The organism is Mycoplasma nasistruthionis (assembly GCF_006228185.1).
Taxonomy (GTDB): domain Bacteria; phylum Bacillota_I; class Bacilli_A; order Mycoplasmatales; family Metamycoplasmataceae; genus Mycoplasmopsis; species Mycoplasmopsis nasistruthionis.
The window spans coordinates 346,028-403,698 of record NZ_CP040825.1 but is presented as its reverse complement, the minus strand read 5'-3'; the positions used below and the strand labels follow the sequence as shown (position 1 = coordinate 403,698).

39 protein-coding genes, 1 tRNA gene, 1 rRNA gene and 1 riboswitch (2 of these 42 running past the window's edge) are annotated in these 57,671 nt (G+C 30.1%); of the genes, 34 read left to right on the top strand and 7 right to left on the bottom strand.

The window, feature by feature from the left end; all coding sequences use genetic code 4:
* The 6 genes from FG904_RS01595 to FG904_RS03310 form a co-directional block, all read left to right on the top strand.
* A protein-coding gene (locus FG904_RS01595; protein ID WP_139592186.1) for an MAG1360 family OppF-related protein crosses the window boundary here: on the top strand, positions 1–1,632 show its 3' portion. Its footprint begins 831 nt before the window's first position; only the last 1,632 of its 2,463 coding nucleotides appear in the window; its start codon lies off the left edge, out of view; its stop codon occupies positions 1,630–1,632.
* A 22-nt stretch (positions 1,633–1,654) separates the two neighbouring features.
* Positions 1,655–1,753: riboswitch (TPP riboswitch) on the top strand.
* Between the two features lie 25 nt (positions 1,754–1,778).
* Entirely contained in the window at positions 1,779–2,978 is a 1,200-nt protein-coding gene (cypl, locus tag FG904_RS01590) for an ABC transporter thiamine pyrophosphate-binding lipoprotein p37/Cypl (protein WP_139592185.1), read from the top strand.
* Position 2,979: 1 nt separating this feature from the next.
* On the top strand, positions 2,980–3,159 hold the full coding sequence (locus tag FG904_RS01585) for an ATP-binding cassette domain-containing protein (RefSeq protein ID WP_139592184.1): 180 nt from the start codon (positions 2,980–2,982) through the stop codon (positions 3,157–3,159).
* 20 nt (positions 3,160–3,179) lie between these two features.
* Positions 3,180–3,707, top strand: a complete 528-nt coding sequence (locus tag FG904_RS01580) for an ATP-binding cassette domain-containing protein (protein ID WP_139592183.1) — start codon at positions 3,180–3,182, stop codon at positions 3,705–3,707.
* Between the two features lie 94 nt (positions 3,708–3,801).
* On the top strand, positions 3,802–5,373 hold the full coding sequence (locus FG904_RS01575) for an ABC transporter permease subunit (protein ID WP_139592182.1): 1,572 nt from the start codon (positions 3,802–3,804) through the stop codon (positions 5,371–5,373).
* A 1,154-nt stretch (positions 5,374–6,527) separates the two neighbouring features.
* Positions 6,528–8,072 carry a DDE-type integrase/transposase/recombinase gene (locus FG904_RS03310; protein WP_179950149.1) on the top strand — a complete coding sequence of 515 codons (1,545 nt, stop codon included), beginning with the start codon at positions 6,528–6,530 and terminating at the stop codon, positions 8,070–8,072.
* Between the two features lie 262 nt (positions 8,073–8,334).
* On the opposite strand, the gene FG904_RS01565 is transcribed toward FG904_RS03310, so the two are convergent.
* Together FG904_RS01565 and FG904_RS01560 are read right to left on the bottom strand one after the other, a co-directional pair.
* Complete coding sequence (locus FG904_RS01565; RefSeq protein WP_139592181.1) at positions 8,335–9,276, bottom strand: transposase family protein; 942 nt, start codon at positions 9,274–9,276, stop codon at positions 8,335–8,337.
* A complete protein-coding gene (locus FG904_RS01560) occupies positions 9,251–10,090 on the bottom strand; it encodes a hypothetical protein (protein ID WP_139592180.1) in 840 nt (279 codons plus the stop codon). The genes FG904_RS01565 and FG904_RS01560 overlap by 26 nt, the downstream gene beginning before the upstream one ends.
* A 558-nt stretch (positions 10,091–10,648) precedes the next feature.
* Here FG904_RS01560 and rpoB point away from each other — a divergent pair.
* The 7 genes from rpoB to FG904_RS01525 all read left to right on the top strand — a co-directional run bounded on the left by rpoB (position 10,649) and on the right by FG904_RS01525 (position 21,583).
* Entirely contained in the window at positions 10,649–14,284 is a 3,636-nt protein-coding gene (rpoB, locus tag FG904_RS01555) for a DNA-directed RNA polymerase subunit beta (protein WP_139592179.1), read from the top strand.
* The gene (locus FG904_RS01550) at positions 14,277–18,764 is read left to right on the top strand and encodes a DNA-directed RNA polymerase subunit beta' (protein ID WP_139592178.1); all 4,488 of its coding nucleotides are present in this window, start codon (positions 14,277–14,279) and stop codon (positions 18,762–18,764) included. Before rpoB ends, FG904_RS01550 begins: the two co-directional genes overlap by 8 nt.
* Before the next feature lie 94 nt (positions 18,765–18,858).
* A complete protein-coding gene (locus tag FG904_RS01545; RefSeq protein WP_139592177.1) occupies positions 18,859–19,356 on the top strand; it encodes a dUTP diphosphatase in 498 nt (165 codons plus the stop codon).
* 24 nt (positions 19,357–19,380) lie between these two features.
* A tRNA-Leu gene (locus FG904_RS01540) sits at positions 19,381–19,464 on the top strand.
* A gap of 37 nt (positions 19,465–19,501) precedes the next feature.
* Entirely contained in the window at positions 19,502–19,999 is a 498-nt protein-coding gene (locus tag FG904_RS01535; protein ID WP_139592176.1) for a redoxin domain-containing protein, read from the top strand.
* Position 20,000: 1 nt separating this feature from the next.
* Complete coding sequence (locus tag FG904_RS01530; protein WP_139592175.1) at positions 20,001–21,086, top strand: M42 family metallopeptidase; 1,086 nt, start codon at positions 20,001–20,003, stop codon at positions 21,084–21,086.
* A 62-nt stretch (positions 21,087–21,148) separates the two neighbouring features.
* Positions 21,149–21,583 (top strand): hypothetical protein, encoded by a 435-nt coding sequence (locus FG904_RS01525; RefSeq protein WP_139592174.1) that lies wholly within the window; start codon positions 21,149–21,151, stop codon positions 21,581–21,583.
* A 38-nt stretch (positions 21,584–21,621) separates the two neighbouring features.
* Here the strand turns inward: FG904_RS01525 and FG904_RS01520 are convergent, their stop codons facing one another.
* On the bottom strand, positions 21,622–22,071 hold the full coding sequence (locus FG904_RS01520) for an 8-oxo-dGTP diphosphatase (protein ID WP_139592173.1): 450 nt from the start codon (positions 22,069–22,071) through the stop codon (positions 21,622–21,624).
* Positions 22,072–22,341: 270 nt separating this feature from the next.
* Here FG904_RS01520 and rpsB point away from each other — a divergent pair, with 270 nt between their 5' ends.
* The 3 genes from rpsB (at position 22,342) to FG904_RS01505 (ending at position 27,777) form a co-directional block, all read left to right on the top strand.
* Positions 22,342–23,190, top strand: a complete 849-nt coding sequence (rpsB, locus tag FG904_RS01515) for a 30S ribosomal protein S2 (protein WP_246051817.1) — start codon at positions 22,342–22,344, stop codon at positions 23,188–23,190.
* Between the two features lie 41 nt (positions 23,191–23,231).
* Positions 23,232–24,110 (top strand): translation elongation factor Ts, encoded by an 879-nt coding sequence (tsf, locus tag FG904_RS01510; RefSeq protein ID WP_139592171.1) that lies wholly within the window; start codon positions 23,232–23,234, stop codon positions 24,108–24,110.
* A gap of 124 nt (positions 24,111–24,234) precedes the next feature.
* Positions 24,235–27,777 (top strand): hypothetical protein, encoded by a 3,543-nt coding sequence (locus FG904_RS01505; RefSeq protein ID WP_139592170.1) that lies wholly within the window; start codon positions 24,235–24,237, stop codon positions 27,775–27,777.
* A gap of 39 nt (positions 27,778–27,816) precedes the next feature.
* On the opposite strand, the gene FG904_RS01500 is transcribed toward FG904_RS01505, so the two are convergent.
* Positions 27,817–30,444, bottom strand: a complete 2,628-nt coding sequence (locus tag FG904_RS01500; RefSeq protein WP_139592169.1) for a hypothetical protein — start codon at positions 30,442–30,444, stop codon at positions 27,817–27,819.
* Positions 30,445–30,587: 143 nt separating this feature from the next.
* On the opposite strand from FG904_RS01500, the gene FG904_RS01495 reads away from it, so the two are divergent.
* The 8 genes from FG904_RS01495 to FG904_RS01460 all read left to right on the top strand — a co-directional run bounded on the left by FG904_RS01495 (position 30,588) and on the right by FG904_RS01460 (position 44,822).
* Positions 30,588–32,573 (top strand): PDxFFG protein, encoded by a 1,986-nt coding sequence (locus FG904_RS01495; RefSeq protein WP_139592168.1) that lies wholly within the window; start codon positions 30,588–30,590, stop codon positions 32,571–32,573.
* Between the two features lie 191 nt (positions 32,574–32,764).
* On the top strand, positions 32,765–35,920 hold the full coding sequence (locus FG904_RS01490; protein WP_139592167.1) for a hypothetical protein: 3,156 nt from the start codon (positions 32,765–32,767) through the stop codon (positions 35,918–35,920).
* A gap of 14 nt (positions 35,921–35,934) precedes the next feature.
* Complete coding sequence (locus tag FG904_RS01485; RefSeq protein ID WP_139592166.1) at positions 35,935–39,027, top strand: ABC transporter substrate-binding protein; 3,093 nt, start codon at positions 35,935–35,937, stop codon at positions 39,025–39,027.
* A 3-nt stretch (positions 39,028–39,030) separates the two neighbouring features.
* Complete coding sequence (locus FG904_RS01480; protein ID WP_139592165.1) at positions 39,031–40,086, top strand: ABC transporter permease; 1,056 nt, start codon at positions 39,031–39,033, stop codon at positions 40,084–40,086.
* Between the two features lie 3 nt (positions 40,087–40,089).
* Positions 40,090–41,172, top strand: a complete 1,083-nt coding sequence (locus FG904_RS01475; RefSeq protein WP_139592164.1) for an ABC transporter permease — start codon at positions 40,090–40,092, stop codon at positions 41,170–41,172.
* A gap of 5 nt (positions 41,173–41,177) precedes the next feature.
* On the top strand, positions 41,178–42,386 hold the full coding sequence (locus tag FG904_RS01470) for an ABC transporter ATP-binding protein (protein ID WP_139592163.1): 1,209 nt from the start codon (positions 41,178–41,180) through the stop codon (positions 42,384–42,386).
* Between the two features lie 94 nt (positions 42,387–42,480).
* On the top strand, positions 42,481–43,719 hold the full coding sequence (locus FG904_RS01465) for an ABC transporter ATP-binding protein (RefSeq protein ID WP_420846420.1): 1,239 nt from the start codon (positions 42,481–42,483) through the stop codon (positions 43,717–43,719).
* Positions 43,720–43,733: 14 nt separating this feature from the next.
* On the top strand, positions 43,734–44,822 hold the full coding sequence (locus FG904_RS01460; RefSeq protein WP_139592161.1) for a hypothetical protein: 1,089 nt from the start codon (positions 43,734–43,736) through the stop codon (positions 44,820–44,822).
* A gap of 24 nt (positions 44,823–44,846) precedes the next feature.
* Here the strand turns inward: FG904_RS01460 and FG904_RS01455 are convergent, their stop codons facing one another.
* From FG904_RS01455 to FG904_RS01445, 3 genes are all read right to left on the bottom strand, one after another.
* Positions 44,847–45,695 (bottom strand): MAGa7180 family putative nuclease, encoded by an 849-nt coding sequence (locus FG904_RS01455; protein ID WP_139592160.1) that lies wholly within the window; start codon positions 45,693–45,695, stop codon positions 44,847–44,849.
* Between the two features lie 128 nt (positions 45,696–45,823).
* Positions 45,824–46,477, bottom strand: a complete 654-nt coding sequence (locus FG904_RS01450; RefSeq protein ID WP_139592159.1) for a hypothetical protein — start codon at positions 46,475–46,477, stop codon at positions 45,824–45,826.
* 160 nt (positions 46,478–46,637) lie between these two features.
* Complete coding sequence (locus tag FG904_RS01445) at positions 46,638–49,199, bottom strand: UU173 family protein (RefSeq protein WP_139592158.1); 2,562 nt, start codon at positions 49,197–49,199, stop codon at positions 46,638–46,640.
* A gap of 131 nt (positions 49,200–49,330) precedes the next feature.
* On the opposite strand from FG904_RS01445, the gene FG904_RS01440 reads away from it, so the two are divergent.
* The 10 genes from FG904_RS01440 to FG904_RS01395 all read left to right on the top strand — a co-directional run.
* Positions 49,331–49,777, top strand: coding sequence for a hypothetical protein (locus FG904_RS01440; protein ID WP_139592157.1), 447 nt, complete (start codon positions 49,331–49,333; stop codon positions 49,775–49,777).
* A gap of 1 nt (position 49,778) precedes the next feature.
* Entirely contained in the window at positions 49,779–50,585 is an 807-nt protein-coding gene (locus FG904_RS01435; protein WP_139592156.1) for a F0F1 ATP synthase subunit A, read from the top strand.
* Positions 50,586–50,602: 17 nt separating this feature from the next.
* The gene (atpE, locus tag FG904_RS01430) at positions 50,603–50,920 is read left to right on the top strand and encodes an ATP synthase F0 subunit C (protein WP_139592155.1); all 318 of its coding nucleotides are present in this window, start codon (positions 50,603–50,605) and stop codon (positions 50,918–50,920) included.
* Between the two features lie 9 nt (positions 50,921–50,929).
* Positions 50,930–51,487: a F0F1 ATP synthase subunit B gene (gene atpF, locus FG904_RS01425; protein WP_246051815.1), complete on the top strand. Its 558-nt coding sequence runs from the start codon at positions 50,930–50,932 to the stop codon at positions 51,485–51,487.
* Between the two features lie 15 nt (positions 51,488–51,502).
* Complete coding sequence (gene atpH / locus FG904_RS01420) at positions 51,503–52,051, top strand: ATP synthase F1 subunit delta (RefSeq protein WP_139592154.1); 549 nt, start codon at positions 51,503–51,505, stop codon at positions 52,049–52,051.
* On the top strand, positions 52,052–53,632 hold the full coding sequence (gene atpA, locus FG904_RS01415; protein ID WP_139592153.1) for a F0F1 ATP synthase subunit alpha: 1,581 nt from the start codon (positions 52,052–52,054) through the stop codon (positions 53,630–53,632). It begins immediately after the preceding gene.
* Positions 53,633–53,702: 70 nt separating this feature from the next.
* Positions 53,703–54,485 carry an ATP synthase F1 subunit gamma gene (gene atpG / locus FG904_RS01410; protein WP_246051814.1) on the top strand — a complete coding sequence of 261 codons (783 nt, stop codon included), beginning with the start codon at positions 53,703–53,705 and terminating at the stop codon, positions 54,483–54,485.
* Positions 54,486–54,499: 14 nt separating this feature from the next.
* On the top strand, positions 54,500–55,903 hold the full coding sequence (atpD, locus tag FG904_RS01405; RefSeq protein ID WP_139592152.1) for a F0F1 ATP synthase subunit beta: 1,404 nt from the start codon (positions 54,500–54,502) through the stop codon (positions 55,901–55,903).
* Positions 55,904–55,905: 2 nt separating this feature from the next.
* Positions 55,906–56,325 (top strand): ATP synthase F1 subunit epsilon, encoded by a 420-nt coding sequence (gene atpC, locus FG904_RS01400; RefSeq protein WP_139592151.1) that lies wholly within the window; start codon positions 55,906–55,908, stop codon positions 56,323–56,325.
* Positions 56,326–56,542: 217 nt separating this feature from the next.
* Positions 56,543–57,671 (top strand): 16S ribosomal RNA (locus tag FG904_RS01395) (it continues 378 nt past the right edge of the window).

Genomic DNA, 57,671 nt, shown 5'->3' with positions numbered 1-57,671 from the left:
CGAGATTTAAATTGAGAAATTGAATATTACAAAAAACACATTAAACACTTAAATAAACAAGCCAAAAAATTAATTAATGCAATTGTTTTAAATCTGAAAAAAGAAATTAAAACTTTAAATTTAAAAAAACAACAGTTAGAAAATAACAACGAAGAATATTTTGATGCAATAAAAGATATTCAACTTAAAAAGTTTGAATTAAAAATATGAAATAAAAATTACAAAAAGCTTTTATATCTAACTAATTCAGAAATTTGAAATTTAAACTTATCTATTAAAAGTGAAATAAATTTATTTGTTAATAATAACTTTTTAAATCTGCATGGTTATTCAGATTTTAGTATCAGAGAAATAAAAAACTTTATTAAACAAGAGTTTGATTTTGATATCGCTTCATATTTAAATCATTCAAAGAAAAAATGTGATTTTGTAAATCAACAAATAACTAATGCATCAAATGGAATTTCAGAAATTAAAAGATTAAAATTTAATCACTTATCAAGTTATACAAATTCTGTTTCAACGCATGAATTCCAAGAGAAAATTCACCAAACAAATGCTGAATTAAATTGAACTCATTTTGCTGAAGAAAGACTTTTTAAATCTCGTTTATTAAGTAAAGAGTTCAAGTTAAAAAGAGTATCAACAAATATCAAAGATAATCAGAATGAAATTTTAACTTTCTCAAAAAGCCTGCTTAATAAAATCGCTAAATCCAAAGTTGATTCAATTTTTATAAATCAAGTATCTGAAGTAATTTTTGATCTAAGAGACTTTATTAAAAACAATTGAGGTTCAAATCTTTTGGCTGAATTAATTTCCTATACCTCAACAAATGAAAAACTAACTACAAAATTACTTAAAAAGTTTTGAGCAATTATAAACTTTGCAAACACTTATCAAGATTTGTCTATTCCACAATATGCTTATTTAGAAACTTTTAACGAGCTGGATTCAGCTGACAAAGCTAAGTTAAAACTTGCGAAATATAGATTAGCCGGAATTGAGATTTTATTTATTCAAGATATTTTAGATAAAAAAGATGAGTTTGAAAATAAAAACGAGTTCTTGAGAGTTCTTTTAAAACTTACATCTAGTCAGAATATTAATTGTGTTTTTATAACAAGTAATTTAGAAACAATTAGACAAAATTTTGATCGCGTTTACTTTTTTGATGATTCACAACTCTTAGAAGCAGGTTTGGTTTCTGAAGTTTTTGAAAATGCGGTTCATCCACTTGTGAAAACATTAATCAAAAACCCAGACATTTCATTAAACTACCAAAGAAACCCTGATTTTTCGGAATCCTTTGTTAAAGAAACATTGCACAAAGTTGACTCAAATGAAAACCATGTAGTTTATTCAACTTTAAAACAACTACAAGGATGATTACATCTAAGTAAAACGTCAGATAAAGTAAATAGTTTAAGTGATACTGAAGATGGAAAAAGCTTTGAAGAGAAACAAAAGTTTATTAATGAAAATTATGTTTCTATTCTTAATGAGCAACAAATTAATCTAACTGAACCTGAACAATTTACAGATTTAAACAATATCATTCTAACAAAAGTTGAGCAATTCACTGTTGAGACCAAAAATAGTGATACAAATCTTATTGAAAAGTTGTATTAAATAAACTTTCAGTTATAATTAATACTAAGGACAGAGGTACTTAAGAATAATCTTAGGTTGAGAAATACTCTTAATAACTGATCTAGGTAATGCTAGCGTAGTGAGTCTTTTCTTTTTTCCTTTCTCTTTGTCCGGAAAGGTATTATATGAATCATTTATTTAAGAAAATTGCATTAACAAGCGCTCCTATAATATCTGGTGCGTTTGTTTTTGTGTCTTGTGAACAAACTGTTGTTGTACAAGAAGAACAAGAAAAAACATATAAATTGTTTTTAACAACACCAGAATGAGGTGATGTTGAAAACATTAAAACAACATTACAACAACAACTAAACAACAAATTGGTTGAATTAAAATCAAAGGCAAAGGTTGAAATCAAATTTACAAATGATACTGATTATGCAACCTTAAAAGAAAATTTAAATAAACAAGAAGCTGACTTTGCTTTTATTTCATCAGGTTCAATCTATGATGGCAGAAATCAAAAACAAGATTTAGACAAATTAAATCTTAAACTTCAATCACTAACCAGAAAACTTAAAGGTTCAGATCCAGAAGCTAAATATCAAGAAAACAATAATCCTTTATTTGCTTCAGCAAGCAACCAAGAAACATATTTCAAAGCAATTCCATGATCTGAGCAATGAAATGATAAAGCAAATGGTAATGGTTGAAATGGTGCAATTTATACTAACTTTTATGAAATGAACAACTATGTTCCATATCAAAGAGGTTTAATTGCTATTGTTGCGAACGAGCAAATGACACAAGATATTATTCAAGCATGAAATAATAAAGATTTAGCTTCGTTTATTAAGTTTGGAATTGGGATTGGTAAATCAGATTCAGGAAGTAAATACTTACTGCCACAAGCTTTATTTAAAAAACACTTTAATAAAGCTGGTCAAGAATTTTTATCATTCGATGAAATCAGAACTAATACTAAAAAATATCCACAAGCAACTTTAAAACAAGCTAAATTTACCGAATCACAATTAGAAAAAAATAATGACTTACATATTTTCTTTGCTAATGAAGGCGAATACACTTGAACAAAATTTAAAGATAGCAAACAATATGCTTTTGCTGTAAATAATTCAAATCCAGGTAGAACCGGTCAAAAAATTACATTTTTAACAGTAACAGATGTTTTACCTTATAACATAGGAGTGTTTAGCAAAAACGTTTCTGATAAACATGCTAATGATATTTCAGAAGCATTAATCAAACTAGCTTCAGAAAATAAAGACCCATGAGGACCAAGTGTTGGGTTTAATAGTTATAAAATTATTAACGATTCTAAAACAGAGTTTTGAGACGTCGTTAAAAACACTTTAGGAGAATAAAATGTATAAATTTGATGATGTAACAATCGCTTATGATAAAAACAATGTTATTTTTGAATCGTTAAACCTTGAATTCAAGAGTGGTGAAATCACAGGTTTAATTGGCAAAAGCGGTTGTGGTAAAAGTACAATTTTAAAATCCTTTTTTGACTTAAATTTAATCAAAAAGGAGACTTATTAAATGACAATAAGGCGATTTCTATGCTATCTAAATCACAACTAAAAAGTTATAAAAACTTAATAAGTTATATTGATCCTAACGGTTTAGCATTACAAGAAGTCGATTCTTTTACTAACATCATTCAAAGTTTTAATAACTACAAAAATTATTTTTACAAGTTGTTTAAATGATTAACACCAAAGCAATTAATATCTTTATGAAGTTTATTTGATAAATTCGAACTTAAAGATCATGCTTTAAGTTCGATTAAAGACTTATCAAGCGGTCAAAAACAAAGATTTGCAATCATACAGGCAATTTTTAGAAAGTTTGATTTACTATTAGCAGATGAACCTACAAGTAACTTAGATATCAATAGCACTAAAAAAGTTTTCGATACTTTTTTAGATCTAAAAGAAAACAATAAAACAGTAGTTGTGGCTATACACGATCTAGAAGCAGCATTTAATTACTGTGATAAAATTTACGCCATTAAAGATGGTCAAGTTCAGCAAGTTTTTTATAAAGATAACTATCAAAAACAAGAGTTAGAAAAATATTTTGACTAGATTAAATTTCAAAAGTTTTATTACAAGATATTACAGAAATAAAATCCTGAAACTTTCAGGCTTGATTATTTTTGCAATCTTGTTAATATATTTCATGTTTAATTTAGGTTATTTCACTTTCCCTAATTCGATTAGATGAAAATCTACTACCGAATTTATTGGAAAAATATTTGAATTCAAACCTACACATCCACAATTAACACAAAACTTATGAGCTTTAAATTTACATTATTTTTGAATTACTGTTAAATCGGTAACAGCAGGAACTTTTATAGGTTTTCTTCTAGCATTAATTACAAGTTATATTGGAGCAAGTCAATTACATAGATTTAAACTACCGAGTTATTTGACAAGAATTATTATTAGTGCTTTAAGGGCTGTGCCAATTATTGTTTTTGTTCTATTCTTTAAAGATTCGTTTGAAAATTATTTAGCTTCATTTGTTTTATACTTTTGATTCACTTGATTATGAATGAATCGTTATCTAGTTGATATTATTGAATCTAGTGACTTTAGATTTTATTACACAGATATCAAATTAGGCCGTTCAAAATTTTTATCATTTTATAAAAACATCTTTAAATCTAAGAAAAACAAGTTCTTAATGAACTTTCTACAAGCGTACGAATCTAATATTCGCTGGGTGACAATTTTGGGGCTTGTTGGAATTACAGGGCTAGGTTTCTTTTTTGAAAACTATAAAAATTACGTGCAAAGTCTGGGAATAACCTTGTTTTTTATTGCTTTATTTGTTTTTCTAATTGAACTACTTTTATTTTTATTTAATAAAGTTCTATTAGTTTGGCCTAAAATAAATAATCAAAACGTAAATTCAATATATTCATTCAAATACAATTGACGTAAATATTTGACTAGGTTAATACTAATCATTTATCTAGTAATATTAGTTTTAAGTTTTTTAGACCTGTTTGGTCAAAAAGTTTATGTTGTTACCTTGAGTTCTTACTTTAAAAGCTTTTTAAACTTTGATTTTAGTGTTTTAAATTCTAAATCTGTATGATTAGACTACTGAACCATCATTCAACAATCATATGTTGCATTCAGTTTCTCAATATTGATTGCAATATTATATTCTTCTATTTTGGCAGAAAAAGTCACAAGAGGTTATATATCACTTATTAGTAAACTATTATTAAGTGTAATAAAAATCATCCCAGTTTTCTTTTGATATTTAATTTTCAACCCACTATCACTTAGTTTAGTGGCAATTAATATAGCCCTGTGAATTTCTGGGTTTAGAGCATTAACTAAGCAAATAGCAGAAAGCATTAATGCATTAAGTTTAAGTCAAATTCAATTACTAAAAGCAAGAGGCTACAATAAATTTCAACTTTACATTTATTTTATTTTACCAAGCATTAAACATCAACTAGTAGCTAGCTTTTTCTTTGAATATGAGCATTTATTTAGAAATGTTATAACTTATGGAACTTTTTCAGGGATTGGTATTTACCGTTTATTACAAAAATATCAACAAGAAGGCGACTATAATAAAATTTTTCCGTTAGTTTTTCCTGCTTTTATTTTTATCATTCTGCTTGAAATAAGTTTAATTATTTATCGAAATAAAGACAAGGTTATTAGACTCAAACAACAACTTTTAACACAAATTTATTCTCTAAAACAACAAAAAAGTACACTCTAATTCGGTGTACTTTTTTACTAAACGATTCAAAATTTTATGGTTATTTTTGAAACTTAATCGACATTGTATTAAGAAACAGTTAGTTCCGCTAGGGAATATGCTAGTGTCGGTCTAATAAAAACATCTATATATTCAATTCATTTGGTATAGTATTCGTATTTACTCCTAAATAATGCAAACAGTTTCTAAAGGTAAGAAAGTGTTTATGTTAATTCCATAAACACTTATATTCTTGTTTTCAAATGAGTTACGAATGGTGAATTTAATTAATGCCTTTTCATTATTTTGTTTTTTGATATTCGCTTGGAAGAAATGGTGAACAGTTTAATGCAATTGTTTGTTTAATTTTATATGTTTGAATTTTCATGCTGTGAATTATTTTTATGACATATAAAAACATATTTTTTATTAATTAATGAATGTATGCATAGCTTTTCTACTAGTTTATTGATGAAAAATCACCAGCCACCCAATTTACTATTCAAACTTTTTAAACTTATCTTCATTTGAATTTTTTCCTGTTTTCTTATTTGTGTAATGTGAGCTTAAGATTTATAACTTGTTTTTAGATAATTTATTCAAAAAACATAATAAGACACTTTTTATGTTTAATACTTAAATACTTATGGTAAAACTTATCTCTGCAAAATGGATTCACCTGACTTTTGCGCTTCATTTTGTATTCAATTCATCATTTTTTATCTAAATATTTGTCAATTAAATCTTGCTTAGTTTTTTTGATAGTTGTTATAAAATAAGCTTTTTGAAAATCCAAAAATATCTGAGGTTTGTTTAATGTTTATTGTTTGAAATCTTTTTCTTGATATTCTTTTAGTCGTTTTAATATTTCAGATTTTTGAATTCCGTGATCTTCAAATATTTTTTCAACTATTCATTCATAAGCATCTCTTCATTTTCACCTAAGTCGTTAAGTGTTATTTTTTTGATTTAGGAGAATTATCCTTTTTAGATTTACCTGTTTTTGATTTTAATAACATAATGTCTATATTATAAAGTTTTGCCCAGTTTCTAATAAGTATTCAGGTTTAATGATAAGTTTGTGAATTATGGTTTAATTTGTCACTCCTTGTATTATGGTTTATTTTGTCACTTTTGCTTAATTTAAGATTCAAAAGTTTTAAAATTGTTAAATTATGATTAAACTAAATTTAAAGAACGCAAATTTATCAACAGAATATGAAAAAAATAGAATTTTAAACTTAAAAACAATAGCAATTCACAAGAACTGAACAAACGAACAATTAAGTTTAAAAACAGGGCTTTCAGTAAGAACGATAATTAGATACAAAAAGGAAATCTTTAATACAGAAAAGGGAGATAAAAGTTTTGTTAGAACAAAACATAAAAATATAAATAAAGTTAAAGATCGAAAAATATCAGATGATTTACTTCAAGAAATTTATAAACAATATCTTGAAACAAATAACGCAATTATCGACATAGAAAGAACAGACAACGAATTAAGCTATAAAGAATTTTATGAGACATTTTTAGATCAAAATATTAAGGAAAAGTTGTCTTATTCTTGAATGATTTATAGATTTAATGAATTAGGTTTTCACAATCGTCACACAACAAAAAGAGGAAGAAAAATTACCAGAGATTTAAAGAAAATCAAAAAACTAAATGAAGAAACTCATATGATGATTGCAGAAATCCAAAACAAACAAAAACACTACAAAAAACAAAGAAAGATTTTGAATTTAAATAAGAATTTAAAGTTTGGTGAAATACTTGAAATTGATGCTCAAGTAGAACCATATTTATTTAAAGAAAACAAAATTTATCTTTACCATGCAATTGATGCATCAACAGGAATGCTTTTAGGTATGTGAGTTGAATATCAAGAAACCAATCTTGGATATCAAAGACTCCTAGAAATAGTGTTTAAAAGATTCGGATTCCCTAAAATAATCCATACAGATAAACGTAAAACATTTTGAGGTAGTGAAAGTACTGAGACAATGTTTGAAAAGAATTTAAACGAAAAGGGTATTAGAATAATAAGTTCATCAAACCCTAAACACAAACCGCATGTTGAAAGATCTTTTAGAAGTGCTCAAGATAAACTACCAGTTTTCATTAGTCAAAATCAAATTAAAACAATTGAAGATTTAAGAAGAAACGGTGATAAATATGTAAATTACTACAACACAAAATTTAAAAAAGTTATTGCTAAAAAATCATTATTCAACAAAGAAGGAATGCTAAGAAATAATTGAAGAGTTGACATTGAAATCAACAGAAAAGTTATTAATGGTGCGGTTAGATTTGGTAAGAAAATTTACGGAGCTTATATGAGCGATGGCAGAAGATTAATGATGCATGATTGATCATGAACTAGATTAATAATGGCGTCTGATGGTAATTTTTATTTCAAATATTTAGACAAGATTTATTATGCAAAAGAACCTGAAGGAAAAGATTTGACAAAAGCAGAAATTTGAGCTTTGGAAAACAATTTAGACCTTTCAGTACCACATGTTCAACAAATGTATTTTTTGTTGCGCAAAAATAAAAGCTTTCATCAATATTTACAAAAATACATGGATCGATTAATAAATTTACTGTCTCAAATTGAACCTGACGAACAAGAAATAAAAAAAGCAATGCGCGAAATGTTCAAAGAAATACGCGCATTGCATAACAAAATTTCTGATGAAATTCTAATAGAATAACATCATTTATATTGTATAAAAATATCATTAAATTAAATCGCGAAAAAGTGACAAATTAAACAATATTTTACACAGTTTCTAATAAGTATTCAGGTTTAATGATAAGTTTTTAATTAGGCTTTTTCTTTTGATTTATATCTTTGCTGTCAATATTGATCTGCAAAAGCTTTTGATGCAAATGCTAGCTAAAATTTTTAGTTTTATGTATTTTAGTTTTTCCTCTAATGTAATTTTTTTGCGACATATAAAAACACATTCTTTTTTAATAAATGAATGTGTACATAATTTTTTCTACTAATTTAGTACTTTTTAAAAGATTTATAGTTGATTGAGCAGTTCTATCGTTAGATAATGTTCAACTAAGGATTGAATTAGAATAAGTTTCAGTAATTACATGTAAATATTTTCAACCGTCATTTACCTTAACAAATTTAATATCAGCATGCAGTTTTTCACCAAAATAATTTGATGAAAAATCTCCTCCAACTAAATCTTCAGTTCAAACCTTTTTAAACTTATCTTCTTTCGGATTCTTCTTAGGCTTTTTGTTTGTGTAAGCTTTAGATTTATAACCTGTTTTTATATAGTTAATTCAAAATACATATGACGATACTCTTTTACGTTTAGTGCTTAAATACTTATGGTAAAGTTTATCTCTACCTATAACTTCACCTGATTTTTGAGCTTCGCATAAAATTCAATTCATTAACTTTTTGTCCAAGTATTTTTCCGTTGGATCACTTTTAGTTTTCTTTTGGTAGTTGTTGTAAAATACACTTCTTGAACATTCAAAAAAGTCAGATATCCCTTTTATATTAATTCTTGATAGTTTAGTTTTGTCATATTCTTTAATTTCTTTAAAAATTTCAGACTTCTTAATTCCATGTCTTTCTAAAACTCTTGTTATAGCTCGCTCAATCGCTTCGCGTTCATTTGGACCTAAATCATCAAAAGTGGGTTTTTTCTTCTTAGGTCTACCTGATTTTGATTTCAATAATAACATATCTATATTATAAAGTTTTAATCAATTTGTAATTAGTATTCACCCATAATGATATGCATCAGTTTTTGTTTTGCCCTTTCATTTATATCTATCAATTCAATATTCATTAGCAAACACTTCAGAAGCATAAGCTAAACCATAATTCTGATTTAAATTTATGTATTTTAGTTTTTCTTTAACTGTAAATTGTTTTAAATTCATTAAAAAACACATCCCTTCTTTTAAAAGTGAATGTGTACATAATTTTTTCTACTAACTTACTTTTAATATTTAAATAAAAGTAATAATAAATATTTTCAGAGTCAGTAGAATATCCCTTGTAGTTAGCGATTAAACTTTGATTAGTATTAATTATCTGTTTAACTTTGTTATTATCTTTAAGTTCAGCAATTACGTATGGTAATTCTTCACTATAGTTTTGGTGATTTGAAAAATTGAAAGTATCTCAAATATTTGTCGGAACTATAACCACACCAGATTCTGCAAAAGGGTCATAATCTATTTTTTTTGGATTTTGTATTTCATATTTTTTCCATTTATTGAATTTATATCAAATGGATTTATTTTTATTTTCTTCCTTATTGTGTACAAGGAGTTTTACATAAGATTTTCCAATGTTGTCAACTTCTTGCTTGTTAACTACTGTAATGTTTTCGCTTTGGTTAGAAAACAAAGGTTCTGGTTTGAACAAATCGAAATCTTTAATATATAAACTATATGCTTTAATATATTTTTTATACTTCTCAACAACATAGTATGACTTAAATTTTTCTAAAAAATTCATTAATTTATTAGGGTCAATCTCTGAGAAATATTTATTAATTTCGGAAGGCTTATCATGAATAGTGGCGCTATAGAAAATTTGTAAGTATTTTACAAATTCCTCATCTTGTTTTAGGTGTTGGAAAACACTTTGAGCTATTTTGAGTTGCTCTAATATTTCATCTGAATAATTATTTTTAATGACAATCTCAGGAAATCAATTTTCAAGAGTTATATTGTTTTTTTTCGACAAGTGGTTCTGGTTCTTCGTTGTTGTTCTTTTTTACAACTTTTTCAGTTAATGATTTACTCTGATTATTATGGCATGATGCTGAAACAAAAGACAATGCAAAAATACAAAAAGTTGTAAATTTTAAAAAGCGATTAATATTCATATTTACCTTCTCTATATAAATTATTTAACTTTTATTAAAACGAATATAAAAATGACAATTTTAAAATAAAAACAACGTTTTTTTTATATAAAAATGAAAAACTTTTTCATTTATTTCATAACATGAAAATATAGAAGAACAAAATCATTAAAATTTTCTGTTGTTTCAGATTTTAATATTTGATAATTTAACTTAAATTTTTATTTTTTCAACTGAAAAAATCATTTCTAATAGTTAATTTTTTCAGTTTAAAAAGCTTTAAAATAGCAAAAAAATGAAACTTAAAAAATCCTACTTTTTTATATTGGAAATTTTTATCATTTTGCTAAAATATATATACCTTTATAAGAAACAGCATTTTTATATGCATTTTTTTGTTTTGATTTTATAGGTTGACTCAGAAAGGACTTAATTGCATGAATTCTAAACCAACAAATTACAAATTACGTAAATTTGGTCCAATTACAGAGAGAAGAGATTACTCTGTTACTAAAAAATCGTTAGAATTATTTGACATTCTGAAAACAAGCAAATCAAGTTTTGAAAAATTTGTTCGCGAAAGAATAGAAGCTTGTTTATTAGATGTTTATCCAATTGAAGCTGCAAATCAAGAAGTTAAACTTGATTATGTAAAAGGTTCAATTAGATTTGAATACCCATTCAAAAAAATCACAAGTGAAAGTGAAGAAATTAGAAAATGTAAAGCTAAAGGAATCAACTTTAGTTTAAAAGTTTATGCCGAACTTAGATGAGAACTAGGAGAAACAGGTGAAACTCAAACAGATGAAGTTTTACTAGGAGAAATTCCTTACATGACTTCAGGTGGAAGTTTCATCATTAACGGATCTGAAAAAGTTATTGTTAGTCAGTTGATCCGTTCACCTGGTGCTTATTTTGGACTAAGTGTTAGAAATAAACAATCTGATGACCTTTTCAACAAATTAGAAATTTTACCTAGAATCGGTTCTTGATTAGAAATTTCACACCGTGTTACTTCATCAGCAACTGATACAGTTAAAGTAAAAATTGATAAAAACAAAAACGTTAATTTAGGAACATTCCTTGGTGCATTCGGGTTTGAGGAAAAAACAATTCGTGAATTATTCGGAAACAGTGATGTTTTAGATACAACTTTAAGAAAAGACAAGTTTATTTTAGAAGACTACGCTGACAAGTTGGAATTACTTAAAAATTGTCAAGATGAACTTTTCAACACTATGAGAAAAGGTGATAGACCTACAGATAGTGCAAAAGCTTCATTGTTACCAAACACTTTATTTGATAAAAAACGTTACAACCTTTCAAGCACAGGTCGTTACATGTTGAATAAAAAACTATCATTAGTTGACCGTATTACAAATACATACTTAGCTGAAAACTTAACAATCAGAAACGAAGATAAACCTTTATTTGTTAAAGGTGAATTTATCGATCTAGCAAAAGCTAAGAAAATTCAAGAATTGACTGAAAACAAAAACCAATTAAGATTAATGTCAAACATTCCTGGAATTGATCCAAAAATTGTTTACTACAATCTGATTGATGAAAAAGATGAAAAGGATGAATTAGAAAAACGTATTCGTATTTCTAAACTTTTAGTTTACCCAACTAAAAAACACATGGATGAACATCCAGAAAATCCTGTTTTAGTTATTGGGAATGACCCTAAATCAAAAGAAACTCATCTATTGATTTCTGATATTGTTGCTGCTATTAATTATTACTTCAACTTACTTGAAGGAATTGGTCAAGACGATGATCCAGATTCATTAACAAATAAACGTATTGTTTCTGTTGGTGAATTATTAGAAGGTCAATTAGCAACTGCTTTAATTAAATTTGAAAAACAAACTCGTGAACGTATGGGTTCTAAAGAAGCAAGTAAAGTTACAGCAAAAAATGTAACCAATAACAAAATTATTACAACTCAGTTTAAACAATTCTTTAACTCATCAAAACTTTCACAATTTATGGACCAAATTAACCCATTAGCCGAAGTTTCAAACAAACGTCGTGTTACATCTCTAGGGCCTGGTGGTCTTAACAGAGATACAGCTCAATTCGAAGTTCGTGACGTTCATGCAACTCACTATGGAAGAATTTGTCCTATCGAAACACCTGAAGGACCAAACATTGGTCTTATCTTAAACTATGCTACTTATGCAGAAGTTGATGAATTAGGTTTCTTAAAAACTCCTTACTTCAAAGTGGAAAATGGAGTTGTTCAATATGATGAAATCAGATACTTAACTGCAGCTGAGGAAATTGGTTACTCATTTGCTCAATCATCAGTTAAAGTTGATGAAAACAACAGAATTGTTGATCAAAGTTTAACAATTAGACGTGATTACACTTACTTAACAGGTACACCAGAAGAAATCGATTTTATCGAGGTTTCTTCAAAACAAATAGTTTCAGTTGCTGCTGCTGCTATTCCTTTCTTAGAAAACGATGATGCCAACCGTGCGCTTATGGGATCTAACATGCAACGTCAAGCAGTTCCTTTATTAGAAGCTGAAGCCCCATTTGTTGCAACTGGTATTGAAGCCGATATTGCTAAGTATTCATCATATAACTTAGTAGCTAAAAATGCCGGTGTAGTAACTTATGTTGACGGTTCAAAAATTCATATTAAAAACCAAAAAGATAGTACAGATAAATATACCCTAAGAAACTTTGAAAGATCAAATCAAGATACTTTAATCCAGCAAAAACCAATTGTTAAAGTAGGTCAATATGTCGAAAAAGGTGACTTACTAGTTGATGGTTCATCATTTAAAGATGGAGAAATGGCATTAGGTAAAAACGTTTTAGTTGGATTCACAACCTGAAATGGATATAACTTCGAGGATGCTGTTATTATTAATGAAAGATTAGTTAAGGATGATGTTTATACATCAATTCATATTGAAGAACAAATCATTCAATTCAGAACTTCTCGTGCAGGTGATGATGTTTTAACTGCTAATATTCCAAATGTTTCAAAACACTCAATCAGAAATCTAGATGAAAATGGTATTGTAAGAGTTGGATCAGAAGTATTACCAGGTGATGTTTTAGTTGGTAGATTGTCACCAAAAGGTGAAGATAATCCTTCTCAAGAAGAAAAATTATTAATGGCAATTTTAAGTCAACGTCCTTCAACAACAAAAGATACTTCATTAAAAGTTAAAAACGGTCACCACGGTACTGTAACTCACGTTGAAATTCTTTCACGTGATAATGGAGATACTTTAGAAGAAGGTGTAGATAAAATTGTTAAAGTCTCAATTGCGCAAAAACGTAAAATCAAAGTTGGGGATAAAATGGCTGGTCGTCACGGAAACAAAGGGGTTATCTCAATTGTTTTACCAGAAGAAGATATGCCATATTTAGAAGATGGAACACCATTAGACATTATGCTTAACCCACAAGGTGTGCCTTCACGTATGAACATTGGTCAAGTTTTAGAGTTACACTTAGGTATGGCCGCTAGAAAACTTGGTGTTAAATTCGTTACACCTTCATTCGATGGGGTTAAAAAACAAGATATCGAAGCTGCTTTAGAAGAAGCTGGTTTAGATAAAAACGGTAAACAAACATTAATCGATCCAATTACAGGACGTAAGTTTGACAAACCAATTTCAATCGGTGTTATGTACATGTTAAAACTTAACCACATGGTTGATGATAAAATGCATGCACGTAGCGTCGGGCCATACTCACTGATTACCCAACAACCACTTGGAGGGAAATCTCAAAACGGGGGACAAAGATTCGGGGAAATGGAAACATGAGCCATCGAATCTTATGGAGCTGCTAATGTGCTACAAGAAATTCTTACTTATAAATCAGATGATATAGCAGGAAGAAATTCACTATATAGTGCTTTGGTTTCAGGTAAAGAATTACCAGATCCAGGAATTCCTGAATCATTTAACGTTTTAAGTTATGAACTTAAAGGTCTAGGAATGAAACTAGAATTATCTGAAAAAACAATTACAGATGACATGTCAGTAAACACAGAACAATACTTTGATTTCAATGAAATGGGAGGTGACTTAAATGAGTAATTTTGATACAACAATTAAAAATGCAACAAAAACAATTAATAAAATTACCCTTTCATTGGCTACTAACGAAGATGTTTTAGCATGATCAAATGGTGAAGTAACTAAAGCTGAAACAATCAACTATAAAACATACAAACCAGAAAAAGATGGTTTATTTGATGAATTAATTTTTGGTCCCACAACTGACTACAAATGTCCGGTTTGTGGAACAAAATATAAAAAGAGCGATGAAGGACAACACTGTTCAAAAACTCCAGCTTGTGAAAAATATAAACCAGAAATTTTACCTAAAATCACACGTAGAACAAGAATGGGACATATCAAATTACACAACCCAGTTGTTCACTTCTGATTCTTCAAAATTGATCACTCAATTATTGCTAAATTATTAGGTCTAAAAGTTGATCAATCATCTAAGCCAGTTACAAAAGCTGATTTAGAAAAAATTATTTACTATAAATCTCACATTGTTTTAGAAGATGGTGGATTAAAGAGTTTACACAAAAATAGAATCATTGATATTAATGACGCTGTTGAAATTTATCACAATGCACTTACTGAAATGCTAGAAATGCATGATGAAAATAGTGATGAATATGAAGATATTAAAACTTCATTAGAAGAATTGGATGAATACGCAAACTCAAAAATTGGTAAAGATTTTGGTATTGATTTTTATCAATACAACGAAATTATTCATGAATACTCTGATGCTAAAATCGACACAGGTTCAAAAGCTATTGAATATTTATTAGAAAAAGTTGATTTACAAAAAGAACTTGAAGAAGTTAAAAAAGAAATTGATTATATCAACTCAATTGACACAGGTTCATTAATAGCTAAAGGTTCATCAAGAGAACAAGAACGTAATAAACTATATAAACGTTTAAATGTAATTAACTCATTCATCAATTCAGGTCAACATCCAAAACAAATGTTGATTTACAATCTACCAGTTATGCCGGCTGACTTACGTCCTTTAATCCAGCTTGATGGTGGAAGACACTCAACAAGTGATGTCAACGAATTATATAGACGTATTATTATTAGAAATAATCGTTTAGGTAAATGAATCGAAAGCGATGCTCCGATGTTAATTAAACAAAATGAGTATCGTATGATTCAAGAAGCAGTTGATGCATTAATTGACAACGGAAGAAAAAAACCTTCTCCAGTTACATCAAAAGACAACAACCCATTAAAATCTATTTCAGATGCACTAACAGGTAAAAAAGGTCGTTTTAGACAAAACTTACTAGGAAAACGTGTTGACTACTCAGGGCGTAGTGTAATTGTTGTTGGACCAAATCTAAAAATGCATGAAGTTGGTATTCCACGTGATATGGCGGCTAAGTTATTTGAACCATGAATTATTAATGAGTTAATGAATGGTGAACCAAATGTAACTAGTGTTAAATCAGCTAAGAAAATGATTGAAAACTTAAACCCAATTATTTGACCTTATGTTGAAAAAGCAATCGAAGGAAGACCGGTATTATTAAACCGTGCACCCACACTGCACCGTTTATCGATTCAAGCATTCCAACCAGTTTTAATTCGTGGTAAAGCTATTAAACTTCACCCATTAGTAACAACAGCCTTCAATGCTGACTTCGATGGAGATCAGATGGCTGTTCACGTTCCTGTTTCTCCACAAGCAGTTAGAGAAGCACAAGAACTAATGCTTGCTTCAAAAAACATCTTAGGTCCAAAGGATGGAGAGCCTATCATTAATCCTTCACAGGATATGATTTTAGGTCTTTACTATCTAACAATGGAAAAAGATGGCTCAGCTAAAGCTGAACAAAACGAAGGAAAATACTTTGCTGATTACAACGATATGCTTAAAGCATATGAAAATAATTTAGTTTCACTACACACAAGAGTTATTCTTCCAATTGAAACACTAGAAAAAGAATCAGTATCAAATAACACTAAAAATGCTTACATTTTCTCAACTGTTGGTAAATTCATTTTAAATAAAGCCTTACCATCAGACTTTGAATTTATTTTTGGTAAATATGTAGGACAAAACGGCGAAGGAAAAGAAAAAATTCACACTTCATCAGATGTTAACGTGTTGGATCTTTACACATTTGGTTATGGGGAAAACGGTAAGAAAATAGTTTCTGAAGCACCAGTCAACTTAGCATTAAGTAAAAAAGATATTGCTAAAATTGTTCGTAAAATTTATGAAACATATGTTGCAGTTGTGACAATCGAAGATGTTGCTTCAGTAATTAACACAACTACCGAATTAAACTATGAAACTCGTTTTGAAGCTTGTGCAGATTTAAAAGATTATGCAGGTAATCCAATTAATACTTCACATGCTAAATTACTTTCAAACTTAATTAAAAAAGAATTTGAATACTTAGTTTATCTACACCGTAAGAAAAATCCAGATTTAAACCTTGCTGAAGCTCCAAGATGAACAATCAGCACATATACAACAGTTCTACAAAAAGTTTGATTTGAATATTCAAACTATGTAGCTTCAATTCTTGACAATATTAAGAACTTAGGATTTAAGTTCTCAACTATTTCAGGAACAACAATCTCAATGAACGACATTACTACAATTGATTCAACTAGAGCTAAAATTCAAGAAGGTGATAATTACATCAAACAATTAGCATCATACTTCAAAAAAGGTTGAATTACTGATGATGAGCGTTATACATTAACAATTAACAAGTGAACTTCTGTCAAAGAAGAAATTGAAAAAGATCTAAAAGCTGAAACCAAAAAAGACATCGATAACCCACTGTTTATGATGTTTACATCAGGAGCACGTGGAAACTCATCAAACTTTACTCAGCTAGCTGGTATGCGTGGACTTATGAACAACAACACCAAAGTTCTTAAAGCCGATGCTGAAAACGATCGTGTTGTTCGTTCAACAGTTGAAATCCCTGTTAAGTCTTCATTCCTATCAGGACTAACAGCTTATGAATTTTACTCATCTACCCACGGGGCCAGAAAAGGGTTAACAGATACTGCGCTTAACACAGCTAAATCAGGATACTTAACACGTAGATTAGTTGATGTTGCACAAGGAATCGTTGTTAGAGAAGCTGATTGTGGTTCTGACTTTGGATTTGTTGTTAAAGACATTAAAGACACAAAAACAGATACAGTTATCGAACCATTAGCAGAAAGAATTGAAGGTCGTTTCACAAACAAAGCAATTTTAGATGATAATGGTAATGTCTTAGTTGCAGGAAACACTTTAATAACTCCTGAATTAGCAGAAAAAATTGTTAATGAATATGGAAAATCTGAAGTGGAAATTCGTTCAGTACTTTCATGTCATACACGTAATGGTGTATGTAAAATGTGTTATGGTAAAGACCTTGCCACAAACCGTTTAGTAAACATTGGTGAAGCTGTAGGGGTAGTTGCTGCTCAATCAATTGGTGAGCCTGGTACTCAGCTAACCATGCGTACATTCCATACAGGAGGGGTTGCTGGTGGAGAAGATATTACAGGTGGATTTGGTCGTTTAACAGAGTTAATCGATGCTTATGATTTCCCTTGAGGAAAACCAGCTGTAATTTCAAGTGTTAATGGAACAGTTGTTTCAATTGACACTCCAGAGCTAAAAACAGAAGGTAAAGTTGCTGATTCAAAAGTTGTTAGAGTCGAATACAGAGACAAAGAAGGGAATACACTATACGCTGAATTCCCAGGAAAATCTTCACAAAAATTACGTGTTAAACCTGGTGATAAAGTAGTTTCAGGTCAAAAATTATTTGAAGGACCAATTATCCTTAACGACTTGTTAAAAGTTGCTGACACTCGTTCAGTTCAAAACTACTTATTGAAAGAAATTCAAAGACTATACCGTCTACAAGGTATTACAATTTCTGACAAATACATTGAAATTATTATTAGACAAATGTTATCTAAGATTATCATCACAGACCCAGGAGATTCAAAATTCTTCACAGGTAGCTTAGTTGATACATTAGTTTACCAAAGAGTTAATGGTGAATTACTAGCACAAGGTAAAAAACCAGCTTATGGTGAAGTTAAAATTCGTGGAGCAAAACAAACACCTTTATTAAGTGATTCATTCTTATCAGCTGCTTCATACCAAGAAACAGCTAAAATTCTTGTTAATGCTTCTATTGGTCAAAAAGTTGACTTGCTTGAAGGTCTAAAAGAAAATATTATCTTAGGACACAAAATTCCTGCCGGAACAAATGGGAATTATGAACTAAAAGGTAAATATGATATTAGAGATCCACGTTCATACTTTACAGATAAAGCTGATGATACATATAACTTCGATGAACAAATTCACGATGAACTAGACATGGATGAATTTGAAATCGCTGCTGAATACGATACAGAATATGAAATTAACTCAAGTGATGATTTCTTTGAATTAATTGAAGATCAAAATTCCGAATTCACAGACGAAGATGAAATGTTTGAAGCAATCGATGATATCGATGAAGGCTACATGTACTAATTTCATTAAAATAATGCTAAATAAGTTGCTTAATGCAACTTATTTTTTTATAACTTTTTGCCCTAAAATTAAGCCAAAGTATTATAATTAATGCATGAATTTATCAAGTATTTTTCAAATGCAAAAAGAATTAGATAACAAAATAGAATTAAAGGCTAAAAAACTAAATCCAAATTTAAACAGTAATGATTTACAAGTTCAAAAAAGTTTAGCTTTAATCATTGAAGCTGGTGAATTTATTAACGAAGTGCAATCTTTTAAATACTGAAAATTAAACAAAAATATTCAAAAAAATAAAGTCACTGAGGAATTTGCTGATTTATTACACTTTTTTGTTAATTTAGCTATTAATTATGATTTAAAACCTATTATTGAACCTAAGATTGTAAATGATGATATTAACATTCAATTTCAACAATTATTTATCGCAATAACTGATTTTATGCAAAATTCTAATCAAGATACCTTGCTTTATGCTTTTGAAATTGCACTAGGTTCATTTGTTTCATTAGGTTATACACAAAATGATTTAAACGAAGCATATTTATTGAAAAATAACACTAATCACCAACGAATTGTTAATAACTATTAACTTTTTAGTATAATAGTTAAAAGCGCACTAATGGTGGAATGGTAGACACCGTAGACTCAAAATCTACTGGAGAAATCCGTGCAGGTTCAAGTCCTGTTTAGTGCACCATATGCCTGTATCAGGCTTTTTTATTTAAGGAGATGATATGAGAGTTACATATATCGATGACAAACAACTTACACTTAATGGTAATGAAGTTGAAATGAATCAAGCAGTAAAATTAAGCGGTGCTTTAAGAGGTGGTTTTGCGCAATCAGAAGTTAATAGAGAACATGACTACATAGTAGTAGCCACATTCCCTTCAATTGACACTTCAGTTTGTGATATGCAAGTTTTAAAACTAGCAGAATTATCTGAAAAATATCCACAATTTGACTATGCATCATTTTCAGTTGATTTACCAACAGCACTACAAAACTATGCTGATGGACACAAAGTTGGAGACATTCAACTTTATTCAGATTACTTCGACCATTCAACACTAAATGGTTTTGGAGTGTTAATTAATGAATTAAAAATTTCAGCTAGAGCAATGTTTGTTTTAGACAAAGATAACAAAGTTGTTTACAAACAAATTAACGATCAAGTTAAAGCACAAGTTGACTTTGATTCTTTAGAAAACAAAATGAAAGAGTTAATTTAATATGGATCAAAAATATCAAGAACTATATAACCGTTTAAACACTTACATGAGCATTGAAGCTATTTCGCGTTTTGAAGAACCGGTTGTTGAAGAATTAAAAAGAAACATCAGTGGTTTTGAAGTATCTCGTGATGCTTTAGGTTCAGTAATTTTCTTCAAAAAATCAGCTAAATCTAATGCACCAAAAGTAATGTTAGCAGCTCACATGGATGAAGTTGGATACATGGTTAGATCTATAGCTGACAATGGTAATATTTTAGTTACAACAATAGGTGGTGTATGACCTTCTGTTGTAATTGGAACAAAAGCTACAGTAGTTTCATCAGCTACAGGACAAAGATTTTCAGGTGTATTTGGACACACCAGCATTCACATCATGGATAGAGACAAATTAGGTGTAGCAATTAAAGAAGCTGACTTATTTGTTGATTTAGGTTTCACATCTAAAAAAGAAGTTGAAGAAGCAAACATTGAAATCGGTGACAAAATTTTCTTATCAGGTGAAACACTACAATTTGCTAATAATATTGTAGGTGGTAAAGCTATGGATAACCGTGCGGGTGTAACAGCGCTTGAAGCAATTGCTAAAAACATTGCCAATTTAGATTTAGGTTGTGATGTGTACTTAGTTGGAACAGTTCAAGAAGAAGTTGGAACTCGTGGAGCTAAAACTTCTGCTGGAATTTTAAACCCTGATGTAGCTTTCGCTGTTGATACCGGAGCCGCACATGATACAACAGGTGCTAAACCAGGAACACCTTCATTAGGTAAGGGTGTAAGTATTTTAGTCAAAGATGGTGGAACATTACCGGATCCAAAATTAATTAAAGTACTAATGCAAATTGCTAAAGATAAAAACATTCCTGCATACAAATATGTAGCAGGAGGTGGTGGAACTGATGCTGCTGAATTACAGTTTGCACCAGGTGGTTCATCAGTAGCTACAATTTCAATTCCGCAAAGATATCTACACAGTCCAATTGGACTAGCATCATTAATCGATATTCAAGCAACAATTGATTTAATGACAGAATTCATCAAAGCATTTGATGTTGATTTATATCAAGAACAAATTGCTTACAAATAATTTATTTACACCATATTTTCAATATGGTGTTTTTATATCTAATAGTTTGCTATTATTAAATTATGGATAAATCGAACAAATGGATCAAAATTTACTTTCAAGTTGTTGAAAAGCTTTTGAAGTACCACAACATGCCACAACCACTACCATTTGATAAGTTAAAAATTGCCAATTATTATAAAAACTATAAGTTAACCGAAACTTACGGTTGAAAATACCAACGACACCACATTGAAGAAATTTATATTAGTGGAGCTATTTTACAAACTTACAAAGAAGCTTATGCTAAAGGCTTAAGCATAATAGTGACTCAAGAGCAACATTGTCTGTTACATTATTTAATTGTTTTAGCTCAAACTACAATACCAAACAATGGAATGCTTGTGCAAGTTGATATAGCAGCTTGAGATAAATTTGTTAAACAACAGTGCGAGATTTTTGAAGTTGAATATGTACCAAATTGACATGATTATTTAAAATCAGGACTTGAATTTTAACAACTAAAAAACAGCAAAGAATAACCTTTGCTGTTTTGTTATTTCAATTCATCAACTATATTTAAGTATTTATTATTATAATGTTCTGAATATTCGTCTTTTAAAAACACTTCAAGCATAATTCCAAAATTATCAGCAAGTTCTAATTTCGCCAATTGATCAAAAGTTGTTCAAAAATTATTACCTTCAGGTGTGTTAATTAATTGACCTTCAAACTTGTTAGTTTTGTATAAAAAGCAAACATTACGTCCTGTTTCTTCATTAAATCATTGTTTAATACCACATAATTGTAAATCAGAAACTTTTAAACCCGTTTCTTCATAAACTTCTCTAATTGTTGAATCAACAATCGATTCGTTTAATTCAACATGTCCACCTGGGAAAGCAATTCCTTTTCATCTTTTTAACCTATCATGAGCTAAAACGTTGCCTTTATCGTCATAAATCATGCACATATTGGTTAAAGTAATATTTTCAAATTGACGCATTGTTACCTCTTGTTTTAAATAATTTTCAAATTATAACAGTTATATTTTAATATTTGCTATTTTTACAAAAAATATTAAAATGGAGTTTTTTGCTTGGAAAATTCAATTTTTTGATTAAAATTAAAACAAGAGTTTTACAAACTTGACAAATTTTTTTATAACCATAAGTGCGGATTCGCTTGGGTGTGCTAATTATAGTGCTAGGCGAGTTGAAACATTTATGTAGCAAAAACAAACTAAAGGAGACATCTTTATGTCAGAAAACGTAGAATTAAAAAAGAAGCAAAAGAAGTTAAGCCTGCTGCTGTTGCTAAAGAAGCAAAACCAGTTATTGTTTCAAAAGCAAAATTATTAGAAGCTGGAGCATACTTCGGACACAAAACACACGCATGAAACCCTAAAATGAAAGAATTCATCGTACCTGGAAGAAAAAACAAAGGGTCACATGTTATTGACATTATTAAAACTCAAAAAGCTTTAGAATTAGCTTACAACATGCTAAACACATTAGCAGCAAAAGGTGCGCAATTCATTTTTGTTGGAACTAAAAAACAAGCTCGTGAAGCTGTTAGAGAAGCTGCTGAAAGAACAAACTCATTATTTGTAACAGAGAGATGATTAGGTGGAACATTAACAAACAACTCAACAATTATGTCTCGTGTTAAGAAAATGAAAGAACTTGAAGATAAAGCTGCAACAGGATTTGCTGGATACACAAAGAAAGAAGCTTTATTATTACAAAAAGACTTAGATAAATTACACAAAAACTTAAACGGTATTCGTACAATGGGATCAAAAATGCCACAAATTATGATTGTTGCAGATCCAAACGAAGACGCAATTGCTGTTAAAGAAGCAAGAAGAAAGAAAATCAAAGTTGTCGGAATTATGGATACAAACACAGATCCAGATTTATTAGACTTTGGTATTCCTGCTAATGACGATTCAGCAAAATCAATTACATTAATCATGACAATTCTAGCTGACGCTATTGTTAAAGCTAGAGGTGGTCAACACAAATTTGCTTTCCAAGAAGACGAAAAAGTTGTTTTACCTTCATTCCAAAAAGAACAACCACAAGTTCAAGTTGAATCAACAACTACATCAGAAGCAAACTAATTTAACTTAATTATTAAACTTTAAAACCTTAGGAGATAATCATGGCAGACATGAAAATGGAAAAGATCAAAGAATTAAGATCAAGAACCAATTCAGCTTTAGTGGACTGTAAAAAAGCTTTAGAAGCTACTAATTACGAAATTGAAGCTGCTATTCAATGACTAAAAGAAAATGGAATTGTTAAAGCTGCTAAGAAAGCTGGACGGATTACGGCTGAAGGTGCTGTAGCTGCGTTCGGTAATGAAAAACAAGCTGTTTTAGTAGAAATTAACTCTGAAACAGACTTCGTTGCTAAGAACGACAAATTTATTTCATTATTAAGCGAAGTAACTCAATCAGTATTTAACGCTAACGCTAAATCATTAGAAGAAGCTTTAGCAGTTAAATTAGCAAACGGCGACACAGTTGAACAAGCATTAGTTAATGCAACAGCTGTTATTGGTGAAAAAATTTCATTACGTCGTATTGAAAGAGTTGAAGCTAAAGAAGACCAAGTATTAGGTATTTACGAACATGCAAACAAACAAGTTGCTGCTGTTGTTACAGTTAAAGGAAACAACACTGAAGCTGCAAGAAATGTTGCAATGCATGTATCAGCAATGAATCCTGAATTTGTGTTAACAGAACAAATTCCTGCTGAAAGATTAGAATCAATCAAGGAAGGTTTTGTAGCACCAAATGGTTTCGAAAATAAACCAGAAAAAATTCAACAATCAATTACAGAAGGATGACTAAACAAACAATTATCAGAATTTGTTTTAGAAAAACAAGCTTTTGTAATGGAAGATTCATTATCAGTAGCAAAATACTTAGAAAATCACAACTGTGAATTAGTTTCTGCTATTAGATACGAAGTTGGAGAAGGAATTGAAAAAGTTCAATCTAACTTTGCTGATGAAGTTGCTGGAATGGTTAAATAGTTTCCATTCAATCAAGTAATTTAAGCGTACAGTACTTTCTACAAAAAGTCTGTGCGCTTTTTTTCTATAGAAAAATAAGTAAAATTAAAATAACAAACACTTTTATACAACAAAGGGGTATATTATGAAACTCAACAGAAAATTATGATTATCACTATTCAGCTTAGCTCCTGTTACAGTTTTAGCAGCAGCTTGCCAGAGCACAAGTGATAATTCATCAGATTCACAATCACAAGATTCTTTAGTTAAGCAAAAAGAATCAAAATTACAAGAAGCTAAAACATTTTTGAATAAACTAGCTAATCAATCACAATTGCAAGCTTTTGTTTCAAACAAAAAAGCATCATTACAAGAAAGAGAAATGGCTCTAGCTAATAAAACAGAATTATTAGCTTCAGACCTTCAAGATTTAGTAAATTTCGTTAATGTATTACAATCAGAAGCTCAAGATGCAATTTTAGAACAATTAAACAGAAACTCAATGGTGGTTAATGATTTAAACAATCAAATTGCTGAAAAGCAAGCACAATTAGATGCTAAAGCTAATTTATCAAATGATGAACTATCATCACTTCAATCAGAATTACAAGCTTTAAAACAAAAATTAGCTGATGCACAAACTGAAAATAAATTCTTAGAACAATCAATTGTTAAAAGACAACCATCAGCAAAATTAGCTGTTCAAAAACTAGCATTATTATCTGATTATTATGTAAACGAATTAAAAACTAAATACCCAACACAATATAACAACAACAGCACTTTAATTGAAGGTTTCCAAGAATCAAGTAAAAAAACACAACAAGAAGTTGAAGCAATTGAGGAAGATTATTCAACAATTAGACAACTACAAAGACTTGTTTTATTCTACATTGAAAGACTTTCAGTTCTAACAAGCTACTTTGGTGATGCACAAGTTTCAATTCCGCTAGACCGTGAAGAATTCATGAATGAATTGTTTGCTTGAAGAATTAACGATTTAAGCCTATTAGTTGCAAAATTAGAAGAAAAACCATCTAAAACAGAAGCTGATCAAGCTAATTTAACCTTAGCTAAAGGAATTAAATCTAACTATGAAGCCTTAGTAACAGAAGGTTCTGAATTCTTTGCATCAAACTTTTTTGAACAAGTTAAAGAGTTTCACCGTGCTGAAGTACAATTATGATTAGCTCAAATCCAAAACCCGCTTAAATTTAATGAATATCAAGTGAAATTTGGAGTAAATGATTTAACAGTTTCAGAATTCCCTCTTTCAGTAAAAATTAAAGACCAACAAGCATTAGCCAAACTAAAAGAAGTGGCTGACTCAGTGGCAGAGGAATATAGACAATTTTTCCAATCATCAGGACAAAATTTCTTAAAATCTATCCGTTACAGAGAGTTATATAAAGAGTTTTTTGATGATTTATTAAAAGTTACACGTTATCAATATATACCTAATGAATCATCATTAAATGGATTACTATATGTTGTTGAAAAAGCAAGAGGTGCTTTAGAAAAATACAAAAAAGATACAGCACAAGAATTACAAACAATAACAAATGAAATAAACAACTTATATGATGGTTCATTCAATGGAAGTTTATATACAAAATATCGTACAGAAATAAGAAGTAAATTCCAGTCAATGGAAGATGATGATATCAATTATAAGCATTACAGAGATATGAATTCATGAGCTAATAAAGAATTCAATACTATTAAAGCAATGCCACAATCAAATGTTTTACAAGCGTTTGATAAATTAGTAGCTCTTGAAAAACTACAATCACAAATCGACTCAATGGTTGAGTTTACAAATTACTGAAAATCTTTAGGTTTAAATCCAAAATCAGATGAATCTTTACAAGCGGTGTTGAGATTAACATCAGCTGAAACAAAATACTCAAAACAAGCTCAACTAGCTAAAGATAGACAGGCAGAATATAAAAAAGCTCAAACTGAATTAGCTAATTTAACAAACCAATTAAAGGTTGTGAAGTTAGCAGGCGATGATTTAAATGTTTCTGATGAACTTGCTAAGCTGGTTGCTGCAAGTTCAAAACTAAAAAATGACTTATCATCAATGTTTGCTGAAGGATACTCAGAAACATTTGTCTCATCTTTAACTAATTTACAAACACGTTTACAATCATTTATAGATGAATTATCAGCATTAAATTCACAAGATGACAAAACACAAGCTAAAGCAAAACTAGCTCAATTTTCAGAGTATTTAACTTCATTTGAAAGTACAGTAGGAAACCCTGGGGATGGTAATTCAGATTTCTTGTTTGAAAAATTTAAAGAATTAACATTTAGCGAATCTCGTTCAGGAGATAAAGAAAAAGCAATAGCTTTAATGAATAAATATAAAGAATTCCTACAAACATTAAACCATGAACCATTTACAACTGAACAAGATGCAAGAACTTATTTAACAGAGAAAAAAGCTAAAGCAACTGAAATCAATAGTGAATTAGATACTGCTATGGAAGAAAATGGCTTCTTATATGGTTATGATTTACACGATTACAATGATTTTAGGGACACATTCCGTGATCAAATAAGCAATATTGCAAACTATGTATTTAGACGTTCAAGTTCATGAGAAACAGCTAATTTAGAAACATTGAATGGATATGTAAAATCAGCGAAAGATCAGGCACAAGAATACTTAGACACATTTGGTTCATTAAATTCATCAACAAATTCGTTAAATGCTGAAATAACAGGTTATATAACAGATGAACAAACAACAATCGAAACTCTTGAAAGAAGAGATGCAAAAGTTAAAAAAGAATCTTACATCGTTCCAGGTCAAGAACTATTTGCATTCATCAGACAAATTAATATTGCTGAATCTAAATTGTTAGACCAAATTGCTATTTCTGATACAGATGAAGATAGATTTGTTTATGAAACTACAACAAAAGCTTTAAAAGAGCTAAAAGAAAGAAATATTTATTTCAGAAACTTAACAACTATCTCAAGTAGGACTTTTGAATCTAGATCTGATTTAGATGTTAAAAGAAATGAAAACACCTTAAACTCTGATGATTTAAGAGATTCAAGTGTTGAATTAACAGCTCAAGAAGATTTACAACGTAGAGATTTACTAGCAAAAGTAGTTGCATTTAAAAACCAAGCTAATGCTACAATTCAAAAACTAAAATCACTAGATTTACCAAATGCTGCAGATAATTTAGCATTTTTAGTGGATGAAGAAGAATTAGCAAAACTAAAAACCGAAAAACTACAAGAAAAAGTTACAGACTTAGAAACAAACTTTGCCACAAAATTAGAAGAAGCTAAAACATTAGTAACAACAGCAGAAAACGCAGCTGTAGATCCAGGAGCTTTAACTGCTCAATTGCTAGAAATTGAAAAAAGATATTATGATGCTAATAATGCTGTTCTTGCAGCATTAGCAAATGAAAATGAAGCAACAGAATTAAAAGCAAAATTAGCTGAAGTTAGAAAAGAATACTACGATTTCTTAAACTCAGACAAATATATTATTGCAAACAATACTTATGTAAAATTCTCAGCTTCATACTATGTAAATGATGATGAAACCAAATTTACTTCATTTGAATTAGCAAAAATATATGCAGATTACAAAGCAATTGCCACAATTTTAAAATCATTAAATGAAAAATATATTAAAGTAAAAGTTTCAGAATAGGAAACAAAAAGTTAGCTAAGGCTAACTTTTTATTTAAATCTATGTAGATCATTTAGAGTAAAATGCTGAAAATTTAGTTAATAAATCAGATAAATTTTTACTTTGATAATCTAGCGATTTTCTAAATAATGGAGCTGTCTCTCTTTGAAAAATTACACCAAAAGAACTAGGTTGTAAGGAAATATCATAATCATATAAATATCCTAAGTTTTCTTTCAATTGATCATTTAATTGTTTGTATCTATCAGATTCTGTGTCGATAACATCAGATAAATCAGCAACTAATTTATCAACTTGCTTTTGTACTGAGGCTCTGTTGTTTAAAGTAGCCGTATATCAGTTTTCATATTCTGTTCCTGAATTTTCGATTCTTGCATTGTCAACATTGAACCTATCATTAACTCTTTTTACCAATTCCCTTATAGGTAAGATGTAAACGTTTAAAACATTCGTTGCTCTTTTATAAAATCCAGCAAAAGCAGAGTTTGCTGCATTTTGGTATTGTGTAATTACTTTTACACCTTGTGCATAGGCATTAACATCAAATTCGCCAGAAGATTTTAGTCTTAATAAAATAGTTTGATTATCATTTCATAGATTATTGCTTAAGTTATCATCAAATAAACTTAGAAGTTCAACAAATGATTTATAACTTTCAAGGCCTTTGATTAGTGCTCCTTGTTTTTCGCCAGTATTAAACGAATTAAACTTAGTTTGAAGTAAATTATATTCTTCTGTGTTTAATTGAACTGATTTTGATTCTTTTTTGATGGTTTCATCAATTCTTAACATATATGACCTGTTTCTAGTTAAAAGTTGTTTCATTCTTTCTACATTTCCTAACTTTTCAACCAGTGTCACTGTATTATTCAATAATTTTTCAGACAATTTATGATCGGCTATTGTGAAACTATTTTTGTAAGTGTTTAATTCCTTAATATGCTTTTTAGATAGATTTATTTCATAAAATAAATTCAACCTTTGCTCAGTAGTTTCTTCAAGCAATTGATTTTTGGTAATAATTGCTTGATTAAACTCATTGTAAATATCAATAGTAGCATTTGTTTTATTACTAAACAATTCATTTAATTTGTTAGTAAAAGCATCAGTAGCATTAATTGCATTTGATAAAAATTCATAACTGTTTTCTAAATTTGGTCTTAAAGTCACAAGATTTAACTGACTTAAAAACGTACTTCAAAGTTCATCTACTTCAGTATTGTTAGACTCAATATTCTTTTTGTAGTTGTTATAAAACTCTTTAATATTTTCTTGCAAGTTTTGATATTTTGAAGTTAAATATTTAATAACTAAACGTTGCGTATCTTGGTCAATTCCTTGATTTTCAGATAAAGAGTTAAACATTGCACTATCAGAATTAATTTGTTGTTTCAATCTATTTTCAATTGATTTTAAATTTAAAAAACCTAAAACTTTTGTTTGAGTTAATTCAACCTTAGAAGTATTGTTTGTAATGTTGTTTTTGTATAAATCTAACTGATTACCAATTCATTCCACTAATTGTTGTAGTTTTGTATCAGCTTCTTGAAAAATATTTCTAATTTCAAAACATAATTGATGAATTTTAATGGCATATTCTTCTGCATTATTTGGAGTAATTACTCATCCACCTAAACTAGCATACTTAACCATTAAATCACCACCAAATTTCATTGCATAGTCTCTGGCTTTTTGCATAATTTCTTCACTAAGTTGATTACCAGTGACTACATTTTGAAGAATGTAATTTTCTATATCATAGAATTTATTAAAACTGTCCTTAAGTAATGAATGAAGTTTTTCAACTCTTTGTTGAACATGATCTTGCAACCTTGAACTAATTTGAGCATAATTGTCTTCTGCAATATTAGTTAGCATTTTCTTGTATCAAATTTCTTCTTTTGCAAATAAATCATCAGTATAAGGATTTAGCCTATAAAGATTAGATCTAGCAAAAGCTATAGCTTGAGCAGATTTTCATAAAACTCTTGCATTTTGGTCAATCTTAAGCATTTTCTGATTGTACTCTTGTGAGGTTGACATGTCAGAATTAATATTACTTTCTATAAATTCTGCACTAATACCATTTAATTCAAAGCGATCAATATTGTTGCTAATATTATTTAAAACGTGTGTATTTGGATCAGGTTGAACTATTTCATCTTCTTCTAAAATAGGACCTGGATGAATTTCAGTTATATCAACATCATCGCCGCGCGGCTTGGCAACCGGCATAGCATTTTCACCAGTTTCTGGACTATCATTAATTACTCTTTTATTTACAGGATTAGAATTAAAAGTTAATCTTTTTAAGCGGTTAGTGTCATCTTGAACTTTTGGGTTTGAAACGGGCTTTGTTTCATCTGCTAAGTTTAAAACTTTCTTTTCAGGAACTTCTTTCTTTAGAAATTTATTGACAGGATCATCAGGATTAATTTCATTGTTACTAATGGGAGAAATCTCAGGTTGTTTCTCATTAGCATTTAACAAAATCTTTCTAGTTTCTTTATTTGGATCAGTTGAATTATTTAAGTTATTTTGGTTATTTAGGTCAGCTGATTTAGCACTATTTTTGGCTTGATAAATGAAGTATCCACCGAGCCCTGCACTTGTGGCTATTAAACCAAAAGTTGCAAAAACCAGCATAATTTTGACTGTTTTTTTCATTTTTTCCCTCCATTTAATAAATAAGAGCTTTAATGAAATGAACTAAAAAAGAACTAACCAATCAGTAATATTGTGGTAAAATTTAAATTATATTAATAAATTAATATAAAAACATTTTACAAACACAACGAAAGGATGTACTTATGATAAAAAATTGATCATTAAAATGGAAAGTACTGATGTCTTTAGGAATCTTAGCTGCTGTTTCAGGTGTGGTTGCTGGAAGTGCAATTGCATACGCTGAAAACTCAGATGAAAAATTAGGGCCAACAGCTCCAGTTGATAAAAATCTTTTTTCAAATAACTATGCTCGTATTTATGAAGGGGATAAATTAACTCCTGAAATTGCGATTTTAGACCCACGTAGAAAAGTTAAGGTTGCTAATTTAAATCATGATACTCAAGAATATTCTTTTGTTTCAGATCCTGAAACAAAATATTCATTTGATGACTTTTTTAATGAATATTACAACAGATACAATGAATCTTTTGTTTTATCAGTAAGATACGGATCATTCAGTTTCTATGATGAATACGTTCTTGCTGTACATCCAAAGCAATTCGTTGATTTTACAAATTGATTTATTAAAAATGTTGCATGAGGTCCTGATTTACTAACCTTAGATAGTTTCAGAATTGTGCCGGGGGTAGAACAAAACGGTAATGCCATCACTTTAGGTTCTCACTCTACACTACACAAAGAAGTTAGTGAAATCAAATTCTTCCCTGATGCATTTTTTGGTTCATTACCAATGTATTCTGGACTAAGCGGACGTGGAAACGCTGCTGATGCTTTAACATATTCAACATTTTCAGGCGAAGTACCAAAAGACATAGTTGACGAGTTTTTAAAATCTGTAGCAACTGCTTCAGCTGTTAAAAACTCTTCAATTCTGCCAAATAATGAACCTTACTTAAATATCACTATTCCTGCTAAGTTAAATAACAAAAAATTCTTAGTAGCTCAACCTCAAAATGCTGATGCTCGTACAATTGAAAATCAAACTGTATTTTTACCACTAAATACAACAGCTGAACAGTTTGAAGCAATTAAAAGCAAATATGCACAAGAGTTTGAAGAATCAGGAATTGTTTCATTAGATAACTTTAAACCTGCAACAATTGTTTCAGCAGTAAGTTCAAAAGATGAAAGAACAAATGAAAATAGATTTACAGTTAGATTTAACTTTGATGATTCAAAATTAAATGAACCATTAGTAATCAACTTAAGAGCGCCATTATTCCAAGGTCGTTCATACACAACTTATCAAACTTTTGTTCAAGAAATTACTGATAATACAAAACATTTCTTAGACTTTTACGACTACACATCATACATTGGTGAAAAAATATTTATCTTTGATGATGCTAGCGGAAACAGACACTATTATGCTTCATTTGTGCAGGCATTAAATTCAAATTCTGAATTAGATGATTTAACAGTTGAACAACAACGTGCTAGAGTTAAACAAGTAACCGTATCTAATTTCTCAGTTGAAAAAAGAGAATTTGCAAATGGATTTAGCTTAACAGTTAATTATGATGCGCCAAATGGTGAAAAATTACTTGATGTCTTTTTAGCAAACGAGCAAAATAACTACCGTCCAGCAAACTTTGAAGCATTCAAAGATGCAATCGGATATGTTGGTTCAATTTCTCCAATTATTGCTGACTATACACCAGAAGATATTTCACTAGTTGATAAACAAGGAAATCCAATTAAAGGTTTAGCTGCGCGTAAATATCAAATTTACAATGAAGTTTACAATGGTTTAATTGATAAAGTAATTGAAAAATATCCACACTTAGTTAAAGACTTAAATGGTCCACACATTGCCAAAAAAGTTAATGACCAAGGATTTTATGAATACACTTTAGAAAATGGTCCATACAAAGGATTTTTAAAATCAGACAGAATTGGATTACCTTTAGTTTTAGGTGCTCTTGTTCCTGGCTTTAAAGGAATTCCGACAGACTTCTTAAAATATGTAGCAACTCATGAATATGGACACCACTTAACACTAGATCAAGGTCAATCATGAAATGATACTGCTAATGCTGTTTTAGTTGGGGGCTATCAACTAGAGGTGGAGCTTCTGATTCATCATTCTATTCATTTGAAGCACTAAAAAACTACTTAGATGCTAGAACTAACATCGAAATTCAACGTGCTAATGCAATTGGTCAAGATAAAGAAGATGGTAAATTCCTAAAATTCAAATTTGGTAAATTAGACCAAAACGGAAAAGTAACAGGTTATGAACTAGAAAATCCTGCTGATATTTGAGGTTCAACAAATCCTAAAGCAGATATTTTTGAAGTGTTAAACAATCCAAAACGTAGATTCTTACAAAGTTTTGAAGGAATGGTTAATGCTGCAAAAGAAAGAAATGTTGCATTAGGCGATTTATTCCTAGCTAACTCATTTGATACTGACTCAGGAACTTTAAACCCACAAATTACTGGAACTTCAAAAACTTTCAAAAAATCAACTGATGCAAATGGTAATGTTTCTTATTCATTTTCCGATCTAACTGCTAAAGCAATCATTGAACAACTTACAGACGGTGCTGGTAATCCTTTAACTAATGCAATTAAGTTTTCAGATGACAATACTTTTACATTAAATATCATTGAAACTTCAACAACCGAAGCCGGAACAATGGTTACAAAAGTAAACTTATTTGATGCAAACAACAAACCAATCATTAAAGTCCCATTAAATGAAGTTTTAGATCCTGAATCATTAGCTTACATTAATCAACAAGTTCAAGTTGTTGGAAATGCTTTACAAAGTATTATTGACCGTAATATGTTTGACTCAGGATGAAACTCAGCCAACACATTCATTGGTGGTGGTTTAAATTCTGGAATTACAGACTTGTTATCACGTGATTTGATTTCAGGATACTTTGAAAAAGTTAAAGCTAGAAAAAATCCAATTGAAATTAATCCACAAGCTAATGACCCAAGAGAGCAAAACTTACCTGAAAAAAGAAGTGCTTTTACATACTTAGCACTAAGACAGTCGATTGATGGGTCAGCATCTGACATTTTTAGATACTTTAGAACATCAATTGCTCTGCCAATTACTGAACCAGATTCAGGATACAACTTCTTAGATGAATCTGATGCTGCTAAAGTAGCAATTTTCAACAACGGTCAAGACTTCTTTACATCAAAACGTTTCACAATTCCTTACACATCTACTTCTTTAATTTCAAGAGATGTACACCGTGAAATTGACATTAACCGTATTGCTGATCAAATTAATGCACCAAGAACTTCAGGTAGATTGCAAAGATCATTTGCAAATGCTATAGCACAAGCTTTTGGATACTTAAACAACGCAAACGATCCTTCATCAACTGCTAATCGTGATTATTTAATTTACTTTGATGAAAACAATCGTCCAGTTGAATTAAATACATTTATCCCATTAATTACTCAATCAATTGATCGCTTCAAAACTGTGATTAAAAAAGTTGGATTTAACCCATTTAGCCGTAATTTAAATGAAACAGATCGTTCACTACTAGCAGCTTCATCAACTAACTTAAAAATTTCTTCATCTCATCCTGACTTTACAAGAGACAGAAATACTGTAGCAACTTTAAATTTAGAAGACTTATTAGAATGAGCAAGCTTAGATTATTCACAAGCAACTTATGATCAAACAGCAGGTAAATATAACTGAAATGTTGACTATGTAAAAACTAAGTTCAACTTAGCTGATGTTTCAAAAATCATTGCAGAAGATACAACTTTACGTGGACTTGATAAAAACGAAGCTGGATCAAGTGATCAAGCTAAAGCAAACTACATTATTAAGAAATTTAGAAATTCTAACCTATTTTTAGTAGTTAAAGACTTTAATCCAGTTACTGAATTAGTAGCAAATAGAGCCTTTTTATCAAAAGAATACGGAATTACTTTCTTAAATACAGCATTTACTAAGTATTATGTTGAAGACTTAAATGCAATTCCTGAAAATGATAGAAATCGTTTAAACTTTGATGTTGTTAAATTGCAAGCAATGTTTGCTGAATTAACTCAAAAATACAACTTATCAGCAGAAGATGCTAAATATCTAAACACACAAGACCTTTACACATTCTTAGGAAACATCATTTATTTTACAAACTTAGGAAACTACAAAACTCCTACATTTGACTTATTTGGTTATGGTGTATTTTCAGCAGGTGAACCTTCATCAGACGTTTTAAATTACAACTCAACAAGAGTTGAAACTTTATTAAACGATAAATTCACTGACTATATTTACTCAATTGCTGAAACTTTAACTAGAGATTATGTTCAAACAACTTACATTCCAGACTTCAACGAATTTGGAAACACACCTGTTTACATGAAAGGTCTATCAGAAGCTATTTCAGGATTAGATTACATCGTTGATGGTACTGCTTTAGAATTCTTAAGACATAAAGCAAACAGCCAAGAAAACATGGCAAAAGGTATTTTAGGTGCTGTTAATGGATTGTTATACGATAAATACTTTGAAAAAACAATGCCACTTCAAATTGAATCAAACTTCAAAATCGCTAAGTTAAGAGAACAATTAGATGTTTTAAGAGCAGAAAGAAACAGATTTATCGTTGATTCACCAGAATACAATGCTAAAAATGCTGAATTAACCAAAGTTACATCTGAATATGCTCAAGAAGTCGATTCGAAACAAAGAGCAATTGCAACAATTCGTGAAGAAATCTTCAAAAACTGAAATACAAGAAGATTCTTAGAAGAATTTGAATCAAGAGACTCAAATTACTTCGGTCAATTTATTTCAAGAAACAACGGATTCTTCAAAGATCGTTTTGAAAAAGAAAAAATCGGAATGACTTTATATGATGATAACCGTCAAGCAATTCAAGACACTAATATCAGAATTAAAGATTTCCAAGGGCAAGCAGTTACATCACGTCCAAAAGCATTCTTCATTTCACAATTATTAAACTATGGTGTATCTAAACGTACAATTTCTGGTTTCTTTAGAAACAAAGAATTAGATGCAATTGCACTGTACGGATACATTCCAAACGAATTAGCTAAACAAGCTAAATTTGTTGAATTCACTGATGTTGAAACAAATGAAAAATTATATGTTCCAATCAACATTGATAAAACAAACAATATTTTCTACTATGAAACACAAGGTGATGCATCTTCAAAAGTAACTATTGAAGATTTAGGTTATACATCATGATTATCAGATTACTCACTAATGGGTAAATATCGTAATACACTGTTAAAACCAAAACACCAATACTACATTTCATTTGCTAATGAAAATAAAGAAACAATTCAAGACTTTGAACTAGGTAATGTAACTCAAATGGGTGAAAACGGTAAAGCCATTGAACAATCCCCAGTTAAAGTTTATGCAGAACAAAAAGATGGAATAAAAACAAATAAAGTTATTTTATCTGTTGATTTCCAATTTAACATTTCACACTAAAACAAGGAGGGAAGATGAACAAAAAATTCAAACGATTATTCACAATTGGTTTAGTTGCATCTGCTCCTTTATCAATTGCGAGTTTAGTAGCATGTGGACAAACTAAAACAGACACAACCTCAAATGCACTTATTAATAACAGTGTAAAAACACGTGGCTATGATTTAGGTCTAGCTACTGAACCAATTAATAACTTAAACTACATTAAGTACAAATCAATGGATAAAATTTTACCTTCTATCGTTGATTCATTCTTAAAAAACGGACCTTCTCAAAACTTATCAGCAATTATTAAAACTAACAGTTACAACTTTGGTATTGTTGATACGAAAAGTGCTAAAGGTACATCAAATTTTGATACTTTCTTTAGAATAGCTCAGTCAAATCTAAAAGAGGAAGAAGGAAAAGGTTTAATTACTTCACAGTATTATTCAATTGATCAATTCAGAACAGTGGGTGGATTAGCTGACGATTCAGGATCAGGAGCTAACACTCGTCAAAAATCAACAATTTATGCCTTTACAAATCCACGTAATTCAAACAACTACATGGCTTTTACAGGGTTTACTAATGTTAAGAAAAATCAATGAAGCAATGGTGATTACATCAACGCGCAAGACATTAGAGATTATTTAGAATACATTTTTGACTTAAACACAGGTTCTCAAAAATTAGATCAATTCAGAAAATTTGGTTTTAGAGCAGCTGATAAATTTATTGATGCTCAAAAAGAATACTTAATCAAACACAACCAAACTTATAAAAATCCATTCGGTCGTAGACGTTATGTTTTTAGTGAATTATTAGGCCGTTATATTCAAGACCCTGCTGATGATACGGTTTGAAAATCACAAATTCCAGGCGATGAAGAACAAGTAGCTAAAATTAAGCAAGCTGCTTTAGAATTCGGATTCTACACTGGTCAATTATTCTTAGATTATGACAACTCATTCATTCAAGAATTTATGAACTTACCTGAAAACTCTGGTAATTTCAATTTAGAAGATGAAGTTCAAGAGTTTACAATCTTAGATAAAACAGGTCAAAAAGTAAAAATTCAACTTGTTAAAAACCCTTACAGAAACCCATATCAAAGTTTCTTAATCTCAGGAAATGAATTATCTTACTCAATTGCATCAGTTGCTAGAGATGAAAACTCATTCACTGCAATTTTTGACGAAAATCACACTCCTGACTTATCATTCTTAGTATTTACAATTATGTATAATTTGTACCCTGCTAACCGTAGATACATTGAAACAGAAGGTGGTGGTATTGATAAATATGGTTCAGAACCTGATAAATTCTTAACTAGTGGACCATTTTATATTCCTAAAGGTTCAAACGGTATTTTACTTGGGCCTAACGGTTATATTAACTTAGTTAAAAATAACGATTACTTTGATGCTGAAAACGTTATATCTGACAAAATTAGAATTCTATTTTCAACTAACAGAAGTACAAATGCTTTATTCTTTGAAGATGGATACATTTCACAAACTTATATTCCAGCAGCCAAAATGAATACATATTGAGCTGATCCTGAATTTAAGGAATATTTAAACAAAAATACAGGTTATGGAACTATTGCTTTTGGATTTAACTTAGATAATGAAAAAAATGCAAACAGTTTTATTCAAGATTCAGATTTAAGAAACGCTATTTACTATGGAATTAATCGTGATAGCATTTTAAAATTTGTTGGATGAGATTTCTCATTCCCTGTTAATACTTGAACGGCTTATGGTCAATATAAAACATTTGACGGTAAAAACTTAGAAACATTCTTTGAAGGACAAAAACAAAGAGCTAAAAACGATAAAGAATTTGCATTACAAAATTACGATTTTGTATTGCACCTTGCAAAAAGCTTTAACTTCGAAAAAACAGAAAGACGTGATTTAACATATGACGTTGAAACTGCTCAGTTCTATCTAAATCGTTTTAAAGCTAAGTACCCCAACCAAGAAAAAGTTGTTTTAAGATTCTTAAACAACGGTTCGGATGAACAAAAAGCAGCTGGTAGATATCTAAAAGAAACTCTAGAACGTTTATCAAATGGTTTTGTAACAGTTGAATTAAAATCACTACCTGAAAACATTTTCGTAAGTAACCTTGAAAAAGGTGAAGGATATGACATTATTTATCAAAACTATGACCGCTTAGGTGGTAATGGTGCTTACGATTATGTTTCAGTATTCTTTAAACGTGATGAAATTGATACTGTTAACCAAAAAACAATTGGTTTCAAAGATAACCCAGTAGGTTCATTTACTTACTCAGATTATTTAGCTGACTTAGTAATTGAAAAACTGCAAGCTTCAGATCAAAATGCTACTAAAGCATCATTTATTCAAACAGACATTGATAAAATAATGGCTGAAATCAATAAACAAACTTCAAAAATAACAGATTTAAAACAACTAACAAATTACAGTAAATTAAAATCTGATTATCAAAAATTACTACAAAACATCACTAATGCTAACGTTTTAGAATTTAACCGTAATCATGCTAATTTCTTAGCTACTGTTTTAAATCAAGCTAACCCAGGTAAAAACTACACTGACACCTATGTTAGTGATTTAATTGATTACAATTTATTAACTAATGAAAACATTAGAAAATCAAGACTAAACAGAGCTTATGTGCATTATTTAGCACAAAACTACACTGTTCAAGAAATTGCTGAATTAACTCAAGATACAGCAGAGAGATTAATGTTTAATTTAGATGAAACTTTAAAAGAAACATTAAACAAGCAACAAATTCCAAACTTATGAGAAAAATTCATTGAACTTTCATTACCAAAAGGAAATGAAACAACATTTGAATACACATCAAGAATTAGTTCATTCTTCTCAGGAAACTTCTCTGATCAAGACCTAGCACACGGATGAGAACAATCAATCGTTTACATCTTTATAGGTTCATTAGAAAAAATTATTCGTGATGGTGCATTTGTTGTTCCGTTAATGGAAGTTGATACTAACTGAGAGATTACAAAAGTTGGTGGAGTTGACGGACTATTCCGTTTTGCATTACAATATGCATATGACTTTACTAGACCACCAAGAGAAAACCTACCTAAAAAACGTGAAGGATAATTAATGAAAAAGGAAATTATTAAAGTTGATAACAAGAATTATGTCCTGTCAGACAATTCTGTTATCTTTCAAAATAAAAGATCAACTGATCTAACTTTAAAAGAAAAACTTCTAGCTATAGACTCACCATTTTTAAAGAGTTCATGAAAGATGACAAAAATTCTTTTAGAATTCTTTATCATTGGACTTATCGTTATTTCTATTACGTTTTTCTTAATTAATGCTGTTCCTGGTGAAAACCCCTTAACACAAGGGCTAGACGAAGGTGCTAGAAAAGCCAGAGAAGCAAAATATGGACTAGATTTACCATTAATTACTAGATACTTTAACTATTTAGCTAATTTATTCAGAGGTGATTTTGGTATCTCGCTATCCTTATTCCCTGAACAGTCTATTAATTCCTTTATTTGAGTTAGATTTTATAAATCATTCTTAGTAGGTATTTTCTCGGTCTTTCTAACAGTTACAATCGGAATTTCACTTGGTATTTGAATTGGTAAAAATCCAGGTGGAATAGTTGATAATGTTTCAACTGTTATAGTAAGTATTTTCTCATCAGTTCCATCAATTATTTTTGCCTTGTTATTAGTCTTTATTGGTCGTGCAGTAGGATTGCCTTATATCTTTGATCAAAACAACTTTATAACCTTCATCCTACCAGGGCTAGCGCTTTCATTGGGAAGCATTATTGTTTATATTAAATACATTAGAACTGAATTAAACAGAGAACTTAATTCAGTTCATGCTAAATTTGCTTACCTAAAAGGTGTGTCAAAAAACAGATTTGTTTGAAAACACGCACTTAAACCAGCACTATTCCCAATTGCTACCTTTTTCCCAGCTGTTATTTTTGGATCATTCTTAGGAAGTATTTTCATAGAACAAATTTTCCTAATACCAGGTTCTGGTGATACTTTACTACAAGCTATTCAATCAAAAGATTACAACGTTATTTTATTCTTAATCGTTATGTTTGCTTTATTAACTGTTTTATCATATGCATTCAGGGACATTTTATATGAAGCAATCGACCCTAGAATCAGAAGAAGAGGAGCGTAATTTATGGAACAAAACAAAAAACAAAATCCATTTAGCTCATTCTTTAAACAAACAGGTTCAAAAGTTTCAAACTTTTTTGCAAAGCAAGCAAACAAAATTAGAGCAAGAGAAGAGTTAGGACCAAGCAACGATTATGCTGCTGAAGGTGCTAAACCTAACCCATTCACACAACCGTTTACATATCAATCATGAAAAATTGTAGGTAAGATTTTAGATTATGAATCAGACCTACACATGGGTGCTGAAACTAAAGCATTCAAAGAATTTGTTAACCGTTTTTCACGTTCATTTGCTGGGGTATTTGGATTTGTTTCATTAGTAGTTTTAATTTTATTAGCTATCATTATTCCTTTTACAACTCAAAACCCTAACATAACAAATGCAGAAGCAACGAAGCTGCCATTTAATTCATATGACAACTTTAATATTTATCACTTCTTTGGAACTGATGAAAAAGGAGCTGATTACTGAGCCCAGCTATGATGAGGGCTTAGGTATTCAATTGCCCTAGCGTTTGTTGTTACTGTCATTGAAGTTGCTATTGGTTTAACAATTGGAATTATGATGGGGCAATTTGAAATGTTTGATAAAATCATGACTTTTATTATTAAAGTTATTTCAATTGTGCCGACAATTATTATCTTAATTCTAATGACAATTATTATTAGTCCTAGTTTCTGAGTTATTGTATTTTCATTATCATTAACTTCATGAACTGGTATGGCTAACCAAATTAGAGCTCAAGTTAAACGTGCAAAACACTTTGAATGAGTAAGTGCATCTAAGATTTTAGGTACACCTACTTGAAAAATTCTTAAAAATTATGTTCCAGTTATTTTACCTATTTTAATTACCCAATTAGTATTTACAATTCCTGGTGTTGTTTTATCTGAAACATCTTTAGCATTCATTGGTTTAGCAATCGATGATGTTCCAACTTTAGGGAACTTGATTTCAACAGGACAAAAAAGCTTCCCAGATTACTTAAGATACGTATTTGTTCCATCAGCATTCTTAATTTTAATTACAACTAGTGTGCAATTAATTGGAGCAACAGTTCAAGACTCATTAAGAAGACAAAGGTAAGAATTATGCAATTAAAAAACAAAATTCACAATCTTTACAAAAAGTTTCTAGTGTCATTAAGTAATAAGTTTTCATTTTTCAGTTCAAAAAACAATTTATTTGACTGAGATGAATTTTATAAAGATGTTCAATACCAAGAATTTTCAGATGGTACAAAATTAAAAATAGCTGCTCAAATTAATGATATTAACTTATCATTCACCAACCCATCAAGACCTGGTGAAAAAAATAAAGTTCTACGTGGGCCATCAATTAAGATTTATGAAGGAAAAGTTCACGCTATTATCGGTGAATCAGGTTCAGGTAAATCTGTTATTACTTCACTTTTATATGGATTAACTGGTGATAACGCTGTTATTGACAGTGGTGAAATTTTACTTTATAACAATCACGTTGAAAAATTCAATGCCAAAGATTGAGAAAAATCTCACTACCGTGGTAGAGTTGTTTCAGCAGTATTCCAAAACCCTATGTCTACATTAAATCCAACCATGAAAGTTGGAACTCAAATTATGGAAGGTATGCTAGTTAACAAAATTGTTAAAAATAAAAAAGAAGCATACCAAAGAGCTGTAGAGTTTTTAAAATTAACTAAAATTAATGACCCTGAAGCGGTTATGAAACTATATCCTCATGAAATGTCAGGAGGAATGATTCAACGTGTAGTTATTGCTGCTATTGTTGCTTTAGAACCTAAGATTTTAGTTATGGACGAGCCTACTACAGCGCTTGACCCAACAGTTCAAGCTTTAGTTTTAGATGTAATTAAAGAATTACAGCAAAAACTAAACTTATCAATTGTTTTCATTACCCATGACCTTGGAGTTGTTGCTTCAATTAGTGACTACATTTCAATTATGTACGCTGGTCAAATTATTGAAGAAGGTAAAGCAAGAGAAATTCTTAAATATCCACAACACCCATATACATGAGGTTTAATTCTAAGTATGCCTGATGTTAACAAAGGTTCTAGACTTTCTACAATTAGAGGTTCAGTGCCATCTAACTTAAACAATGTTGTTGGAGATGCATTCGCTGTACGTAATGACTATGCTTTAGGAATTGACTTTGTTGAAGAACCAAAATTCTATTATGTGTCAGAAACTCACAGAGTTAAAAGTGCGCTATTAGATGAAAAAGCTCCAAAATATGAACCACCTAAACACATTCTAAGACTATGAAAGGAATATTTAGCAGAAGCTAAAAACAAGTAATATGCAACAAAAACCATATGTTACAGAAACTCGTCGTAAATTCCTTTTTCTAAAAGAAAAACAAATTAGATTTTTAACACCTGGTGTTGAACAAATGTTAGAAGTTCCAAAGGACAAGGAAATTTTAGCATCATTAAGAAATGTTGATATCACTTATGGTTCAGGTTCAAAAGCCTTTAGAGCAGTAGTTGATTTTAACTTAAATATTTATCAAGGTGAAGTTTTAGGATTGGTTGGTGAATCAGGTTCAGGTAAAAGTACAATCGGTCGTTCAATTATTGGATTAACTCCATATAGTTTTGGTGAAATTAAAATTTTAGACAAAACATTACCTAAAAAATTATCACGCGGATTAAAATTTGGAAAAAAACTAAAAGAGTATAAAGCACTTGAAAACTTCATGGTTAATAAAGTGCAAATGATTTTCCAAGATCCAGCTAACTCATTAAACCCACATGCTAATGTTGAAACAGTTGTTTCGGAAGGTTTAACAAACACCAAAAATGCTAAAGAAATTTATTTATACAACATCGATCAAGAAGTTGTTAAAGAAGCTTACAAATTAATCAAAAAGCAAGAATTCAAAAGTTTTTATGGTGAATTTAAACAACAATTAGACCAAAGAGTTGCCTTAAACGAAAACGAAGCATATCAAGCATTATATGTTGAATTTTTACAAAAAGTAAGTCAAACATGAGGTTTACAAGAAGTTGAAAAATTATTATTAGAAGCAAAAGAAAAAAGAGATGAATTAAACAAATTATCTGAAAAAGATTGCAAAAGAATCTTAGTCAGAGAAATTTTAAAAAGTGTAGGATTAGACCACACTGTTTTAAAACGTTATCCGCTTGAATTTTCAGGTGGACAACAACAAAGAATTGGGATTTCACGTGCTGTTGTGCTTCGTCCGCAATTATTAATTGCTGACGAACCTATTTCAGCTCTTGACGTGTCTATCCAAGCTCAAGTTGTTAATATTTTCAACGATCTTAAAGATAAATATAATTTAACAATTTTATTTATAGCCCATGATCTTAGAATGGTTGAATATATATCAGACCGTATTGCGGTTATGAATAAAGGTAGATTACTTGAAGTTGGTTCAACAAAAGAAATCATGCAACATTCATTACATCCTTATACAAAATCATTATTAGATTCAGTTCCTTCAATTGAATCTGATAAAGGAAGTTTAATAGGATATACCTACAATCCTGCAATTCATGGTTATGATGCACAAAATCAACCAGAATGAATAAAAATAAATGATGACCATTTCATTTTAGCTACAAAAGAAGAGGTAACTAAATGACAAAATGGTGATTATGAGTAAAAGAAAGGACTGATATGAAATTAAGATTTAAAAAAGCTTTTAACCTGTTAGGATTAAGCTTAGTAATTTCATCTCCAGCTCTAGTTGCTTTAAGTTGTCAAGATACAACAAACACAAATAATAATAATAATAATAATAACCCAAATAATCCAGAACAACCAGTTAACCCAGCAAAACAAACTACACCTGGTGAAACAAATGGTTCAGCTGAAGGAAATAATGAGGGTCAACCTGCTGAATCAAATCCAGAAAATACTTCAGATGTTCAAACAACATTAAGTGAAGAAAAAAGAAATAAATTAACAGATCTGAAAACAAAAATTTCAGAATTAAAAACAGCGTTAGACTATAATGCTGAAAAACAAACAGAATTAAATGATATTGTTACAACAATTGATAGTATATTAGAAACCAACCAAGACGTTTCAGATGAAATTGTTAATCAAATTGAAACAAAATACAATGAAGTTAAGACAGCTCATGAAGAGCACTTAGCAGCTGAAGAAGCTAAAAGACAAGCTGAATTAAATAAAGTTGACAAACCAGCAGAACCAACATGAAACTTTAATTCAACAGTTTTATCAGAAAATGTTCCTGCAAGTTCTGAAGAATTAAGAAGCGAAAGTGGACAACCTTTATATACTGAAAATTACATTAATATAACTAAAAGAAGAAGACCTGCAGGTCAAACACGTTATGAATACTACAATACAGTAATTAAAGCAGAAGCTCCAGAAGTTCCAGAAAACATTCGTTTAGATGTTGAAGATTACAAAATTAAAGAAACCTTATTAAAATTAAGACAAAAATTCTTAACAAGATTCTTCACAAGTAGACAAGTTACTGTCGGAGGAAGCACAGTTACGGAATATAATTTCTTAACATCCTTAAGAGACGTTGATAGATTTTATATTTCAAGAAACATTTTAACAATAGATTGATTATTATCTAAAGGTGCTTTATATAGTAGGTTTGCTCCTTACTTAGAAGGTGAGCAAATTAATCCTGATGCAAGAATTGATTTTACTACTCCTTCAAAAGCTTGAACATATTATTACATTGATAATTTAGATTCAAGATCAAAAAACAATGGAAATGTATAATAAAAATAGCCTTATGGCTATTTTTTATTCGATTATAAAATCTAAGTCCATTTTGCCTTGTTGCTTTAATTTATTAGCATAGTCAATTCATTGTTGTTGATTTTCACACTTTAAATATTCTATTAAATCAGCATTTACTGCTAAGTCAAACTTTGGTGAAACGTTTGTATTTGTATAAAATTTATATCATTCTTCAACTTTTTTAATATCGTCTCTAACAACATTTTGGTCAATGGTAAAGGCATATCCCTTAACTTCTCTTTGTGTTAAATCAACTTGTTCAGGATTTAAATAATCACCTGCATCATCATTTAAAAAAGCTGCAACTATAACGAAAGAATTAGCACCTTTTAAAAAAGAATAAAGTTGAGCTTGCTTAATATATGACTTATCAACACCATATTTATCTCAAGCTTCTTTTTTCTTAGCGCCAGCTGTTTTAACCTCAACTATCCGATTGATAGCTGGTATATAACCATCTGGCACACCGCTGATAATTGGATGGGTATCTTTAAAATAATCATATCCATAATCTTCGGCACGATAGTTTTCAATAACTTGATCAGGATAAGTTGCACGAAGTAAATCAAAAACTTTTGGCTCAATTGCATTACCAGCATCAATGTACTTAGTTTGGAAAACAGCAGGATTTAAACGGGTAATAAAACAGTAAGCTATAAAGTCATTTTTGAAATTATCACTAATTAAAATATTACCAACTGATGAACCACCAATTTTTTTAAATTTTTCAAATTGATTAGTTCCTTTTAATTTTGCATAAAGAGCATCTGATAAAGTTAAAGTTCGATTTTCAAAATCCAGAAAATAATCTCTATTATTGTAGTATTTACGAGTAATTTTTTTGTTAGACATAATTTAATTATAACAACAGCATAAGCAAAAGAAAGCAAAATTAACCTTAAAAGAACTATGGCATTTATAGTTCTTTTTTAGTTCTTTAAAATGAAAAAACTTGCATAAATATATGCAAGTTATCATAATTATTTATTAATGAAGTTTTGAATAATCATATCAGCTGTAACTGAAACATTTTCAAAAATAGGCATTCATTCACGGTTGATTAAAGTGTCTTGTGGCACGATAAAGTCGAAACAGATGTTAACAATTTTATCAAAACTAATTTCTGTTGAGTTGTCATCAACTCCTTGTTGGAATTTAGTTGGGTCCATGAATTTTTCAATTCTAATTGATAGGACTTTAGCTTCATCATTTTCAGAAACTGATTTTTGTAAACTTGCTAAATTACTTTTGAAGTATTCAAGCTCATTCGGAAAACGTAAATCGTCGATTATAAATAATGAATTTTTACCTTCTTTTGAAGCTTGTGAAGCGATGTCTTTAATTCTTTTGAAAACTTTTTCACATCAGATATTAGGGTCGATTCTACGTCCTACTTCACCCATAGCGATTCATAAAGGTCTTACAACTTCTTTATCTTTTTTATCTCATCTAATTTCGTCTAAGATTGGTTCTGTAATTAATTTAATTGGTTGTGCGAATGATAAAATGTGAATATTATCATCGAATTTCTTAGTTAATTTCTTTTTAAGTTCATTACTTAAAAGTCCTTTTCCACTTCTTCTTTTTCCATTAATTAAAATAATTTGGTGTCTTGTTTTTTTAACTTTATCCATGCTAGTCTCCTTAAAAATGTATGTGTAATTATTATAGTCAGATAAAAATAAAAATGTGTATTTTTTCTAAAAAATTCTTGGTTTCAGATTTTATGGGATAGATTTAAATACCCAAATTTAGAATTAAAAAGTTGCTATTTTGCAACTTTTATTATTGTTTTTAAGGAGTTTTAGTAATTAATTTATTAGTATTTTTGTCAATAAAATAATTTAAATCTGTTGATTCTAGTTTATATTCATACTCGTCTATTTCAGGATGAATTAAGCGAGCAACATACATAATTAATTCATAGACCATAATCATGGCTCTAACGTCATTTTCACAATATCTCTTTAATTCAGGTACTTGAGAATTATTTCAAGTTTGATCACCAATTAAATTACAATAACGCAATGTGGCTTTTTCCATTGCCATAGTACCTTTTTGAATCACAAGTTCTTTATAAGGGGTGATTTTAGTTTTTAAAGGTAAGTCAAAATTGGTGATATATTTTTCAACAGTTTTAATTGATGAATAACCCTTTAATCATTGAATATTTAAAAAGTGAACCTTGTTGTGGGGCGCTAAATTCTCAATTGTGTATTTAAAACTGTTTTTAGCTAAAATTTGTAGTGATTTAAATCCTTCTTTGAATAAAGAAATGTTTTCAGGATGTGAATAGTCAGAAACTTCACCGCTTTCAGGTTCAAAAATATGAGGATATGTTTCATCATAAGTGTTAATTGACTTACCTTTAAAAACATCAAGTAAGTCAATAGTATTATTATTAATATGATTAACCATTTGTTCAAAAATTATTTTGTAATTTTTACCTAATAATTCAGTCATTTGGTCAACAAAAATTTGATATTTTAAGTCTTTATCTTTGTTTAAAGTATAAGCATTAACTAGTTTAACAACATCTTTGTTTCTAGCGTTTTCATATGATTTATTATAAACGACATAATAATCAGCTTTATTAGCATAAACCGCAATTATAATTTTAACTAAATCAAGTAGTTGAATGTTCTTAGTATCAACAACTATATTTTGTTTTTCTTGTTCTATTCCATTTTTAGTTACAATGACTGAAACTTGATTTATAATCTGAGCATATGGTGCTACAAAATCTAAAATTGGATAAACATCCATAAACCCTTCATAGTCATATCAACAAATACGTTTATCCCTTAGGTGTAGAGGTTTAATGATATTTAAAGCTTCGATATTTAAATAATTTGGCACATTTTTAACTCTATTGATTTTGTTAAGCATTGAGACAATGTCTCTTTTTTCTTTGTCTGAATAAATTTTGTAAGTATATAAGTCAAAATTTGGCCCAATTATGTATTTTGCTAAGATATTTCTTTCAACCCCTGTATAAATAGGTGGAATGTTGATGCTTGTTGAATTTTTACCACTAGAATAATTACCATGACGGTCAAGTAGTCATTCATCGACTAAGGATGAATTCTTTAAGCCTTCAACACTGTAAAAATACTTAATAGCATTTCAATTTAGTGTATCTTCATTTCTAAACTCTAAGTAAGCTTTTTGAAAAATCTTAACTAGGTTATCAAACTTTGGTAAAAAGGTTTTGTCAATTTTTAGTTTTTCTCTGTCATAGTACCTTCAAACTTTCATTAGTTCATCAATGTTGTTTGAATCAAGTCTTAAAGCCAATGTATGTGGGCTTGCAGTTTCGATATCGGCTTCTTTATTAAGCTTAGTTGAACTAATTTCAGGAATAAAATTCTCTGAAATAGCATTGAAAAAATTATATCCACTGTTGTAATCAAAAATATTTGCATAATTAAATAAAGTAGCACAACCAGAGCATCTAGCAATAAAGTCTATATCTCTGATGTTTTCTAAAGTTTTTGTTGCTTTAGATTTAGTTGGTTTGGCATCTGCAGGATGAGCTGCAAACGCTTCATAAAACTGCATTGACCCTTGTTTTATGGTTTTTAAAAAAGCAGCTGCTGGATTAATCATAACCAAAGAATAGTTGTTAATATAACCATTAAATATACCTTGTGATTTAATGACATTGTGAATGAAATAAAACTTATAGTAATTAATTCTTTTAGTAGTTGTCACATAAGATAAATCAACCAATTTTTGTAGAGTTTTATCTCAGAGAAAACCATTTGCAACAAAGTCCATAGTTTTAGAACCATCAAATTCGTCGCTTGTGTAAACGAAGTGCGGATTGACTATCAGTCTAACGTTAGGATCAGTAAAATATTGTTGTGTTAAAAAGGCTTTATCTTCTAATGAAGCAGTATTTTTAACAAAAGCAACTTGTTGTGTAGGAACTTTGTATTTACTAATATATCAATTAATAGCATCTTTGAAGTACTTCATATAACTATCAACTTGCATATGGATATAAGTTTCTTTTCCTTCAGCAAATAAGTCTACTTGCTGAACAACATTGTGCTTAATTTGTGTTTGAAAAGTATCATTATCTTTTAAAACAAAATCCACTTCAACTGATGAAATAGCTTTTTCAAATTTTTCATTAGTTTTAAAAATATTTTCATCTTGCTCTTCATCATCATCAAATTCTTCAATATCATTTGTGTTAATTTGAGCATCAATCGGCATATTTCAAACGTTGAAATATTCCTTTTCAATTATTCTTTCGGCTAGTTCTTCGGTTTTAAATAACATCGCAGGATTGTTATAAAAAACTTTTTTAAATAAACTTCATTTAATAATAATTTTGTCGTTTTGCATATGATCCCCTTTCTTTTTATTGTATTTAGAAACAGGCACATTCCAAGCAGAATTTTTAACTATTTTTAAAAGCAAAAAAATATTTCATAGTTCCTACGCCAAATTTAAAAAGTTGTAAAATATAGTATATTATGTTAGAGAAAAAAAGACCTAAACAAAGTAAAAATTATTCATTAATTAACGATCTAGCGTTCTTGATAACAGCGTTTTTTGTATCAATAATTATGCTTTCTTTAAGTTTTTTAAAATTAGGTCTTTTTTGAGGCTATTTGTTAGGAATTTGTTACATTTTTTTAGTCAACAAATTGAACTGATTTTTAGTTTATTATCAAATAAAAAATAAAAAAAGAATCGTGTATCTTTTTTTTATTTTAAAAAGCTTTGCTTTTTTTGGTTTATTAACCTTAATTTTTTATTTGATTTTTGCAGTCAATTTAAACACTTTTAATATCACAAATTTTACAACTGCTGGCTATGGAAACAAAATCAACTTGTTTGCTTTTATAGGTGGAATAGCTACTCACTTAATTTCAATTTTTATTACAGAGATATACGGCTATTGCCAGAAAGGAGGCTAATTTGAGTAAAATATTTGAAAATGCATGAGTCTGAAATCAACCTCAATTATTATCACTGTGTTTGACAGTTATGATAGTGTTAGTAATTTCAATTATTGTTTACATCAAGGTTTCAAAAGTAAAAGAAAATGAAGCGCCAAAAGGTGTTGCACAAATTGCTGAAGCTTATGTTGGTATGATTGACAAGTCGTTTGATGAACTAACTGGCAAGACGCAAATTCAAAAAGCTAGACTTTATATATTCAGTTTAGGAACATTTATTTTCATTGGAAACTTAGTGACAATTTTTGGTTTTGAACCTATTGTTACTTCTTATTCTATCCCACTGACACTGGCTTTAATGACTTGATTAGGGATTTTTATAACTGGTGCAATTTGACAAAAATGACACTATTTAAAAAGTTTCAAAAACCCATTGGATTGATTTGGTAAAATTTCACCTTTAATTTCACTAAGTTTCCGTATTTATGGAAACGTTATTGGTGGAGCAATTATCATTTTATTAGTTTATTTATTAGGTGGTTATGTATGAAGCCAAATTTCAGGGGTTCAAATTACTAATTTTGATCAAAGTACTAAAGAACCCTTGTATATAGTCTCGTTAGTAATTTCGCCGGCCTTACACTTTTATTTTGACTTGTTTGGTTCGACATTGCAAGCTTATATTTTTACTCTTTTAACTGGTGTATATTGAGTTGTTGAATCAACCGGTGAAGGTGAAAACGATTTAGCTTCCGAAACTACAAAAGAGAAAAAATATCACCTATTTAAAAGAAAAAAATTAAACTTGGAAACATCTATTTATTAATCTTATAAGGAGTTAACATGCAAGAAGCAATTATTAAATTATTAGAAGAAACAACATCAGCAACTGGAACAATTACAGCTGCACAAGATTCAAAATCCGCACCATTAGCAGTAGGTTTAACAGCATTAGGAGCAGGTTTAGCTGCTGTTGGGGTTTTAGGAACAGGGATTGGACAAGGTTACGCTGCCGGTAAAGCTGCTGAAGCTGTTGGAAGAAACCCAGAAGCTGAATCAAAAATTCGTTTAATGCTAATTGTTGGAGCTGGAATTGCTGAAACAGCTGCTATTTACTCACTTCTTATTGCTTTACTATTAGTTTTCGTTTACAACAAATAATTAACTTTTATGCAAAACTTAACTATGTATTTTGCTGAAACAGCAACAGTAACTACCAAAGAATCTGGAACAATAATTAAGGAAAAATTTGATAGTTTATTCCCTTCTGTTTCAATGATGATTGCAACAATCATTGCTTTTGGAATTGTGTTTTTAATTCTAACTTATTTACTTTACAAACCAGTAAAAGCAATGATGAAACGTCGTGCAGAATATATTCAATCAAATATTGATCAATCTTTAGAGTTAAAAAATCAAAGTTTAACTGCTTTAGATAATGCAAACGAAAAATTAAAAGAAGCTCATAAACAAGCAGATTTAATTGTAACTCAAGCCAAAATTAAGTCAGCTGAAGTGACAGAAACTTATTTAGCTAAAGCAAAAGCAGACGCTAAACGTTTACGTGAAGAAACAGATATTGACATCGCTTCACAACAACGTGAATTTGACAACAACGCTAAACAATATATTGTAAAAGTAGCCACAGAAATGGCTGAACAAATTCTAAAAAAAGAAATATCAAAAGAATCTCAAGATCAAATTATTGATAAGTTCTTAAATTCATAGAAATAGGTAAGTAAAATGTATTACAAAAGAAACGTTTCTGCCTATGCTGTAGCAATTTATGACTTAGTTAAAGAAAATGATAAGTTCAACGAAATTCAACCCGAATTTGAACAAGTTAAAAATATAATTACTGCTCATCCAGAATTAATTGATTACTTAAAAAACGACTTAATTTCAGAGCAAGAAAGATTAAAAACAGTCGATTTAGTTTTTCAAGGTTTAGACACAATTATCCTTAACACTATTAAAGTAGTAGTTTTAAGAAAAATGACACCTTTTTTAAAGAAGATTATTGTTGAGTACTTAAAACTAGCTAACAACGAACTTAAAGTTCGTTTTGTTAGAGTTTTATCAGCGTTTCCACTGGATAGCGATCAACTTGATAATATTCGTGAAAAATTACAAAAAGTAACCAGAAGAACAGTAGTGCTAAAAAATGAAATTGATTCTACTTTAATTAGTGGTATCAAAATAGTTTCTAAAACTGAGGTTTTAGAAATGAATTTACAAAACGATTTAAATAAAATCAAAAACGAATTTATTATTAAAAAGGAGGTGTTATAGATGGCAATTAAACTTGATGATATTTCCGCAATTATTAAAGAACGTATTGAAAATCTAGGTAAAACAGTTGATCGTTCAGAAATTGGGCAAGTTATTTCAATCGGAGATGGTATTGCAGTAGCTAGTGGATTACAAAAAGTTTTAAACAGCGAAATTGTTGTGTTTGAAAACGGTGTTTATGGACTTGCTTTAAACCTTGAAGAAGAAACCGTTGGGATTGCTTTATTCGGTGATGCTAATTCTGTATCTGAAGGTGATACAGTGAAGCGTACTGGTCAAGTTATTTCAGTTAAAGTTGGAGATGAACTTTTAGGTCGTGTTGTTGATGCCTTAGGTCAACCAATTGACGGAAAAGGACCAATTAACACCACAGTTAAAAGTGAAATTTTCAAAATTGCACCTGGTGTAATGACTAGAAAAGAAGTTAATCAACCTCTTGAAACAGGAATTGTTGCAATTGACACTATGATTCCGATCGGAAAAGGTCAACGTGAATTAATTATTGGAGACAGACAAACTGGAAAAACCGCTATTGCAATTGACACTATCATTAACCAAAAAGATAAAAATGTTAAGTGCGTTTATGTAGCAATTGGGCAAAAAAACTCTACAGTAGCTCAAATTGTTAACAAATTAAGTGAATCTGGTGCTTTAGAATATACAACCATTGTTGTTGCTGGGGCTAGCGAACTAGCACCACAACAATACATTGCTCCTTACACAGGTGTAACAATGGCTGAATACTGAAGATCAAAAGGTCAAGACGTATTAATTGTTTATGATGATTTATCAAAACATGCTGTGGCTTACAGAACTCTTTCATTACTACTTCGTAGACCACCAGGTCGTGAAGCTTATCCAGGAGATGTTTTTTACTTACATTCTCAACTACTAGAAAGAGCAGTAAGATTAAACGCCGAAAATGGTGGTGGTTCAATTACAGCACTTCCAATTATTGAAACACAACAGGGAGATATTTCCGCTTATATTCCAACCAATGTTATTTCAATTACAGATGGTCAAATTTTTACCAAAGAAGCCTTATTCAATGCTGGTCAACGTCCAGCGGTTGATATTGGATTTAGTGTTTCACGTGTTGGTTCTGCTGTTCAAATTAAAGCTATGAAACAAGTAGTAGGTTCTTTAAAACTAGAATTAGCCCAATACAATGAAATGCTAGCTTTTGCTCAATTTGGTTCAGATCTTGATGATTCAACAAAAACTATTTTAGAGCATGGGGCAAAAGTTTATGAATTGTTAAAACAAGAACAATACTTTGCTATTTCACAAGTTGCCCAAGCAATTATGCTGGTTGGAGTCAAAGAAAGAATTATTAACCCACTACCAAAAGAATACATCCATATCTATCGTGACAATGTTTTAGAATTTTTACAAAAAGATTCAACAGGTGTTAATGTTTATGCAGATGTTGCAAATCAAGGTGTCATTTCACCAGAAAATTATCAAATAATAGAAAAATCATTAATTGAAATCGTTAACAAAATCATTGCACAAATTCCAAACTATGATCCAAAACTTTACAAATCAATTCCTGCTAAATATTTAGCTGAAAAAGAATAATCATGGCTAATTTAAATAATTTAAAAAACAGAATTGGTGTAGTTGCTAACACTCAAAAATAACCAATGCAATGCAACTGGTTTCAACTGCTAAAACTAAAAAACTCAAAAAAGAATTTGAAGCGACAAGTCTTTACTTAAAACTGATTCAAGAAACTTTTGATGATTTAGTAGCGCATGTACAAATTCAAGATTTTTATAATATTTTTCCAAAGAATAAAGATGTTGAAGCTAATTTGCACATTGTTATAACTTCTGATTTAGGTCTTTGTGGTTCATATAATCACAATATTATTAAACTGTTTAAATCTCAATTTAAGCCAAATGACAAAGTTATAGTTATAGGAACTAAAGGCTACACAATGCTAAAAAGCCTTTATGATGAATCTATCTTGCAGAATTTCACTGACTTAGGTGATAAAATCAACTATCAAGTAGGTTCAATCATTGCTAAAAAAGCTTTGGAATTATATGAAGACAAAGAAGTATCTAGCATTTATTTATATTTCACAAAATTTGTCAACAATGTTGTTCAAGAAGCTCAACAAATAACTCTTTTTCCATTCGATATTGAAAAAAGAAATATTGAAGCATCAAAGCAGGAATTAGAATTTGAACCTAATGCTGAAACAGTTTTAAAAAACTCAATTCCACTTTATATTTCAAGTATGGTTTATTGTTTAGCTAATGAGTCAAAAATTTCTGAAATGGCATCTCGCCGTAATGCCATGGAAAATGCCACAAATAATGCAGATGATCTAATTAAAGAATTGAAATTAGAATTTAACCGTAAGCGCCAAAGCAACATTACACAAGAAATTAATGAAATTGTTGCTGGTGCTGATGCAACATAATAAAGGAGGTAAAAATGGAAAAAAATATTGGAACAATAGTTCAAATTTTAGGACCAGTTGTTGACGTCAGATTTGATGAAGGTAAATTGCCTCGTTTATTAAATGCTGTAAAACTAGAACACGAAGGTAAAACTTACACATTCGAAGTTGCTCAACACATTGGTGATGATACAGCAAGAACTATTTCTATGGTTTCAACTAATGGACTACAAAGAGGAATGAAAGTTGAAGACACTGGTTCAGCAATCAAAGTGCCTGTTGGAAAAGAAGTTCTGGGAAGAATGTTTGATGTTTTAGGTAATCCAATTGATGAAAAACCTATTGCTCAAGACGTTTTAAGATCTCCGATTCATGCTCCTTCGCCTTCATATGAAGAACAAAAAACTTCAAGTGAAATTTTAGAGACAGGAATTAAAGTTATTGACCTTTTAATTCCATATGCTAAAGGTGGAAAAATTGGGTTATTTGGAGGAGCCGGAGTTGGAAAAACTGTTTTAGTTCAAGAATTAATCAACAACATTGCAACACAACATAATGGACTTTCTATTTTTGCTGGAGTTGGTGAAAGAACTCGTGAAGGAAATGACTTGTATTATGAAATGAAAGCAGCTGGTGTTTTAGACAAAACAGCGCTAGTTTTCGGTCAGATGAATGAACCACCAGGGGCAAGAATGAGAGTTGCTCTATCAGGTTTAACTATGGCTGAATATTTCAGAGATAAACAAAATCAAGATGTTTTATTATTTATTGATAACATTTTTCGTTTCACACAAGCAGGTTCAGAAGTTTCTGCACTATTAGGTAGAATGCCATCAGCAGTTGGTTATCAACCAACATTAGCTACAGAAATGGGTGCATTACAAGAAAGAATTACTTCAACAAGAAGAGGGTCAATTACTTCTGTTCAAGCAGTTTATGTGCCGGCTGATGACTTAACAGACCCAGCGCCTGCTACAACTTTCACTCACTTAGATGCTAAAACAGTTTTAGATCGTAATATTGCTGCTTTAGGTATTTATCCAGCAATTGATCCGCTTAATTCATCGTCAAGACTATTAGATCCTTTAGTGGTCGGTCCTGAACATTGTGATATTGCACAACAAGTTGTTGCAATCTTACAAAGATTCAAAGAATTACAAGATATTATTGCTATTTTAGGAATTGGTGAATTATCTGAAGAAGATAAAAAAATTGTTGCTAGAGCAAGAAGAATTAGAAACTTTTTATCTCAGCCTTTCACAGTAGCTGAAAAATTCTCAGGTATCAAAGGGGCTTATGTTCCTCTTTCAGAAACACTAAGAAGTTTCAAAACAATTTTAAGTGGTGACTTAGATGACTATCCAGAAGATATTTTTAGATATGCCGGAAGCATTGATGACGTTATAGAACGTTATAAAAAACTACAAGCAAACAATTAATTATGCAAACAATTCATTTAACCGTGACTACGCCTCAACAAATCTTCTATGAAGGCGATGTTGAAATAGTAACTTTAAAAACAGCAATTGGTTACATCGGGCTTCAAGCAAACCGAACCCCTATGTTTTCAAACATTGAAGTTGGACACTTAGTTATTGGATGAGAAAAAGACGACAGTTCTATTAAATGTTATATTGGTGGTGGTTTAGTTTATGCTGATGCAGAAAAAATAAACATCATCACAGACGACATTATTGATGTTAAAAACATTGATCTACAAAGGGCTTTGAAAGAAAAAGAAATTTTATCAAAAGAAATTGAAAAAGCTGCACATAATCAACAAGTTGATAGATTGAAATTAGAAACAAAACTTAAAAAAGCATTATTAAGAATAGAAACTTATAATACATATAATAAATAATTCAAAAGTTGCCATATGGCAACTTTTTTATCTATTTTCTTTGAAATGAAAAAGATTAATATAAAATAATAAAGCAAACAGCTAAATGAAGCCACACCTAAAAAATATTTAAAAAAATATTTGGTTTTTAAAATCTCAAGTGGTATAATAATTAGGCTGACAAGCAAACAGAAGTTCTTTTAAAACTAGATATATAACAAAATACATGACAGTCAATTTTTTCGAGAGTTTGATCCTGGCTCAGGATGAACGCTGGCTGTGTGCCTAATACATGCATGTCGAGCGGAGTTCTTCGGAACTTAGCGGCGAATGGGTGAGTAACACGTACTTAACGTGCCTTTTAGACTGGAATAACACTGAGAAATTAGTGCTAATGCCGGATACTTATACAAATCGCATGATTTGTATATGAAAGAAGCCTCAAAGCTTCACTAAAAGATCGGGGTGCGTAACATTAGCTAGTTGGTGAGGTAACGGCTCACCAAGGCTATGATGTTTAGCGGGGTTGAGAGACCGAACCGCCACACTGGGACTGAGATACGGCCCAGACTCCTACGGGAGGCAGCAGTAGGGAATTTTCCACAATGGGCGAAAGCCTGATGGAGCGACACAGCGTGCAGGAAGACGGCCTTCGGGTTGTAAACTGCTGTTATTTAGGATGAAAAAACCTTGCAGGAAATGGCAAGGCCTTGACAGTACTAAATCAGAAAGCAACGGCTAACTATGTGCCAGCAGCCGCGGTAATACATAGGTTGCAAGCGTTATCCGGAATTATTGGGCGTAAAGCGTCTGTAGGTTGTGTGTTAAGTCTGGCGTCAAAACTTGGGGCTCAACCCCAAATCGCGTTGGATACTGGCACGCTAGAATTGTATAGAGGTTAACGGAATTCCTTGTGAAGCGGTGAAATGCGTAGATATAAGGAAGAACACCAACATGGCGAAGGCAGTTAACTGGGTACATATTGACACTGAGAGACGAAAGCGTGGGGAGCAAACAGGATTAGATACCCTGGTAGTCCACGCTGTAAACGATGATGATTAGCTGATAGGAACTATCGGCGCAGCTAACGCATTAAATCATCCGCCTGAGTAGTATGCTCGCAAGAGTGAAACTTAAAGGAATTGACGGGGATCCGCACAAGCGGTGGAGCATGTGGTTTAATTTGAAGATACGCGTAGAACCTTACCCACTCTTGACATCTTCTGCAAAGCTATAGAGATATAGTGGAGGTCAACAGAATGACAGATGGTGCATGGTTGTCGTCAGCTCGTGTCGTGAGATGTTCGGTTAAGTCCTGCAACGAGCGCAACCCTTATTCTTAGTTAAATCTTCTAGGGAGACTGCCC